Annotated in this window: 58 protein-coding genes and 1 tRNA gene (2 of these 59 running past the window's edge); 38 read left to right on the top strand and 21 right to left on the bottom strand. The window is 72.1% G+C overall.

All coding sequences use genetic code 11. The features are described 5' to 3' along the window. On the top strand, positions 1–788 hold the 3' portion of the coding sequence (locus ACQP04_RS26380; RefSeq protein WP_433503257.1) for a hypothetical protein. It extends 283 nt beyond the left edge of the window; only the last 788 of its 1,071 coding nucleotides appear in the window; the start codon falls outside the window, past its left edge; its stop codon occupies positions 786–788. 84 nt (positions 789–872) lie between these two features. Continuing rightward, on the top strand, positions 873–1,703 hold the full coding sequence (locus ACQP04_RS26375) for a universal stress protein (protein ID WP_433503256.1): 831 nt from the start codon (positions 873–875) through the stop codon (positions 1,701–1,703). 15 nt (positions 1,704–1,718) lie between these two features. Here the strand turns inward: ACQP04_RS26375 and lexA are convergent, their stop codons facing one another. Beyond that, entirely contained in the window at positions 1,719–2,441 is a 723-nt protein-coding gene (gene lexA, locus ACQP04_RS26370) for a transcriptional repressor LexA (RefSeq protein ID WP_037052444.1), read from the bottom strand. 425 nt (positions 2,442–2,866) lie between these two features. Here lexA and ACQP04_RS26365 point away from each other — a divergent pair, with 425 nt between their 5' ends. The 4 genes from ACQP04_RS26365 to ACQP04_RS26350 all read left to right on the top strand — a co-directional run bounded on the left by ACQP04_RS26365 (position 2,867) and on the right by ACQP04_RS26350 (position 8,529). Beyond that, positions 2,867–3,685 carry a hypothetical protein gene (locus tag ACQP04_RS26365; protein ID WP_433503255.1) on the top strand — a complete coding sequence of 273 codons (819 nt, stop codon included), beginning with the start codon at positions 2,867–2,869 and terminating at the stop codon, positions 3,683–3,685. Positions 3,686–3,832: 147 nt separating this feature from the next. Continuing rightward, on the top strand, positions 3,833–4,447 hold the full coding sequence (locus tag ACQP04_RS26360) for a hypothetical protein (RefSeq protein ID WP_433503254.1): 615 nt from the start codon (positions 3,833–3,835) through the stop codon (positions 4,445–4,447). Between the two features lie 541 nt (positions 4,448–4,988). Continuing rightward, positions 4,989–5,492, top strand: a complete 504-nt coding sequence (nrdR, locus tag ACQP04_RS26355; RefSeq protein ID WP_433503253.1) for a transcriptional regulator NrdR — start codon at positions 4,989–4,991, stop codon at positions 5,490–5,492. A gap of 133 nt (positions 5,493–5,625) precedes the next feature. Then, complete coding sequence (locus ACQP04_RS26350; RefSeq protein WP_433503252.1) at positions 5,626–8,529, top strand: vitamin B12-dependent ribonucleotide reductase; 2,904 nt, start codon at positions 5,626–5,628, stop codon at positions 8,527–8,529. 71 nt (positions 8,530–8,600) lie between these two features. On the opposite strand, the gene ACQP04_RS26345 is transcribed toward ACQP04_RS26350, so the two are convergent. Then, complete coding sequence (locus tag ACQP04_RS26345; RefSeq protein ID WP_433503251.1) at positions 8,601–9,605, bottom strand: alpha/beta fold hydrolase; 1,005 nt, start codon at positions 9,603–9,605, stop codon at positions 8,601–8,603. A gap of 203 nt (positions 9,606–9,808) precedes the next feature. Here ACQP04_RS26345 and ACQP04_RS26340 point away from each other — a divergent pair, with 203 nt between their 5' ends. Next, the gene (locus tag ACQP04_RS26340) at positions 9,809–10,267 is read left to right on the top strand and encodes an NUDIX hydrolase (RefSeq protein WP_433503250.1); all 459 of its coding nucleotides are present in this window, start codon (positions 9,809–9,811) and stop codon (positions 10,265–10,267) included. Here ACQP04_RS26340 and ACQP04_RS26335 read toward each other — a convergent pair. Both ACQP04_RS26335 and ACQP04_RS26330 read right to left on the bottom strand, forming a co-directional pair. Beyond that, positions 10,248–10,484: a hypothetical protein gene (locus ACQP04_RS26335; RefSeq protein ID WP_433503249.1), complete on the bottom strand. Its 237-nt coding sequence runs from the start codon at positions 10,482–10,484 to the stop codon at positions 10,248–10,250. The genes ACQP04_RS26340 and ACQP04_RS26335 overlap by 20 nt on opposite strands. A gap of 670 nt (positions 10,485–11,154) precedes the next feature. Beyond that, the gene (locus ACQP04_RS26330; RefSeq protein WP_433503248.1) at positions 11,155–11,958 is read right to left on the bottom strand and encodes a transglutaminase-like domain-containing protein; all 804 of its coding nucleotides are present in this window, start codon (positions 11,956–11,958) and stop codon (positions 11,155–11,157) included. Positions 11,959–12,033: 75 nt separating this feature from the next. On the opposite strand from ACQP04_RS26330, the gene ACQP04_RS26325 reads away from it, so the two are divergent. Then, entirely contained in the window at positions 12,034–13,011 is a 978-nt protein-coding gene (locus tag ACQP04_RS26325; protein ID WP_433503247.1) for a pirin family protein, read from the top strand. A 7-nt stretch (positions 13,012–13,018) separates the two neighbouring features. Here the strand turns inward: ACQP04_RS26325 and ACQP04_RS26320 are convergent, their stop codons facing one another. After that, positions 13,019–13,231: a helix-turn-helix domain-containing protein gene (locus tag ACQP04_RS26320; RefSeq protein ID WP_051738157.1), complete on the bottom strand. Its 213-nt coding sequence runs from the start codon at positions 13,229–13,231 to the stop codon at positions 13,019–13,021. Positions 13,232–13,459: 228 nt separating this feature from the next. Between ACQP04_RS26320 and ACQP04_RS26315 the strand changes: the two genes are divergently transcribed. The 6 genes from ACQP04_RS26315 to ACQP04_RS26290 all read left to right on the top strand — a co-directional run bounded on the left by ACQP04_RS26315 (position 13,460) and on the right by ACQP04_RS26290 (position 18,033). Next, positions 13,460–14,149 carry a transglutaminase-like domain-containing protein gene (locus tag ACQP04_RS26315; protein ID WP_433503246.1) on the top strand — a complete coding sequence of 230 codons (690 nt, stop codon included), beginning with the start codon at positions 13,460–13,462 and terminating at the stop codon, positions 14,147–14,149. A 33-nt stretch (positions 14,150–14,182) separates the two neighbouring features. After that, complete coding sequence (locus ACQP04_RS26310; RefSeq protein WP_433503245.1) at positions 14,183–15,253, top strand: MBL fold metallo-hydrolase; 1,071 nt, start codon at positions 14,183–14,185, stop codon at positions 15,251–15,253. Positions 15,254–15,321: 68 nt separating this feature from the next. After that, a complete protein-coding gene (locus tag ACQP04_RS26305) occupies positions 15,322–16,224 on the top strand; it encodes a hypothetical protein (protein ID WP_433503244.1) in 903 nt (300 codons plus the stop codon). A gap of 219 nt (positions 16,225–16,443) precedes the next feature. Then, a complete protein-coding gene (locus ACQP04_RS26300; protein WP_037052402.1) occupies positions 16,444–16,932 on the top strand; it encodes a DUF3145 domain-containing protein in 489 nt (162 codons plus the stop codon). A gap of 46 nt (positions 16,933–16,978) precedes the next feature. Further along, positions 16,979–17,524, top strand: coding sequence for a hypothetical protein (locus tag ACQP04_RS26295; protein ID WP_433503243.1), 546 nt, complete (start codon positions 16,979–16,981; stop codon positions 17,522–17,524). A 47-nt stretch (positions 17,525–17,571) separates the two neighbouring features. Then, entirely contained in the window at positions 17,572–18,033 is a 462-nt protein-coding gene (locus tag ACQP04_RS26290; RefSeq protein WP_433503242.1) for a VOC family protein, read from the top strand. Between the two features lie 22 nt (positions 18,034–18,055). Here the strand turns inward: ACQP04_RS26290 and ACQP04_RS26285 are convergent, their stop codons facing one another. From ACQP04_RS26285 to ACQP04_RS26265, 5 genes are all read right to left on the bottom strand, one after another. Beyond that, positions 18,056–19,294 (bottom strand): beta-ketoacyl-[acyl-carrier-protein] synthase family protein, encoded by a 1,239-nt coding sequence (locus ACQP04_RS26285; RefSeq protein WP_433503241.1) that lies wholly within the window; start codon positions 19,292–19,294, stop codon positions 18,056–18,058. Positions 19,295–19,342: 48 nt separating this feature from the next. Next, on the bottom strand, positions 19,343–19,585 hold the full coding sequence (locus tag ACQP04_RS26280; RefSeq protein ID WP_037052399.1) for an acyl carrier protein: 243 nt from the start codon (positions 19,583–19,585) through the stop codon (positions 19,343–19,345). 44 nt (positions 19,586–19,629) lie between these two features. Continuing rightward, positions 19,630–20,619: a beta-ketoacyl-ACP synthase III gene (locus ACQP04_RS26275; RefSeq protein WP_433503240.1), complete on the bottom strand. Its 990-nt coding sequence runs from the start codon at positions 20,617–20,619 to the stop codon at positions 19,630–19,632. Next, a complete protein-coding gene (locus tag ACQP04_RS26270; RefSeq protein ID WP_433503239.1) occupies positions 20,616–21,533 on the bottom strand; it encodes an ACP S-malonyltransferase in 918 nt (305 codons plus the stop codon). Before ACQP04_RS26270 ends, ACQP04_RS26275 begins: the two co-directional genes overlap by 4 nt. Positions 21,534–21,684: 151 nt before the next feature. Continuing rightward, positions 21,685–22,914 (bottom strand): PucR family transcriptional regulator, encoded by a 1,230-nt coding sequence (locus tag ACQP04_RS26265; protein ID WP_433503238.1) that lies wholly within the window; start codon positions 22,912–22,914, stop codon positions 21,685–21,687. Positions 22,915–22,967: 53 nt separating this feature from the next. Between ACQP04_RS26265 and ACQP04_RS26260 the strand changes: the two genes are divergently transcribed. Next, positions 22,968–23,762, top strand: a complete 795-nt coding sequence (locus ACQP04_RS26260) for a pirin family protein (protein WP_433503237.1) — start codon at positions 22,968–22,970, stop codon at positions 23,760–23,762. Between the two features lie 248 nt (positions 23,763–24,010). On the opposite strand, the gene ACQP04_RS26255 is transcribed toward ACQP04_RS26260, so the two are convergent. Together ACQP04_RS26255 and aceE are read right to left on the bottom strand one after the other, a co-directional pair. After that, on the bottom strand, positions 24,011–24,217 hold the full coding sequence (locus ACQP04_RS26255) for a cold-shock protein (protein WP_037052393.1): 207 nt from the start codon (positions 24,215–24,217) through the stop codon (positions 24,011–24,013). Positions 24,218–24,470: 253 nt separating this feature from the next. Continuing rightward, positions 24,471–27,266 (bottom strand): pyruvate dehydrogenase (acetyl-transferring), homodimeric type, encoded by a 2,796-nt coding sequence (gene aceE / locus ACQP04_RS26250; protein WP_433503236.1) that lies wholly within the window; start codon positions 27,264–27,266, stop codon positions 24,471–24,473. 223 nt (positions 27,267–27,489) lie between these two features. On the opposite strand from aceE, the gene ACQP04_RS26245 reads away from it, so the two are divergent. Then, positions 27,490–27,924: a DUF3052 domain-containing protein gene (locus ACQP04_RS26245; protein ID WP_037052388.1), complete on the top strand. Its 435-nt coding sequence runs from the start codon at positions 27,490–27,492 to the stop codon at positions 27,922–27,924. A 147-nt stretch (positions 27,925–28,071) separates the two neighbouring features. On the opposite strand, the gene ACQP04_RS26240 is transcribed toward ACQP04_RS26245, so the two are convergent. Then, positions 28,072–28,494 carry a VOC family protein gene (locus ACQP04_RS26240; protein ID WP_433503235.1) on the bottom strand — a complete coding sequence of 141 codons (423 nt, stop codon included), beginning with the start codon at positions 28,492–28,494 and terminating at the stop codon, positions 28,072–28,074. A gap of 142 nt (positions 28,495–28,636) precedes the next feature. On the opposite strand from ACQP04_RS26240, the gene ACQP04_RS26235 reads away from it, so the two are divergent. From ACQP04_RS26235 to ACQP04_RS26215, 5 genes are all read left to right on the top strand, one after another. Continuing rightward, positions 28,637–29,095, top strand: a complete 459-nt coding sequence (locus tag ACQP04_RS26235; RefSeq protein WP_433503234.1) for a peroxiredoxin — start codon at positions 28,637–28,639, stop codon at positions 29,093–29,095. Positions 29,096–29,129: 34 nt separating this feature from the next. Next, a tRNA-Val gene (locus tag ACQP04_RS26230) sits at positions 29,130–29,201 on the top strand. A gap of 93 nt (positions 29,202–29,294) precedes the next feature. Continuing rightward, positions 29,295–31,142: a tyrosine-type recombinase/integrase gene (locus ACQP04_RS26225; protein WP_433503233.1), complete on the top strand. Its 1,848-nt coding sequence runs from the start codon at positions 29,295–29,297 to the stop codon at positions 31,140–31,142. A 108-nt stretch (positions 31,143–31,250) separates the two neighbouring features. Next, positions 31,251–31,541 carry a hypothetical protein gene (locus ACQP04_RS26220; protein WP_433503232.1) on the top strand — a complete coding sequence of 97 codons (291 nt, stop codon included), beginning with the start codon at positions 31,251–31,253 and terminating at the stop codon, positions 31,539–31,541. 68 nt (positions 31,542–31,609) lie between these two features. Next, positions 31,610–31,792, top strand: coding sequence for a hypothetical protein (locus tag ACQP04_RS26215; protein ID WP_433503231.1), 183 nt, complete (start codon positions 31,610–31,612; stop codon positions 31,790–31,792). 140 nt (positions 31,793–31,932) lie between these two features. Here ACQP04_RS26215 and ACQP04_RS26210 read toward each other — a convergent pair whose 3' ends face one another. Both ACQP04_RS26210 and ACQP04_RS26205 read right to left on the bottom strand, forming a co-directional pair. Beyond that, on the bottom strand, positions 31,933–32,133 hold the full coding sequence (locus ACQP04_RS26210) for a hypothetical protein (protein WP_433503230.1): 201 nt from the start codon (positions 32,131–32,133) through the stop codon (positions 31,933–31,935). Between the two features lie 2 nt (positions 32,134–32,135). Continuing rightward, positions 32,136–32,564 carry a hypothetical protein gene (locus ACQP04_RS26205; protein WP_433503229.1) on the bottom strand — a complete coding sequence of 143 codons (429 nt, stop codon included), beginning with the start codon at positions 32,562–32,564 and terminating at the stop codon, positions 32,136–32,138. A 590-nt stretch (positions 32,565–33,154) separates the two neighbouring features. Here ACQP04_RS26205 and ACQP04_RS26200 point away from each other — a divergent pair. From ACQP04_RS26200 to ACQP04_RS26190, 3 genes are all read left to right on the top strand, one after another. Then, entirely contained in the window at positions 33,155–33,664 is a 510-nt protein-coding gene (locus tag ACQP04_RS26200; protein WP_433503228.1) for an Rv3235 family protein, read from the top strand. Between the two features lie 379 nt (positions 33,665–34,043). Continuing rightward, a complete protein-coding gene (locus ACQP04_RS26195) occupies positions 34,044–34,838 on the top strand; it encodes an SLATT domain-containing protein (protein ID WP_433503227.1) in 795 nt (264 codons plus the stop codon). A 112-nt stretch (positions 34,839–34,950) separates the two neighbouring features. After that, positions 34,951–36,213 carry a reverse transcriptase domain-containing protein gene (locus ACQP04_RS26190; protein WP_433503226.1) on the top strand — a complete coding sequence of 421 codons (1,263 nt, stop codon included), beginning with the start codon at positions 34,951–34,953 and terminating at the stop codon, positions 36,211–36,213. Between the two features lie 243 nt (positions 36,214–36,456). Here ACQP04_RS26190 and ACQP04_RS26185 read toward each other — a convergent pair whose 3' ends face one another. Further along, positions 36,457–36,624, bottom strand: a complete 168-nt coding sequence (locus ACQP04_RS26185; protein ID WP_433508437.1) for a MerR family DNA-binding transcriptional regulator — start codon at positions 36,622–36,624, stop codon at positions 36,457–36,459. A gap of 94 nt (positions 36,625–36,718) precedes the next feature. Here ACQP04_RS26185 and ACQP04_RS26180 point away from each other — a divergent pair, with 94 nt between their 5' ends. After that, on the top strand, positions 36,719–36,967 hold the full coding sequence (locus ACQP04_RS26180; protein ID WP_433503225.1) for a hypothetical protein: 249 nt from the start codon (positions 36,719–36,721) through the stop codon (positions 36,965–36,967). A 91-nt stretch (positions 36,968–37,058) separates the two neighbouring features. After that, complete coding sequence (locus ACQP04_RS26175; RefSeq protein WP_433503224.1) at positions 37,059–37,949, top strand: phosphotransferase family protein; 891 nt, start codon at positions 37,059–37,061, stop codon at positions 37,947–37,949. Here ACQP04_RS26175 and ACQP04_RS26170 read toward each other — a convergent pair. Together ACQP04_RS26170 and ACQP04_RS26165 are read right to left on the bottom strand one after the other, a co-directional pair. After that, on the bottom strand, positions 37,943–39,325 hold the full coding sequence (locus ACQP04_RS26170) for an XRE family transcriptional regulator (protein ID WP_433503223.1): 1,383 nt from the start codon (positions 39,323–39,325) through the stop codon (positions 37,943–37,945). The genes ACQP04_RS26175 and ACQP04_RS26170 overlap by 7 nt on opposite strands. A gap of 235 nt (positions 39,326–39,560) precedes the next feature. Next, positions 39,561–39,911 carry a winged helix-turn-helix domain-containing protein gene (locus tag ACQP04_RS26165; protein WP_433503222.1) on the bottom strand — a complete coding sequence of 117 codons (351 nt, stop codon included), beginning with the start codon at positions 39,909–39,911 and terminating at the stop codon, positions 39,561–39,563. Between the two features lie 145 nt (positions 39,912–40,056). Between ACQP04_RS26165 and ACQP04_RS26160 the strand changes: the two genes are divergently transcribed. The 7 genes from ACQP04_RS26160 to mobF all read left to right on the top strand — a co-directional run bounded on the left by ACQP04_RS26160 (position 40,057) and on the right by mobF (position 48,348). After that, positions 40,057–40,326 (top strand): helix-turn-helix domain-containing protein, encoded by a 270-nt coding sequence (locus tag ACQP04_RS26160; protein ID WP_433503221.1) that lies wholly within the window; start codon positions 40,057–40,059, stop codon positions 40,324–40,326. After that, on the top strand, positions 40,313–40,624 hold the full coding sequence (locus ACQP04_RS26155) for a WhiB family transcriptional regulator (RefSeq protein WP_433503220.1): 312 nt from the start codon (positions 40,313–40,315) through the stop codon (positions 40,622–40,624). Before ACQP04_RS26160 ends, ACQP04_RS26155 begins: the two co-directional genes overlap by 14 nt. Before the next feature lie 30 nt (positions 40,625–40,654). After that, positions 40,655–40,882, top strand: coding sequence for a hypothetical protein (locus ACQP04_RS26150; RefSeq protein WP_433503219.1), 228 nt, complete (start codon positions 40,655–40,657; stop codon positions 40,880–40,882). An 18-nt stretch (positions 40,883–40,900) separates the two neighbouring features. Next, positions 40,901–41,542, top strand: a complete 642-nt coding sequence (locus ACQP04_RS26145; protein ID WP_433503218.1) for a DUF2637 domain-containing protein — start codon at positions 40,901–40,903, stop codon at positions 41,540–41,542. Next, a complete protein-coding gene (locus ACQP04_RS26140) occupies positions 41,539–43,368 on the top strand; it encodes a type IV secretory system conjugative DNA transfer family protein (RefSeq protein WP_433503217.1) in 1,830 nt (609 codons plus the stop codon). Before ACQP04_RS26145 ends, ACQP04_RS26140 begins: the two co-directional genes overlap by 4 nt. Then, positions 43,365–44,015 (top strand): hypothetical protein, encoded by a 651-nt coding sequence (locus ACQP04_RS26135; protein ID WP_433503216.1) that lies wholly within the window; start codon positions 43,365–43,367, stop codon positions 44,013–44,015. The genes ACQP04_RS26140 and ACQP04_RS26135 overlap by 4 nt, the downstream gene beginning before the upstream one ends. Positions 44,016–44,100: 85 nt before the next feature. Then, entirely contained in the window at positions 44,101–48,348 is a 4,248-nt protein-coding gene (gene mobF, locus ACQP04_RS26130) for a MobF family relaxase (RefSeq protein WP_433503215.1), read from the top strand. On the opposite strand, the gene ACQP04_RS26125 is transcribed toward mobF, so the two are convergent. Beyond that, a complete protein-coding gene (locus tag ACQP04_RS26125) occupies positions 48,345–48,932 on the bottom strand; it encodes a hypothetical protein (RefSeq protein WP_433503214.1) in 588 nt (195 codons plus the stop codon). The two genes, mobF and ACQP04_RS26125, sit on opposite strands and share 4 nt — an antisense overlap. Between ACQP04_RS26125 and ACQP04_RS26120 the strand changes: the two genes are divergently transcribed. From ACQP04_RS26120 to ACQP04_RS26100, 5 genes are all read left to right on the top strand, one after another. Next, on the top strand, positions 48,931–49,506 hold the full coding sequence (locus ACQP04_RS26120) for a bifunctional DNA primase/polymerase (RefSeq protein WP_433503213.1): 576 nt from the start codon (positions 48,931–48,933) through the stop codon (positions 49,504–49,506). The genes ACQP04_RS26125 and ACQP04_RS26120 overlap by 2 nt on opposite strands. After that, positions 49,503–50,405: a bifunctional DNA primase/polymerase gene (locus ACQP04_RS26115; protein ID WP_433503212.1), complete on the top strand. Its 903-nt coding sequence runs from the start codon at positions 49,503–49,505 to the stop codon at positions 50,403–50,405. Before ACQP04_RS26120 ends, ACQP04_RS26115 begins: the two co-directional genes overlap by 4 nt. A gap of 158 nt (positions 50,406–50,563) precedes the next feature. Further along, positions 50,564–51,892: a tyrosine-type recombinase/integrase gene (locus ACQP04_RS26110; RefSeq protein ID WP_433503211.1), complete on the top strand. Its 1,329-nt coding sequence runs from the start codon at positions 50,564–50,566 to the stop codon at positions 51,890–51,892. Then, complete coding sequence (locus tag ACQP04_RS26105) at positions 51,889–54,150, top strand: tyrosine-type recombinase/integrase (RefSeq protein ID WP_433503210.1); 2,262 nt, start codon at positions 51,889–51,891, stop codon at positions 54,148–54,150. The genes ACQP04_RS26110 and ACQP04_RS26105 overlap by 4 nt, the downstream gene beginning before the upstream one ends. After that, entirely contained in the window at positions 54,147–54,629 is a 483-nt protein-coding gene (locus ACQP04_RS26100; protein WP_433503209.1) for a DUF6262 family protein, read from the top strand. Before ACQP04_RS26105 ends, ACQP04_RS26100 begins: the two co-directional genes overlap by 4 nt. Before the next feature lie 128 nt (positions 54,630–54,757). On the opposite strand, the gene ACQP04_RS26095 is transcribed toward ACQP04_RS26100, so the two are convergent. Together ACQP04_RS26095 and ACQP04_RS26090 are read right to left on the bottom strand one after the other, a co-directional pair. After that, a complete protein-coding gene (locus tag ACQP04_RS26095) occupies positions 54,758–55,153 on the bottom strand; it encodes an STAS domain-containing protein (protein ID WP_433503208.1) in 396 nt (131 codons plus the stop codon). Between the two features lie 212 nt (positions 55,154–55,365). Then, positions 55,366–55,703, bottom strand: the 3' portion of a protein-coding gene (locus ACQP04_RS26090) for an ATP-binding protein (RefSeq protein ID WP_433503207.1). Its footprint extends 76 nt past the window's final position; only the last 338 of its 414 coding nucleotides appear in the window; the start codon falls outside the window, past its right edge — the gene reads right to left on this strand; the stop codon is at positions 55,366–55,368.

Raw genomic sequence — 55,703 nt, 5'->3', positions numbered from 1 at the left:
ACCCGTACGACGCCGAGGACCTCGCGATCGGGCCGGACGGCGCGTTCTGGGTGGCCGACACCGGCGACAACGACCGGGTCCGGGACACCGTGGCCCTCCTCGTGCTGTCGCCCGACGGCGCACCGCGGCTGCATCGGCTGACCTACCCGGACGGCCCGCACGACGCCGAGTCCCTCCTGATCGGCGCCGACGGGGTGCCCGTGATCGTCACCAAGGAGGTCGGCGGCACCGCCGGCGTCTACCGGCCCACCGGCCCGCTCGCCGAGCCCGGACCCACGCCGCTGATGCGCGCCGGGTCGGTCGGTTTCCCCCGCTCCGAGACCCGGGGCGGCCCGATCGGCGCCCTCGGCGCCTTCACCGTGACGGGCGGGGGAACGAGCGCGGGCCGCGAGGTCGTCGGCCTGCGGACCTACACCGACGCCTGGCTCTACCGCGTCCCGCCCTCCGGCGACCTCGTCGCGGCACTGCAGGGCACACCGCTGCAGGTCCCGCTGCCCGACGAGCCCCAGGGGGAGGCGCTCGCGTTCCTCCCCGACGGCACCCTGCTGTCCGGCTCCGAGACCCGCGGCCCGGACCGTGGCCGGCTCCGCGCGGTGCCCGGTGCTGTCGGGGCCACGCTCGCCGCCGCACCCGCGGAGCCCACGGCCGCGCCGCCGCCCCCGGCGACCCCGCCGGAGCCCGCCCCCGACTGGTTGCCCGCGGCGGTCGGGGTCGGGGTCGCGGTCCTCGTGCTGGGGCTGGCCGCCGCCGCGATGGCCCTGCACGGGCGGCGGCGCTCCCGCGTGTGACGAGCCCGTTAAGGGTGCTCCCGGAGGGCCCTCGGCGGGCCCCGCTCCGCCTACGCTGATCACGCCGGGAGGAGGGGTGCCGCAGTGCCGATCGTGACCGCCTACGAGGACACGCCGGGCGGTCACGACGCCCTGGTCCTCGGGGCGCAGCTGGCGCGGTTGACGGGGCTGACCAACGTCGTCGCCACCGTCTACCCGACGGACGGGATCGGCTACTCGGCGATGGCCCGCGACCCGCGGTGGCGGGAGAAGATCGAGGAGGTCGCCCGCCGGCGGTTCGGCCGGGCACGGGAGCTCATCGGCTCGACCGGGCCCTCCGAGCCGGAGTTCGCCCCGCTCGGGCCGGGCCCCGCGGCGGGGGTGCTCGCCGACCACGCCGAGGAGGTCGGGGCCGCGGTGCTGGTCGTCGGGTCGACGGGCGGGGGCCTGCTCGGCCGGCTCGCGCCCGGCGGCACGGTCCAGCGACTGCTGCCCTCGGCACGCTGCCCCGTCGGGATCGCGCCGCGGGGTTATCGGCACACCGCCGCGAAGGGGATCACCGTCGTCACGGTCGCCTACGACGGCACCCCGGAGGCCGACCGTGCGGCGGTCCTGGCCGTGCACCTGGCCGGCCGGACCGGGGCCGCGCTGCGGTTCGTGGTGGTCGCGGGCGGCGAGGAGGAGGTGCCCGCCGCGACCGAGACCGCGCAGAAGGGGCTCGCGCAGGCGCCGGCGGAGATCGACGCGCTCTACGACGTCGTGATCGGCCCCTCGGTCGCCGACACCCTGGCCGACCTGCCCGAACGCACCGACGTCCTCGTCGTCGGGTCGCGCGGGTACCCGCTCATGAAGCGGCTGCTGCTCGGCGGGGTCGCGGGCGTGCTGGTGCGCACCGCCCGCTATCCCGTGATCGTGGTGCCGCCCCCGGACCGCTGACCGGGGGCCGGGACCTCAGAGCCGGCGGAGCACCGCGACGACGCGGCCGAGGATGGTCGCCTCGTTGCCGTCGATCGGCTCGTAGGCCGGGTTGGCCGGCATCAGCCAGACCTGGCCGTCCGTGCGCTTGAAGGTCTTGACCGTGGCCTCGCCGTCGATCATGGCGGCGACGATCTCGCCCTGCTCGGCCACGGGCTGCTGGCGCACCACGACCCAGTCGCCGTCCGTGATGGCGGCCTCGACCATCGAGTCGCCCTTGACGTTGAGCAGGAAGAGCGTGCCCTCGCCGACGATCTCGCGCGGCAGCGGGAACACGCTCTCCACCGCCTGCTCGGCCAGGATCGGGCCACCGGCCGCGATGTTGCCGAGCAGTGGCACGAACGCCGGCGCCGGCCGCTCGGCGCGGACCTCGGCGGCCTCCGAGCCCTCGGAGTCCTCCTCCGGGCTGCGCACGTCGACCGCGCGGGTCCGGTTGGGGTCCCGCCGCAGGTACCCCTTGCGCTCCAACGTCCGGAGCTGGTGGTGCACCGACGAGGTGGAGGTCAGCCCCACCGCGTCGCCGATCTCCCGGACGCTCGGCGGGTAGCCGAACCGCTCCACCCAGTCCCGGATCACCTCGAGCACCTTGCGCTGCCGGGGGGTGAGGCCCACCGGGTCCGCCGGCGGGTCCGGGAAGGCGCGCACCTGTCCGGGCTCCCGGCCGGTCTCGCCGGCTCCGCCGGACTCGTCCCGTGCCATCTGCCTGCCGCCTCCTCGTGTGCCTGTCTCGTGCGCCGTCCGCGTCGTCGGGCCCGTCCCGGCCGCGGGACCGGCCCGCTGCCCGGATCCGGACCGTCCGTGCCCCTCGGCGCCGGACGCCCCGGTCGTCGTGCCCGTTCCGCCGGGCCGTACTCCCCGGGAGCCGTACCGGGGCGCCGGGCGGGCCGGTGCCGGTCGGGACCCGGACGGCCCGTCCGGCGGGTCCCGCCCGGGCCGTCGGGATCGGACGGTAGCCCGGATCCGGCCGAACGCCAAACACATGTTCGAACGACACGCCGATCGTGTCGGCGCGGACCCGTGACGAGGAGTCGTCGTGATGGTAGAACGTCGCACAGACGTTCGAATCGAACATGTGTGCGAGTTCCGGCCGCTGAGCGGCGCGGACGAGGCGGAAGGGGTCGGCCGTGAACGGCGCGGGGATCGCGGAGGGCGGCGGGGACCACACCGTGGAGGGGCCTGGCGGCCACGTGGGCGTGGGCGCACGGACCGGCGGAGGCCTCGGCGTGTCGCCCGCGGTGGTCGAGGACGTGCGCCGCCGCGGGGACCGGCTCGACCGGCCGGGCGCGCGGGCGAGCCGGGCCGCCGCGGCGCCCCGGCGGGGGAGCGCCGTGTCGACCGTGGGCGGGGAGCGCGAGGCGGGTGCGGCCCGCGGGCCGCACCCCGTCCGACCCGCGCGCAGCTCCCGTCGTGCCCGCGTTGCGGTGCCGGCGACCGGCGCCGGGCGGGCGCGGGGGCTCGCGCCCTCGGCACGCACCCGTCCTCGGGTCCGCGGCTTCTCGGTCGTCGCGAGCGGTTCCACCGTGGCGGACCGGGCAGGTCGGCTGCGTGCCGCGGCGCCGGCTCCTGGGGACGTGCGCCCGGTGCCGGGCGCGGTCCGGGCGACCGTGCGGGTGCTGCCCGGTGCGGTGTCCCCGGCCCGGTACCGGCTCCGGCGTGCCGTGGCGGCCGCCGTCCTCGCGCTGGCCTCCGCCGCGGTCGTCGTCGGCCTCGGGCTCCTGGCCGGTGCCGCGGGCGAGGCGCAGGCCCGGTCGGCCGTGCCCTCGGGCACCGCGGCCGTGACGGTCGAGCCGGGGGAGTCGGTGTGGGACGTCGCGCGCCGGACCGTTCCCGCCGTCACGTCGGCCGGGACCGGCGCCGTCGTCGAGCGGATCGCGGCGGACAACGCCCTCCCGGTCGACCCGGCGCCGCTGCCCGCCGGGCTCGTGCTGCGCGTCCCGGTCTGACGGGGCGGCCGGTGTTCCCGGCGTCGTGACCCCGGTCACGGCGGGCACCGGTTTTTGTCGGTGGTGGTTGATAGGAATCGCACACGCGTTCGACCGGTGGTCCGGGCATCCGGCTCGGGTGGGTCGGCGCGGGGGTGGGAGGTCGTCATGGATCCCAGGAGTGCAGTGCTCGCGGGGGCGTCGCGAACCGGGGTGTCGCGGGCCGGTGTGTCGCCGGTCGGGGCGGACGGTCCGTCGGCGGCGGTCGAGGAGCCGTCCGAGGTTCCGGTCGAGGCGCCGGGCACGTGGGGCGGTGTCCCGGCCGAGCGGCGGGCCGACCTGCGTCCGGGCGCTCGCCCGCAGAGCCGCGCGCGTCCGCAGGGCCGATCGGGCCCCGCGGGTCGCGACGGGGTGGGGCGCGCCCACGCCGTCCGGAGTCGCCCCGGTGCGGCGCCCGAGCGGGTGCCCGAGCGGGTCGTCGGTGCCTACGCGTCCGGTGCCCGGGCGCGGCTGGTCCGCCCCCTCGACGGTCCCGCGGTCGTGCCGGGCTGCCGGCCCGTCGCCCGCCCCCGGCCCGCCCTGGCCGACTCGCGCTGCGTCCCGGCGCCGCGTCCCCGCCTCTCCCGGCTCTCGCGCTACGAGCGGACCGGGGGCGCCCGCCGCCTGGCCGGCGAGGCACGCACCGGCGTGGTCGACCGCGCGCTCGCCGTCGTCGCGGTGGCGCTGGCCTCGGCCACGGTCGTCGTCGTGCTCGGGCTGCTCGCCGACCTCGTCGCGCGATGAGCCGCCGCCCTGCGCGGGCGGTCGGGGCGGAAGGCGCGCTGAGCCGTCCTTTTCGGGCGCTGCCGTCACGGTGTCCGCTGTGGAGGCGCGCCTGGAGCGGGTGGGGCACGTGATCGGTCCTGTGAGTGGCGTGGGTCTCCCGCCGGGCACGGTGAGTGCCAAGTCCACCGACACGCCGGTGGGTCCGACACGCCGGGTCGGAGCGGGCGTCGCGTTCCCCGCAGTTCACCGGCGTGTCGCCGATGCGGCGAACGGTCCCGGGCCCGCGTGCCGGGCGATCGGCCGGTCGGCGGCGGCGCGGGAACCAGGTGTGACCTGCGGGCCGTCACGGGGTGTCGCCACGCGGCCACCGGGGCACCCGGGGACGGGTCGCCCGCGGCGTTCGTGAGAGGTTCCTTCCCGATCGGGGGAAGTCCGCACGACCCGCCGCACGGAGATGGCGCGACCCCTAGATGTTGTGGTTACATCCGTGTCGTTCGCCTACAGGTTGGGTTCGGCGCAGTCCGGACCGCCGGGCGCGGTCGAGTCGGGGGAGGTCCGCATGCGGTGCCCGTTCTGCCGTCACACGGACTGCAAGGTGATCGACTCCCGCGAGGTCGACGAGGGCGCGGCGACGCGTCGCCGCCGCTCCTGCCAGGCCTGTGGGAAGCGCTTCACCACCGTCGAGGAGCCGGTGCTCGCGGTGCTGAAGCGCAGCGGCGTCACGGAGCCGTTCAGCCGCGACAAGGTCGTGAGCGGCGTGCGCCGGGCCTGCCAGGGTCGGCCGGTCGACGAGGACGCGTTGCAGAAGCTCGCGCACCGCGTCGAGGAGGCCGTCCGGGCGGGCGGGACCGCGGAGATCCCCAGCCACGAGGTGGGGCTGGCGATCCTCGGTCCGCTGAAGGAGCTCGACGAGGTGGCGTACCTGCGCTTCGCGAGCGTGTACCGCTCCTTCTCGTCCATCGAGGACTTCGAGAAGGAGATCGCCGATCTGCGCAGGGCGGCTGCCGGGGAAGCAGCCGACCGGCGGGACCGGGCCGGACGGGGTGCGGGGCCGGCCGGATAGGGGTCTCGAGGGACCAGTGGGGCCGACCCGGACTACGGAAGTCGAGCCGACCCCGATCTCGCAGGCAGGACACCCCCCGTCGCCCCAGCCGGCGGAGGGTGCAGCACATGGTCGGATGCGAATGAGGGAGAGCATGACGGAGACCGTCGGGGCGGAGTCCGCCGGAAGCGCCGCGAGCACGTCCGGTGCCAAGGGCTCTGCGGGGGGAACGGGTCGGACCCGGGCCGCGAAGGCCGGGAAGGGCGTCAGGCGCGGCCTGACCGTCGAGCGGCTCCACACGACTCCCGGGGTGCACCCGTACGACGAGGTGACCTGGGAGCGCCGCGACGTCGTCATGACCAACTGGCGCGACGGCAGCATCAACTTCGAGCAGCGGGGCGTCGAGTTCCCCGACTTCTGGTCGATCAACGCGACCAACATCGTGACCAGCAAGTACTTCCGCGGCGCCGTCGGCTCCCCGCAGCGCGAGTCCAGCCTGCGCACGCTGATCGACCGGGTCGTCGGCTCCTACCACCGCGCGGGCGTCGAGCACGGGTACTTCGCGACGGACGAGGACGCCGAGATCTTCGCCCAGGAGCTCACCTGGATGCTGCTCCACCAGGTGTTCAGCTTCAACTCGCCGGTGTGGTTCAACGTCGGCACGGCGTCTCCGCAGCAGGTCAGCGCCTGCTTCATCCTCGCGGTCGACGACACCATGGAGTCGATCCTGAACTGGTACCGGGAGGAGGGCCTGATCTTCAAGGGCGGCTCCGGTGCCGGCCTCAACCTCTCCCGCATCCGCTCGTCGAAGGAGCTGCTGTCCTCCGGTGGCACCGCCTCCGGCCCGGTCTCCTTCATGCGCGGCGCCGACGCCTCCGCCGGCACCATCAAGTCGGGCGGCGCCACCCGCCGGGCCGCGAAGATGGTCGTGCTCGACGTCGACCACCCCGACATCGAGGAGTTCGTCCAGACCAAGGCCAAGGAGGAGGCGAAGATCCGCGTCCTGCGCGACGCGGGCTTCGACATGGACCTGGGCGGCTCCGACATCACGTCGGTGCAGTACCAGAACGCCAACAACTCCGTCCGCGTCACGGACGAGTTCATGCACGCGGTCGAGGGCGGCACCGACTTCGGCCTGCGCTCCCGCACCACCGGCGAGATCATCGAGCGCACGGACGCCCGCACGCTGTTCCGCGGCATCGCCCAGGCCGCCTGGGAGTGCGCCGACCCGGGTCTCCAGTACGACGACACGATCAACGACTGGCACACCTGCCCCGAGTCGGGCCGGATCAGCGCGTCGAACCCGTGCTCGGAGTACATGCACCTCGACAACTCCAGCTGCAACCTGGCCTCGCTGAACCTGCTCAAGTTCCTGGGCGGGGACGGCCGGTTCGACGCCCCGCGCTTCGCCAAGGCCGTCGAGCTGATCATCACCGCGATGGACATCTCGATCTGCTTCGCGGACTTCCCGACGGAGCCGATCGCGGACACCACGCGCAAGTTCCGCCAGCTCGGCATCGGCTACGCCAACCTCGGCGCGCTGCTCATGGCCACCGGCCACGCGTACGACTCCGAGGGTGGCCGCTCGCTCGCCGCCTCGATCACGTCGCTGATGACCGGCGCGGCCTACAAGCGCTCCGCCGAGCTCGCCGGCGTCGTCGGCCCGTACGAGGGCTACGCCCGCAACGCCGAGTCGCACCAGCGCGTCATGCGCAAGCACGCCGCGGCCAACGACGGCTACCGCACCTTCCCGGCCAGCACCGCGATCCAGAAGCTGGCCACGATCACGTGGAAGGAGGCGCTGGCCTCCGGCGAGAAGAACGGCTGGCGCAACGCCCAGGCCTCCGTGCTGGCCCCGACCGGCACCATCGGCCTGATGATGGACTGCGACACGACCGGCATCGAGCCGGACCTGGCGCTGGTCAAGTTCAAGAAGCTGGTCGGCGGCGGCTCCATGCAGATCGTCAACCAGACCGTGCGCCGGGCGCTCGACCAGCTCGGCTACCAGGCCGAGCAGGCCGAGGCGATCGTCGAGTACGTCGCCGAGCACGGGCACGTCGTCGACGCGCCGGGCCTGCGCCCGGAGCACTACGAGGTCTTCGACTGCGCCATGGGCGAGCGCTCCATCGCGCCGATGGGCCACGTCCGGATGATGGCGGCGGTCCAGCCGTTCCTCTCCGGCGCGATCTCCAAGACGGTCAACATGCCCGAGGCCGCGACCATCGACGACGTCGAGAAGATCTACCTCGAGGGCTGGCGGCTCGGCCTCAAGGCGCTCGCGATCTACCGCGACAACTGCAAGGTCGGCCAGCCGCTCTCCGCGGGCAAGAAGGCGAGGTCCTCCTCGGAGATCGAGAAGGCCGAGGCCGAGCCGCAGGTCGTCGTCGAGCAGCGGCCGGTGCGCAAGCGCCTGCCGAAGAAGCGCCCGAGCCAGACCGTGTCCTTCACGGTCGCCGGGGCCGAGGGCTACCTGACCGCCGGCTCCTACCCGGACGACGGGCTGGGCGAGATCTTCGTCAAGCTCGGCAAGCAGGGCTCGACCCTGGCCGGCGTCATGGACGCCTTCTCCATGTCGATCTCGGTCGGCCTCCAGTACGGCATCCCGCTGGAGTTCTACGTCTCGAAGTTCTCCAACCTGCGCTTCGAGCCGGCGGGTATGACGGACGACCCGGACGTCCGGATCGCCACCTCGGTGCTGGACTACCTGTTCCGCCGTCTGGCGCTCGACTACCTGCCCTACGAGAAGCGCGCCCAGCTGGGCATCTTCTCCGCGGCGGAGCGCGCGTCGCAGGTGGAGCAGGACTACGGCTCGGGCCCGATCGACACCGATGTGGACCTCGATGCCGTCCGCTCCAGCGTGGACACCACCCCGCCGTCGACCGAGCCGGCCGGTGTGGACCCGGCGCCGGTCGAGGTCGGGAGCTCCACCGAGCTGCTCGAGCTGCGGCTGGGCAAGGCGGCGGACGCGCCGCTCTGCCTCACCTGTGGCACCAAGATGCGGCCCGCGGGCTCCTGCTACCTCTGCGAGGGCTGCGGCTCGACCAGCGGCTGCAGCTGAGTCCCCGCTGACGGACGGCCCCGCTCCCGCACTCCGGGAGCGGGGCCGCCCACGTTCCAGCGGAACGCGGGTCAGGTGGCGGAGCGTTGGGCGGAGGGTTCGACGGAGGCGACGGCGTTCGGGGTGGCGCGCAGGAGCTGACGCCACTGCTCCGGGCTCCAGCGGGCGGGTTCGGTGCCCGAGAGGAACTCCTCGAGCAGGCCGACGAAGCGATGCGGGTCGGTGTGGAAGGGGAAGTGCCCGGCATCGGGGAAGATCTCCAGCCGACTGCCGGGCATCGCCTCGTGGGCACGGTGCCCGTGCTCGACCGGCACGATCGCGTCGCGTCCGCCCCACACCAGCAGCGTCGGCATGCCGCGGGTGAGGTAGCAGCGGTCGAGCATCGTCACGACCTGGCCGCGCCAGTCCACGACCGCGCGCAGGGTCCGGATGAACGCCGCGCGGGAGGTCCCGTCGGGCAGGGCGTCGACCACCCGGAGCATGTCGGGCCCGTCGCGGCCGAGCCCCGTGCCGAGCACCCGCAGGGCCTCGACGACCGCACCCACCTGCCACCGCATGGTCGGCAGGCGCAACGCGTGCAGGGCGGCCGTCGCGCCCGGCAGCGTCATCGCCCGCAGCACCGGGTTGACCTCGGGGCCGGCGCCGCCGCTGCCGACCAGCACGAGCCGCTCGGTGCGGTCGGGGAACTGGTAGGCGAACTGCATCGCGACGCCGCCGCCCAGCGAGTGCCCGACGAGCGTGGCGCGACGGATCCCGAGCACGCCGAGCAGGTCGCGGACGCCGTTGGCGTAGGCGGCGACCGAGTAGTCGGCCCGCGGTTTGTCCGAGCGACCGTGGCCGAGCAGGTCGGGCGCGATCACCAGGTGGTGCCGCGCGAGGGCCGGGATGACGGTCTCCCACGTCGTAGAGCTGTCGCCGATCCCGTGGATCAGCACGACGGCCGGACCCGACCCGGCGACGCGGAAGGCCCGCCGGTAGCCGTGGACGATGCGGAAGCGCAGGTCGGCGTCGCGCGGCGGCACCGCCCCGAGGCGGCCGCCGGTCGACCGAATGCGTGGGCGGGCCGTTCCGGCCATGGCGTCACCTCCCGCGGTCTCGCGTTCGGCGTGACGCTAGGCGCGCGGCATTACCGCCGTGTTGCCCCGCGGTGTGCAGCGCCGTTCGGGTGGCCTCGTGCGCGTCAGGATCCGCATCCGGGCAGCGGAACGTCCGATTCCCGGGCGTTGCCCTGCCGAACCGTGGATCTCGGGGCGTGGGTGCGGCGGCCTACGGTGAGGGCGTGAGTCCGCGTTACCAGCTCGTGCCCGCCGCCTACGTCGTGCTGCGCCGTGAGCCGAACGAGATCCTTCTGCAGCTCCGGCAGAACACCGGCTTCCGCGACGGCTTCTGGGCGACCGCCGCGGCCGGGCACGTCGAGAAGGGCGAGTCCGTGCTGGAGGCGGCGGTGCGGGAGGCCCGGGAGGAGCTGGGTGTCGAGATCGCGCCCGCCGACCTGCGTCCGGTGACCGCGATGCATCGCACCGAGGCCACGGGCGACCCGATCGACGAGCGCGTCGACTTCTTCTTCACCTGCCACCGCTGGGCGGGCATGCCGCGGCTGGTCGAGAGCGCCAAGGCCGCGGATCTCGGCTGGTTCCCGCTCGACGCCCTGCCCGATCCCGTCGTCCCGCACGAGCGGGTGGTGTTCGAGGCGCTGCGCGGCGACGGACCGGCGGCGATCACGACGCACGGATTCTGACGCCCGCCACCACGCCCTCGCAGCTGCGGACCGCCGCGCGAAGGGCCCGTCGCGCCGAGGGATCGAGCAGCGGGTCGTCGATCCGGCGTCGCCAGTGGACGGCGGCGCGCAGCGCGGCGGCGTGCAACTCGCCTGCGGGGGTTTCGGAAGGGAAGCCGAGCCGCGGCTCCGCAGCCGATGACGCGAGCAGCGCACAGCCCGCTCCGGCCGTGATCACCAATCCAGTGCACCTGCCGCGGTCAGAACAGCCCCCGACGCACCCCACCGGCGATCGAGCCGGCCCGCAGCCTTGCCGGCGGCCCTGCAGCCCATGACGCGAGCAGCGCACAGTCCACACTAGCCATGATCACCGAGTCAGTGCGCCTACGGCGGTCCGAACAGCCACCAGCGCACCACACCGGCGATCATGCGGGGTCCGCATCCCAGGGCGGTACCGCAGCTGGCACCGCGACCAGTGCACGACCCGACGCCGCCATGATCACCGGACCGCTGCGCCTGTGGTGGTCAAGCCTGCCACCGACGCACGACACCGACGCTCATACCGGGCTTGCAACCAGGCCGGCCGGCCCACAACCGACGACGCGACCAGTGCACAGCCCGCGCCCGCTATGAGCATCGTTGCGGTGCGCCTGCGGCGGTCGGGACAGCCACCACTGCACCGCACCGGCGATCATGCGGGGGCCCGCAGCCAGGGCGGGCCGGCCCGCAGCCGACGACGCGACCCCTACACGGGCCCCGGCGCCGCCCATGATCACCAATCCCGTGCGCCTACGGCGGCCAGGACAACCACCACCGCACCACACAAGCGATCACCGCGCCCAGCAACCACCCCGTGCCCCGCCGCCGTCAGCCCCCGACCACCGACCACCCGAGCCGCCGACCCACTCTCACCCCAGCTCCATCACCGCGCCGGATTCCTCCTTCGGCAGCTCGTCGACCACCGCCATGACCTGCATCGACGTCAGCTCGACGACGCCGTGGTGGGTGGTCAGGAAGGCGGTGTCGGCGGCGTCGCGCCCGGTGTGGATCCGCAGCATCGACTCCCGCGGGGCGAGACCGGTGGCATCGACCACCACCCACCTCGTCCCCGTCCACGCCTCGACGACGGCGTGGAAGTCCATCGGGAACAGCCCCGGCGCGTAGACGGCGACGAGCCGGGCGGGCACGTCGAGCGCCCGCAGCAGCGTGACGACGAGGTGGGCGTAGTCCCGGCACACCCCCTCGCCGAGGAGGAGGGTGTCGACGGCGTCGTCCGTCGGCTTGCTCGACCCGCCGACGTAGGCGAGCCGGTCCCGCACCCACCCCGTCACGGCGGCGATCCGCGCCTCGGCCCCCTCGACCGAGCCGAACTCCCGGCTCGCGGTGGCCAGCAGCCGGTCCGACGGGCAGTACCGGCTGGGTCGCATGGCGAGCAGCCGGTCCATCTCCGGGGACAGCGGCGGCGCCGGCATCTCCTGCCGCCCCTCGACCTGCGCCACGTACTCCACGACCAGTTCGCCGGGCGCGCAGTCGAGCACGTGCGTGCGCCCGCCGTGCCCGGCGTCGAGCTCCCGCGGCGGGTCGAGGACGGTGTCGTCGAGCGTGAGGGTGAGCCGCTCGGAGGTCGCGCCGCCGGCGACGGCGATCTGCAGCGCCATCAGCGCGGGTTCGGAGACGGTCAGCTGCAGCCGGGCGGTCACGTCGCGTCGCATCGCGGAGAGTCTGTCAGGCCGGTATGACGCGGGCATGTCGGTGCGTGCCCGTATCGTCACGTCGGGGGTGGTCGTATGTCCGACGTGACGACCGATCCGCGGGTCACGGTGTGCGAGTCGCGGGCGACCGGCGGGCCGGTGAGCGAGCTGCTGGAGCCGCGGCGGGTGCAGCTGGGGGAGAGCACCGAGGTCCGCCGGCTGCTGCCCAGCCTGGGCCGGCGGATGGTCGGGGCCTGGTGCTTCGTCGACCACTACGGGCCGGACGAGATCGCGGCCGAGCCCGGCATGCAGGTGGCGCCGCACCCGCACATCGGGCTGCAGACGGTGAGCTGGCTGCTCGCGGGCGAGGTGCACCACCGGGACTCCCTGGGCAGCGACGTGCTGATCCGGCCCGGCGAGCTCGGGCTGATGACCGCGGGCCGCGGCATCGCGCACTCCGAGCAGTCCCCGGACCCGCACTCGCCGCTGCTGCACGGCGCCCAGCTCTGGGTCGCGCTGCCGGGGGAGGAGCGCACGGTCGCGCCGCGCTTCGAGCACCACGCCGACCTGCCGCAGGTCACCACGCGGGGCCTGCGCGCCACCGTCCTGCTCGGGGAGCTCGGCGGGGCGCGTTCGCCGGGCCGGGTGCACAGCCCGATCCTGGGGGTCGACGTCCGGCTCGCGGCCGGTGCGGCCACCGTGCTGCCGCTGGAGCCGGACTTCGAGCACGCGGTGCTCACCGTGTCCGGCGCTCCGGAGGTCGACGGCCGTGTCGTGGCCCCCGGCACCCTGCTCTACCTGGGCACCGGACGTCGGGAGGTCCCGCTGCGGGCCGAGCCGGAGAGCCGGTTCCTGCTGCTCGGGGGCGCGCCGTTCGCCGAACAGCTGGTGATGTGGTGGAACTTCGTGGGGCGCAGCGGCGAGGAGGTCGCCGCGGCCCGGGCGGGGTGGCAGGCGGAGATCGCCGGGGGCGCCGACCACCGCTTCGGCGCCGTCCCCGGGTACGAGGGCCTGCCCCTCGCCGCGCCCGAGCTGCCTCCGACCCCGTTGAAGCCGCGAGGCCGCGAGCGCTGAGCCCGGCTCAGCCCGCTTCGTACCGCGCCGCGGCGATCAGCTCCTCCACCGCGCCCTTCTGCACGCGGAAGGACCGGCCGAAGCGCACCGCGGGCAGCTCGCCGCTGTGTACGAGGCGGTAGACGGTCATCTTGGACACGCGCATCCGCTCCGCCACCTCGGCCACGGTGAGGAACGGAGCGCCGATCACGTCCGGGTGGTCCCGATCCCCTGTAGCCATGCCGTGCGCCCCTCCGCCCTGTCGGCGCCCGACCCTCGTCCGGGCCCGACGCGCTCACCTGTGGTGTTCCTGTGCGGGAACCCTAGACGACCCAGCGTCACCGTCCGGGTGGTTCCGGCTGTCCCGAACGAGTGGAAACAGTGCGTTCTGCGACGGATCGTCACCGGTGATCGACGCAGTGTGCTCACGGTGCGTCGTCACGCGCGGCGAGCGCCTACGCTGCGACGGGTGAGCGCCAGTGCCGATGCCACCCTCCCGGATCCCGCCCTCCCCGAACACCTCGCCCCCGCGGGCTTCGTCGACTCCGACTCGCCCGAGGTCCGCGCCTTCGCCGCACGCGCCGCCGGCGCGGCGACCGATCCCGTCGAGGTGGCGTCGCGGCTGTTCGAGGCCGTGCGCGACGAGATCTGGTACGACCCGCACCACCTCTCGACCGATCCCGCCGACTACCGGGCCAGTGCGGTGGCCACGGCGCCGAGCAACTGGTGCGTGCCGAAGGCGGTCCTGCTGACGGCCGCGGCCCGGGCCCGTGGGATCCCGGCCCGGCTGGGGTTCGCCGACGTCCGCAACCACCTCACCACGCCGCGGCTGCGGGAGCGGATGGGCTCGGACGTCTTCGTCTTCCATGGCTACACCGACCTGCACGTCGAGGGCCGCTGGGTGAAGGCCACCCCGGCGTTCAACGCCGAGCTGTGCGCCCGCTTCGGCGTCTCGCCCATCCCGTTCGACGGCCGCTCGGACGCCCTCATGCACGAGTTCTCCGGCGACGGCAGCCGCTACATGGAGTACGTGCACCACCGCGGCGTCTTCACCGACCTTCCCCTCGACCTCATCCTCACCACGTTCGACGAGTTCTACGGGCGGGGGCGGATGACCGGCGGGACGCAAGGTGCGGAACCCGACACCTTCGTCCGGTGAGAAATGAACGATCGTTCGACTAGTATCCGGCGGGTGGTAGCTCCGACCGTCACCGACGACGACCCGAGCCTCTCCGGCGCCGACTGGACCGCCGCCGGCGTGTTCCGCGTGGCGGAGGGCGTCTACCGGATCCCTCTCCCGCTCCCGAACGACGGCCTGCGCGCGGTCAACGTCTACGCCGTCGCCGACGAGCGCGGCGGCGACCCCGGCTGGACGCTCGTCGACGCCGGCTGGGCCCTCGACGAGTCCCGCGCGCTGCTCGACCGGGCCATGCGGGCGCTCGGCTCCGACCTGCGTGAGGTGCGCCGGTTCCTCGTCACGCACTCGCACCGCGACCACTACACCCAGGCGATCACCATTCGCCGCGAGTTCGGGGCCGAGGTGCTGATCGGGGCAGGGGAGCGGGTCAACCTGGAGCGGGTGATCGATCCCGCCCACGCGGAGTCGCAGAACTCCGTGCCGCGGCTGCGTCGGGCCGGGGCGCCGGAGCTCGCGGCCGCGATCGAGCGCGCCGGCCGCGACCACGTCCGGGACATGAACGGCTGGCTCCTGCCGGACGGATACCTCGAGGACCGGTCGAAGGTCGTCGTCGGTGAGTCCCGCACCCTCGAGGTGATCGAGACGCCCGGGCACACGCGCGGACACGTCGTGTTCGCCGACGAGGTCAACGACCTGCTCTTCGCCGGCGACCACGTCCTGCCCCGGATCACGCCGTCGATCGGCCTGGAACCGGTGCCGACGCCCAGCCCGCTGTCGGCCTTCCTCACGTCCCTGCGGCTGATCCGCGAGCGGCCGGACGCGGCGCTGCTGCCGGCGCACGGGCCGGTCGGGCGGCGGGTGCACGAGCGGGTCGACGAGCTGCTGGCGCACCACGGCGCCCGGCTCGACGCCTCGCTCGCAGCCGTGTGCGAGGGACGGCACACGCCGTACCTGGTCGCGCAGGCGCTCCCGTGGACGCGGCGGAACCACGCGCTCGCCGACCTCGACCGGTGGAACGCGATGCTCGCGATCCTGGAGACGCAGCACCACCTCGAGGTGCTCGTCGAGCGCGGCGCCCTCACGCGGACGGAGCAGGAGGGCGTGCTGCACTACGCGCTCGCCTGAGCCGAACGACGCAGGACACGCCGGAACCATTGGGCCATCCGGCGTAACTCACCCCGTACTCTCCGTGCATGCTCTCGACCCGGGGCGTGCTCGGCGGGCTCGTGGCGACCTCGCTCGCCACCAGCCTCGCCGTCGGCGCGGGCACCGGGGGCGAGGTCGCCGTGCCGCCGGCCGCGCCCGTCCCCGTGTGCGCCGAGGCGGGGCCCTACGCGCCCCCGCCGCCGGACAGCGTCGGCACCCCGGCCGGGCTGCGGCTCTGCCCCGTCCGCGCCGCCCTCGAGATTCGCACGCCCGGAGCCGTGCTCGACGGGCTGGACCTCACCGGTGGCCTGGTGGTGGCCGCCCCCGGCGTGGTCGTCCGGCGGAGCCGCATCACCGGCGACGGCACGGTCGCGGCCGGCGTCCGGACGCTCGACGGCGGCTCGGTCCGGATCGAGGACACCACCCTGACCGGCGAGTTCACCGACGTCGCCGTCGACGGCCCGGACTGGGTGGCCGAGCGCATCGAGATGACCGCGGTCCGCGCCGACGGAGCCCGGCTCGGCCCCGGCGCCACTCTGCGCAACAGCTGGCTGCACGACTTCGCCCCGCGGCCCGACCGCCCCGTCGACGCCATCACCCTCGCCGCCCCGGAGGGCGACGTGCTGGTCGAGGCCAACCGGGTCCGGCTCGGCACCGGGCCCGGCCTGGGCAGCGCCGTGCTGGTGGACCCGGCCGAGACGGCCCGGCACGAGAGCGCCGGCGACCGAGAGCGGCACGCCGAGCGGCGCGGCCCGGTGGTCGTCCGCGACAACGAGCTGGGCGGCGGCCGGTACACGCTGCGGCGGGACGCGGCGGCGGCGCCGCTCGCCGTCCTGCGCATCACGGGCAACCGCTTCCACCGCGACGCCGGCGCCGCCCCGCTGCGCGTCCGGGGTGCCGCGGAGCTGCGGGACAACGTATTCGTCGACGGGGGAGAGGTGCGGCGATGATCGCGGGGAGGCCCGGGTGCCCATAGTCGATCGACACTCCCGGCGGCGTGCGACACGCCGCACCCACCGTCCAGTGCTGGCACGCACGGGCGGGATCGGGCAGAGTGATCACGCACAGTTCGATCCCGTCCGGGCCGAAGGACCCGGAACGCCGGCCGACGCCGACGACCGTGGACGTAGGGGAAGACGATCCACGTCTGTCAGAAGCGGAGGTCTGCAGTGAGCACACGCGGCGTGGTCCACGTCCACTCGTCGCCGACTGCGGTCTGCCCGCACGTCGAGTGGGCGGTCTCGGGCGTCCTCGGTACACGGGTGACGCTCCAGTGGAGCGCGCAGCCGGCCGTACCGGGTCAGCTGCGCGCGGAGTTCAGTTGGACGGGACCCGTGGGGAGCGGCGGCGCGCTCGCCGGTGCCCTCCGGGCGTGGCCGATGCTGCGCTTCGAGGTCACCGAGGAGCCCAGCACGGGCGTCGACGGCCAGCGGTTCTGCCACGTCCCGGGGCTGGGGTTGTGGACGGGCCGGATGAGCGCCAACGGCGACGTGCTCCTGGGCGAGGACCAGCTCCGCACGATCATCGCGGACGGGCCCGCGTCGATGCTCGCCGCACGGATCTCCGACGCCCTGGGCGAGGCCTGGGATGCCGAGCTCGAGGCCTGCCGCTTCGCGGGCGACGGCGCACCCGTCACCTGGTTGCACCAGGTCGGCTGACGCGCGTCTGCTCCGTCCGGAGCAGCGCGCGGGGCACACTGTCCCCGTGCGGAACGCGGTGGCGGTGGGGACGGCCGGGGCGCTCGCCCTGGTGGTGGTCGCGGCGGCGGCCGCGGCCTGGCTGGTCGGCGGGCGGGCGTTCGAGGCGGGGGCGCCCACGGACGCGCCGGCTGCGGTCCCGGCCACAGGGGCCGGTCCCGCGACCGTCGAGCTCAGCCTCGACACCCTGACCCACCCGCAGCACCTCGCCGTGCGCGAGCGGCTGCAGGCCTACTTCGACGCGATCAACGCCCACGACCACGCGGCCTGGGCGGCCACCGTCACCTCCGATCGGGCCGCGGCGCAGCCGGCCGGGACCTGGCTGGCGGGCGTCCGCAGCACGCAGGACGGCACGATCCGCGTGGACCGGATCGAGGACGCCCCGGACGGCGTGCTGGCGCTGGTGCGCTTCACGAGCACCCAGGACGTCGCCGACGCCCCCGCGGACCTCAGGGTCGGGCGGATCTGCTGGCGCAGCGCCCTCCCGATGACCGGGGCCGCGCTCGCGATCGGCGCCGGGGCGCCGGGCAGCACGCTCTCCCGGCCCTGCTAGGGCGCCGGTCGTCCGATTCTGTCGGTGCCGGGTGCCAGGGTGTGCCCATGAGCCGCCACATCCAGGTCACCGTCGACGCCCACGACCCGCGGGCGCTGTCGTCCTTCTGGCGCGAGGTCCTCGGCTACGTCCATCCCGGGCCGCCCGGGGTCGACCTGCCCGAGGGCGCCGACCCGCTGGCCGCCTGGGACGACTTCCTGGCGCGGATCGGCGTCCCGGAGGACCAGCGCAACTCGAGGTCGGCCATCGAGGACCCGGAGGGGCAGGGCCCGCGGGTGTTCTTCCAGCAGGTCCCGGAGGACAAGGTCACCAAGAACCGCGTCCACCTGGACGTCCGGGCGGCTCCTGGGCTGCAGGGGGAGGAGCGGATGGCCGCGCTGGAGGCCGAGTGCGCGCGGCTCGTCGCCCTCGGGGCCACACGGCTGCACCGCTCCGAGCCCGCGCCCCCGATGAGCGCGGGCTTCCTCGTGATGGCCGACCCCGAGGGGAACGAGTTCTGCCTCGACTGAGGCAGCCGGAAAGGTCCGTCGCCTACTTCGTGAACAGGAGGCTGGCGTTGTGCCCGCCGAACCCGAAGGAGTTGTTGACCGCCGCGGTGAGCTCCATCTTCCGCGGCTCGCCCGCCACGACGTCGAGGTCCACCTTCGGGTCCTTGTCCTCCAGATTCAGGGTGGCCGGGATGATCCCGTCCCGCACCGAGAGCAGGGCGATCAGACCCTCGACCGCGCCGGCGCCGCCGACCAGGTGCCCCATGGACGCCTTCGGCGCGGTGAGCACCGGGTGGTCGCCGAGCGCCTTCTTGATCGCGTTCGCCTCGCCCACGTCGCCGACCACGGTGGACGTCGCGTGGCAGTTCACGTGCCCGACGTCCGAGGGCTCCAGACCCGCGGTCCGGACCGCGTTGAGCATCGCCCGGCCCTGCCCGCCGCCCTCGGGGTCCGGCCCCGTGATGTGGTAGGCGTCCGAGGTCAGGCCGATGCCGGCCAGGGTGCCGTGGACCGTGGCGCCCCGGGCCTCGGCGAACTCACGCCGCTCGAGGACCAGCACGCCCGCACCCTCGCCGAGCACGAACCCGTCACGCCCGGTGTCGAAGGGCCGGGACGCCTCCTGCGGCGCGTCGTTGCGCTGCGAGAGGGTGCGGGCCTGGACGAACCCGGCGACGGTGATCGGCGCGATGCAGGCCTCCGCGCCTCCCGCCACCACGACGTCGACCTCGCCCGCCTTGAGCAGTCGCCACGCCCAGGCCATCGCCTCGGCGCCGGTCGCGCAGGCGGACGCGGGCGAGTGGACGCCACCCTTCGCGCCGATCTCCAGCGAGATCAGCGCCGCGGGCCCGTTGGGCATCAGCATCGGCACGACCAGCGGCGAGACCTTGCGCAGGCCGTCGGACTCCAGCAGGTCGTCCTGGTCCAGCAGGGTGGTCACGCCACCGATGCCGGTGCCGACGATCACCGCCAGCCGGGTCGGGTCGACCTTCGGGTCCTCGCCCTTCTCGACGGCCAGCCCCGCGTGCACCCACGCTTCCCGCGCCGCGACCACCGCGACCTGCTCGGCGCGGTCCATCCGGCGGGCCTGCACGCGGGGCAGGACCTCGGTGGGGTCCACGGCGAGCTGCGCGGAGATCTTCACGGGCAGGTCGTGCTTGTCCACCCACTCACCGGTGGTGTGCCCCACGCCGGACTTGCCGGCGAGCAGGGCGTCCCAGGTGGAGGCGGCGTCCCCGCCGAGCGGGGTCGTCGCGCCGTAGCCGGTGACGACGACGTCGGTCATGGAAGGCCTTTCTGGCGAGCGGGCGGGCGGCTGGGGCGACCGCCGGACCTACTGGTTCTTCTCGATGTACGAGACGGCGTCGCCGACGGTCTTGAGCTCGGCGAGCTGGTCGTCCGGGATCTTCACGCCGAACTTGTCCTCGGCCTGCACGGCGATCTCGACCATGGACAGCGAGTCGATGTCGAGGTCGTCGACGAAGGACTTCTCGGCGGTCACCTCGGCGGTGTCGATGCCGGCGACCTCCTCGACGATCTCGGCGAGGCCGGACAGGATCTCGGCGGTGTCAGCCACGGGCGTGCTCCTCATCTGTGGGGGTGGAACTCGGGTGATCTCGGTCAGGGGACGCGGACGACCTGGCCGGCGTACGACAACCCCGCGCCGAAGCCTACGAGGAGGGCGATCTCGCCGGAACGGATCCTCCCCGCGGCGCGCATGTGGTCGAGCGCCATGGGGATGGACGCGGACGAGGTGTTGCCGGAGTGGACGATGTCGTCGGCCACGCGCATGTCCTCGCGCGCGCCCTCCTTGCGGAGCTTCTTGGCCACGGCCTCGACGATCCGCAGGTTCGCCTGATGGGGCACCAGCACGTCGACGTCGGCGGGGGTGAGCCCGGCCTTGGCGATCGCGTCGAGCGCCACCGGGGCGATCCGGGTGGTGGCCCACCGGAAGACCGTCTGGCCCTCCTGGTGCAGCTTGTTGGTGCTCTCCTCGAGGATCCGGATCACGTTCGCCATGTCCCCGGCCGAGCCCCAGGACACCGGCCCGACCCCCACCTCGTCCTCGCTCCGCGCGCCGGTGACCACGGCCGCGCCGGCCGCGTCGGCGAAGATGATGCAGGTCGAGCGGTCGTCCCAGTCGACCCAGTCGGAGAGCTTCTCCGCGCCGATGACCAGCACGTTGCGGGCCGAGCCGGAGCGGACCAGATCGGCAGCGGAGCCCAGGCCATAGCAGAAGCCGGCGCAGGCGGCGTTGAGGTCGAAGGCGGCGGGCGCGCTGATCCCGATCCGGTCCGCGGTCTGCGCCGCGGCGTTGGGGATCGGCGAGGTCATGGTGCAGGTGGCCACGATGACCGTGTCGATGTCGGCGGTCGCCAGGCCGGAGTCCTTCAGCGCCCGGGAGCCGGCCTCCACCGCCATGTCGACCAGCGACACGTCGTCCTGGGCGACCCGGCGCTCGACGATGCCGACCCGGTCCCGGATCCACTGGTCGTTGGTCTCCACCCGCTGCGCGAGGTCGTCGTTGGTCACGACGTGCTCGGGCTGGGAGCTGCCGAGGCCGACGATGCGCGCACCCGGGACGGACGGCGGGAGCCGGAACGTCGTCATGCGTGCTCCTCGATGAGCGCGACGGCCTTCTCCAGGTCGTCGGGGGTCTTCAGCGCCAACGTCTTGACGCCCTTGAGGTCGCGGCGGGCCAACCCCACCAGGGTGCCCGCCGGAGGCAGTTCCAACACCGCCGTCACGCCCAGTTCGCCGAGCGTCGCCATGCAGGAGTCCCAGCGGACCGGGCGGGTCACCTGCGCCACGAGCAGGTCGAGCGCCGCGGCGCCACCCTTGACGACCGAGCCGTCCGAGTTGGTGAGCAGCGGGCGCGTCGGGTCGGCGGGGCTGAGCTCGGCCGCGGCGGCGCGGACGGCGTCCTCGGCCGGGGCCATGAAGCGGGTGTGGAAGGCGCCGGCGACGGGCAGCACCGCGGCGCGGCGGGCGCCCTCCGGCGGCTCCTTCTCCAGCTCCTCGATCGCGGCCTGCGTGCCGGCGGCCACGATCTGGCCGGCGCCGTTGCGGTTGGCGGGGTCGAGGCCGAGCGCCTCGAGCCGGGCCAGCACCACGGACTCCTCGCCGCCGAGGACGGCGGCCATGCCCGTCGGCTCCAGCGCGCAGGCGTCGGCCATCGCCCCGCCGCGGATCGCGGCCAACCGCACGGCCTCGTCGGGGGTGAGCACACCGGCCACGGCGGCGGCCGCGAGCTCGCCGACCGAGTGCCCCGCGGTGGGCGCGGAGGCGGGGAGGGCGTCGGCCAGCCGCGCCGCGGCCAGCAGCGCGTTGACGACGACCAGCGGCTGGGTCACCGCGGTGTCCTTGATCTCGTGGGCGTCGGCGGTGGTGCCGAGGCGGGCGAGGTCGAGTCCGGTGGCCTCCGACCAGGCCGCCACCGTCTCCGCGGCGGCGGGGTCCTCGAGCCAGGGCGCGAGCATGCCGGGGGACTGCGACCCCTGACCGGGCGCGAGCAAGGCGATCACAGCGGTACAGCCAACACTGCGGGGCCGGGGAACGGAACACCGGCACCCACCACGTTGCCCTCCCCGATTTGTGGGTTTCCTCCAAGCGTCGGCACGCTACTGACCGGTCACCTTCGCGGACGTCGAGCGGCGTGTGGAGGGTTCTGCCAGGTCAGGGCGGGGTGGGCGGGCCTGCGGGGTCCGCCAGCCGACCCGCGAGCAGGGCGGTCCGGAGCACCAACGCGTCGCGCGGATCCGAGGGCGAGCGGCCGGTGAGTTCACTCACGCGCCGCAGCCGGTAGCGGACCGTGTTGGGGTGCACGAACAACGCGCGGGCGCACGCCTCGAGCGCGCCGCCGCCCTCAAGGTAAGCCGCCAGCGTGCGCAGCAGCTCCCCGCCGGCCGCCTCCAGCGGGGCCACCACCGACTCGACGAGCAGGCGCAGCGCGGAGGGATCGCCGGAGACCGCCCGCTCCGGGAGGAGGTCCTCGGCGTCGACGGGCCGGGGCGCCGCGGGCCAGCCGGGCGCGGCCCGGAGCCCGGCGAGGGCGTCCCGCGCGGAGACGTGCGCGGCCGCGAGGTTCGGCGCCCGCGGTCCGACGACGACCGGGCCCGGCCCGAAGTCCGCCACCAGCGAGGCGATCGGGTGGGCGCCGTCGCGCGGCCGGTCGTCCGGGGCGATGCGGCCGCGCGGCTCCGTCAGCAGCAGCACCAGCCGGCTGCCCTGCACCCCGACCAGCACGGACCGGCCGAGCCGGGTGGCGTGCCGGCGGATCCCGCCGAGGATCTCGGCCGCGTCCCCGCCGTCGGCCGCGGGCGGGCTGCCCACCAGGACCCGGACCGCGGCGGCCGGGTCCCAGCCGAGCGCGGCCGCGCGGGAGACCAGGGCGTCGTCGGCGTCGCCGCGGACCACGCCGTCGACGACGAGGGCCTCCTGCCGGGCGTCCCACGCGCCGCGGGTCTCGGCCGCGTTGGCGTAGACGGTGGCGGCGGCGAAGGCGATCTCGCGGCCGAACCGGAGTACGGCCTCGACGAGGATCCGATACTCGGCCTCGTCGACGGCCAGCGGCGGTAGCCGCTCCTCGAACACCTCGGTGGCGATCCGCACCAGGTCCACGGTCTGCCGCAGGGACAGACGCCGGGCGAGGTCGCGGGGGGCGATCCGGAAGGCCTCGGCGGTGAGCCGGATGGTCTCGTCCGGTTCGCCGAGCCAGGCGACGAAGTTGCTGACCCCGGTCTGCGTGACGAGCAGGACGCCCGCGCGCTGGTCGGCGGGCAGCCGCGCGAACCACGGCTGGCCGTCCTCCATCGCCGACAGGCAGGCCGCGGCGAGGTCGCCGGTGGCCAGCTCGAGACGGCGCAGGGTGGGCGCCGAGACCGCCCGCACGTCGGACAGGGTCATATGGGGAAGCATGGCACGCCGGGGCGGGTCGGACGCACCGTAAGGAGGACCTCGTGATCGGCGGCGTGAGCGGCGGCGTGACCGGCGGGGACGGGCGGGTGGAGCTTCGCCGCGGCGCGGACCGGGCGCGGACGGTGCACGCGGGCTGCGAGGCCCGGCACGGCTTCTCCTTCGGCGCGCACTACGACCCGGCCAACACCTTCTTCGGGGCGCTGCTCGCGCACAACGACGAAAGGGTCGCCCCGGGCGCGGGCTACGACACCCACGCCCACGACGAGGTCGACCTGGTGACCTGGGTGGTGTCCGGCGAGCTCGCGCACGCGGACTCGGTGGGGAACGAGGCCGTGGTGCGGCCCGGAACCGTGCAGGTGCTGTCCGCGGGCACCGGGGTGGAGCACGCCGAGCACTGCGGCGAGGCCGGGCCGGTGCGGTTCGTGCAGGCATGGCTCGTCCCGGACCGACCGTTGCGCGCGCCCGCGCTCGCCCGCCGGGACGTCGCCGACGAGCTGGCCGCGGGGCGGCCGTTCCTCGTCGCGTCGGGCCGGGCCGGCACGGGCGCGCTCCCGCTGCGCCGCGCCGACGCCGACCTGCACGCCGCCCGGCTCCCCGCCGGAGCGGGGTGGTCCCTCCCCGAGTCGCCCTATTTGCACGTCTTCCTGACCGCGGGCAGCGCGGACACCCCCGCCGGAGAGCTGGGCGAGGGTGACGAGCTGCGGGCGACCGCGCCCATGGCCGGCTCCGCGCTCGTCGCACGCTCCGCCTCCGCGGGCAGCACGACGATCACCGCGGGCCCGGAGGGCGCCGAGGTGCTGGTCTGGGCGATGGGCAGTGACCTACGGCCGGACTGATCCCACCACGGGGGTGTGGACCGCCCGCCGCGGGGCCCAGGGACCGGAGTCCGAGGGCACACGGCCGCACCGACCGGCCCCGGACGTCGACGACCGGGGTGACCGCGTAGGGTCACCCCGGCCTCGACGACGTACGGATCGTTCGCTGACACGTGCCGTGCGGGGCTCGCGCCGAGACGGGCGAGGAAAGCGGAACGGGTGCGCCGGTTGGTGGGTGGCGTCCCGACCGGCCGGCCGGGACGGGTGGATCAGCCGATCGGCGTCACCTGCGTGGCCTGCGGCCCCTTCTGGCCCTGCTCGATGTCGAAGGACACGCGCTGCCCCTCGTCGAGGCTCTTGTAGCCGTTGACCTGGATCGCGGAGTAGTGCACGAACACGTCCGCGCCACCACCGTCGGGAGCGAGGAAGCCGTAGCCCTTCTCGCTGTTGAACCACTTGACGGTGCCCTCTGCCATTCTTGCTCTCCTCGTACGTGCTCGAGGCTCTCGCCCCGGGAAACGCCGCCCGGCCGCTACTGTCCGCGCCCTGGTCGGGACACCGATCCACCGTCGGAGGGTCGGCGTCGGGCGGAGCCTAGCGTGATTCGCGTCGCTTGCCGAGGGGTCGTGAGCTGTGTATTCGGCCTGGAACGGGACCGAAACACGCGAACGGCCACCTGATCGTCCGGAGGGGGCCGTCCGGGCGACGGCCCGCGGCCCCCTCCTCCGATCAGGCGACGCCGGAGTCGGACGTCTGCGGGCCGGCGGCCTGCGGGTCGTCGATCCGGTACTTGGCGGCGGCCTCGGCGGGCGCGCCCTTGTCGACCTCGCCCCGCGCGGCCAACGCCTGCAGCGCGCCGACCACGATGGACTCGGCGTCGACCGCGAAGTGGCGGCGCGTGGCGGGACGGGTGTCGGAGAGGCCGAACCCGTCCGTGCCGAGGGTGACGAACGGCGCCGGCACCCACTGCCGGATCTGGTCGGGGACCGCCCGCATCCAGTCCGAGGACGCGATCACGGGGGTGTCCGTGCCGCCCAGGGCCCGGGTCACGTACGGGACCTGCGGCTCGGCGTCGGGGTGGACGAGGTTGTGGTGCTCGGCCTCGACACCGTCCCGGCGCAGCTCGCCCCACGACGTCACCGACCACACCTCGGCCCCCACGCCCCACTGCTCGGCCAGCATGTCGCGCGCCTGGACGGCCCACGGCAGCGCGACGCCGGACGCGAGCAGGCGGACCTGCGGCCCGTTCTCGGAGTTCGTGCCCAGGTAGCGGTAGATGCCCTTGAGCACGCCGTCGGTGTCGAGGCCCTCCGGCTCGGCCGGCTGCGGGTACGGCTCGTTGTAGACCGTCAGGTAGTAGATGACGTTCTCCGGGTCGTCGCCGACCATGCGGCGCAGCCCGTCCTTGACGATGTGCGCGATCTCGAAGCTGAAGGCCGGGTCGTACGACACGATCGCCGGGTTGGTCGCCGCCAGCAGCAGCGAGTGCCCGTCGTTGTGCTGCAGGCCCTCGCCGGTCAGCGTGGTGCGGCCCGCGGTGGCGCCGACCAGGAAGCCGCGCGCCATCTGGTCCGACGCCGCCCAGATCGAGTCGCCGGTTCGCTGGAACCCGAACATCGAGTAGAAGACGTAGACCGGGATCATCGGCTCGCCGTGCGTGGCGTACGAGGTGCCCGCCGCGGTGAACGAGCCGACCGAGCCCGCCTCGTTGATGCCCTCGTGCAGCAGCTGGCCCTGCTCGGACTCCTTGTAGGCCAGCATCAGCGACGCGTCGACGGACGTGTAGTGCTGCCCGTGCGGGTTGTAGATCTTCTGCGTCGGGAACATGGAGTCCATGCCGAACGTGCGGGCCTCGTCCGGGATGATCGGCACGAAGCGCGGGCCGATCTCCTTGTCCTTGATGAGCTCGCGCAGCAGCCGGACGAACGCCATCGTGGTGGCGACCTCCTGCTTGCCGGAGCCCTTCCGGACCGTGTCGTAGACCTTGTCGCCCGGCAGCACCAGCGGCTTCGAGGTGGTGCGCCGCGAGGGCACCGGCCCGCCCAGCAGGCGGCGGCGCTCCTTCAGGTACTGGATCTCCGGCGCGTCGTCGCCGGGGTGGTAGTACGGCGGCAGGTACGGGTCCTGCTCGAGCTGCGAGTCGGAGATCGGGATGCGCTGCTCGTCCCGGAACTGCTTGAGGTCGTCCAGGGACAGCTTCTTCATCTGGTGGGTCGCGTTGCGGCCGGCGAAGTGCGAGCCCAGGCCGTAGCCCTTGATCGTCTTCGCCAGGATCACGGTCGGCTGGCCGTGGTGCTCGGTCGCGGCCTTGTACGCCGCGTGGACCTTGCGGTAGTCGTGGCCGCCGCGCTTGAGTCCCCAGATCTGGTCGTCCGTGAGCGGCTCGACCATGGCCTTCGTGCGCGGGTCCCGGCCGAAGAAGTGGTCGCGGACGTACGCGCCGTCGTTGGCCTTGTAGGTCTGGTAGTCGCCGTCGGGCGTGGTGTTCATCAGGTTGATCAGGGCGCCGTCGCGGTCCTGGTGGAGCAGGGCGTCCCACTCCCGGCCCCAGATGACCTTGATGACGTTCCAGCCGGCGCCGCGGAAGAAGGCCTCCAGCTCCTGGATGATCTTCCCGTTGCCGCGCACCGGGCCGTCGAGCCGCTGCAGGTTGCAGTTGATGACGAAGGTCAGGTTGTCGAGCTGATCGGTCGCGGCCACCTGCAGCATCCCGCGCGACTCCGGCTCGTCCATCTCGCCGTCGCCGAGGAAGGCCCAGACGTGCTGCTGGCTGGTGTCCTTGATGCCGCGGTCGTTCAGGTAGCGGTTGAACCGCGCCTGCATGATCGCGTTCATCGGGCCGATGCCCATGGAGACCGTGGGGAACTCCCAGAAGTCCGGCATCAGCCGCGGGTGCGGGTAGCTCGGCAGGCCGCGGCCCGGGCCGCCGTGGCTGACCTCCTGGCGGAACCCGTCGAGGCGGTCCTCGGTCAGCCGGCCCTCGAGGTACGCGCGGGCGTAGATGCCGGGGGAGGCGTGGCCCTGGATGTAGACCTGGTCACCGCCGCCGGGGTGGTCCTTGCCACGGAAGAAGTGGTTGAAGCCGACCTCGTAGAGCGTCGCCGACGACGCGTACGACGAGATGTGCCCGCCGACGCCGATCCCCGGCCGCTGCGCGCGGTGCACCGTCATCGCCGCGTTCCAGCGGATCCACCGGCGGTAGGCGCGCTCGGCGTCCTCGTCGCCGGGGAACCACGGCTCACGGTCGGTGGGGATGGTGTTGACGTAGTCCGTGCTGGTCAGCGACGGGACTCCGACGTGGCGCTCGCGGGCGCGCTGGAGCAGCCTGAGCATCAGGTAGCGGGCGCGCTGCTGGCCCGCGTTGTCCAGCGCGGCGTCGAACGAGTCGAGCCACTCGGCGGTCTCCTCGGGATCGATGTCCGGGAGGTGGGCCGCGAGACCGTCACGGATGACGTGGACGCGTCGCGGGCCGTCGGTGCCGTTGCTGGCCGGGTTGTCGCCGCCGGTGGTGCTCTGGCCGGTCAAGGGGTCTCCCTGGGTGGCTCGTACAGGTGTTCGTGCAGTGTGTCGCGTTCCCCGGGGTCGTGCCGGGCGGCAGCCCCGGGCGGTACCCCCTATCGTGCCCCTCGCCGCATGATCACGGAACGGCGGTTGCGCGGGGCCGCATGGTCGTGTTCGGATTCCGCATCCGAACCGACTCTCGGCGGCGCGTCGTCGTGCCGCCGTATGCGAGGAAAGAGGTGCACGCGTGGTCGCCGCGGAAGATGCCGGACGGTCGTCCGACATCGCGGGCAAGCTCGGCGTCGAGCCGGGCATGGTCGTCCAGGAACTGGGTTATGACACCGACGTCGACGACGCGGTGCGCGAGGCCGTCGAGGACGTCACCGGCGAGGAGCTCCTCGACGAGGACGCCCAGGAGGTCATCGACGTCGTGCTCCTGTGGTTCCGGGAGGGCGACGGCGATCTCGTCGACACCCTCGTGGACGCCCGGGGCATGATCGCCGAGAACGGCATGATCTGGGTGCTCACTCCGAAGACGGGGCGGAGCGGCCATCTCGAGCCCAGCGAGATCGCGGAGGCCGCGCCCACCGCCGGTCTGGCGCAGACGTCGAACGTCAGCATCGGCGAGGACTGGGCGGGTGCCCGGCTCGTCTCCCCGAAGGCGGGCAAGAAGCGCGCATAGGAGACTGCTGAAGAACCCCGGTCGTCGCAAGCGGCGGTCAGGTGGTGTCCCCGCAAGGCGGAGGCCGCAGCTCATATCGGGCGCCTCTGCAAGGCCGACAACGCAGCGCGGGCGCCGCCTGGGCGTCGCGCAGTGGGCCGGGGTTCTTCAGCGGTCTCCCGAGGACCTGTCCGGGTCGAGGCGCGCCTCCGCCCGCTTCGGCGCGAACAGTTCGACGGGGTTCCCCGACGGGTCCTCGACGAGCACCTGGTCGCCGCCCACCCCCTGCACGAGGCCGCCGCGGAAGGCCACGCCCGCCGCGCGCAGCTCCTCGGCGAGGGCGGGCAGGTCGTCGACCTCGAGCGCGAAGCGGTTCCACCCGCCCGGCTCCGGGACGCGGCCGTCGTCGGTCGTCCGGCCGCCGCCCCCGGGCCCGCCGGGCGCGCTGAGGACGAGCCGCAGGTCCCCGCGGGTCAGCATGGCCATCGTCGGGGCCGGGTGCATGGTCTCGGTGAAGCCGAGGTGGGTGGTGTAGAAGTCGATCGCGGCGTCGACGTCGTGGACGATGTACCGGACGCTGACGGTGGCCATGGCGTACCCCCGGTTCGCTCGCCGGCCGGGACCCGGGCGTCCCGCCCGCGCTCCCCACCGTAGGCCGTGTGCGGCCTAGTAGGCTCGGCCCGACGTCGCCCGCGTACCGCGGGCATCCGCATGCCTTCGAGGAGAACGACGCATGGCACCCGAGGTGGGCACCAAGGCCCCGGACTTCACGCTGAAGGACCAGGACAAGCAGGAGGTGACCTTGTCCTCCTTCCAGGGCGACAAGGCCGTCCTGGTGGTCTTCTACCCGTTCGCGTTCTCGGGGATCTGCACCGGCGAGCTCTGCACCGTGCGGGACGACCTCTCGTCCTTCCAGAACGACGACGTGCAGATCCTCGCGGTCTCCACCGACCCCACCTTCTCGCTCAAGGCGTGGGCCACCGCGGAGAACTACACGTTCCCGCTGCTGTCGGACTTCTGGCCGCACGGCGAGGTCGCCAAGGCCTACGGCGTGTTCAACGAGGGCGCCGGCATGGCCGTCCGCGGCACCTTCCTCGTCGACCGGGAGGGTGTGATCCGCTTCGCCGAGGTCAACCAGCCCGGCGAAGCCCGTGACCAGGAGGGGTGGAAGAAGGCCCTCGCGGCGCTGTGAGGCCGCACCCGGGGCGGTCGCCCGCCCCGGTCCCGGGCGCGTAGCTCAGCGGGAGAGCACTCGGTTTACACCCGAGCGGTCGCAGGTTCGATCCCTGCCGCGCCCACCCTCCCTGACCAGGTCAGGAGCCTCCGCGACACGCTCAGCGGTCGCGTGTCGTGACATCAAACGTGACATCAACGCTCCTAGCGTCAGCCTCATGGCGAGCAAGAAGGCCGGTCGGACGCGGCCGCGCGGGAGCATCGACGAGCTGCCCAGCGGCGGTCTCCGCGTGCGCGTCTACGCGGGCTGGGACACCGTCACCCGTCGCCGCCACTATCTGACGGAGATCATCAAGCCCGGCCCTCGAGCCCGGGCTCAGGCCGAGGCAGCACGCACCCGGATGCTCAACGAGGTCGACGAGCGCCGGAGCCCGCGGACGTCGGCCACTGTCAACCAGCTGCTCGACCGCTACCTCGAGATGATCGACGTCAGCGCGAGCACCCACCTCATGTACACGAGGTATCTGGAGAACCACGTCCGCCCGTTCATCGGCGGACTCAAGGCTGGCGCGGTCGACCCCGACGTGCTCGACTCGCTCTACGCCGAGCTCCGCCGCTGCCGCATCCACTGCCGGCCGCGCAGCCGGCAGATCGACCACCGCACCCCGCAGGCGCACGAGTGCGACGACCGCTGTGGGCCCCACGCGTGCAAGCCGCTGTCGAACACGACGATCCGCCACGTCCACCACATCCTGAACGCCGCCTTCAAGAAAGCCGTCCGCTGGCGCTGGATCGCAACCAGCCCAGTGACGCAGGCGGAGGCGCCGCCGCCAAAGCCGCCGGACCCGCGGCCGCCGACGCCGGCGGAGGCGGCGAGGCTGATCGAGGAGGCGTCGCTCGACCCCGACTGGGGCGCACTGGTCTGGTTCACGATGACCACGGGTGCGCGCCGGGGCGAGGTCTGCGCGCTGCGGTGGCGCAACGTGGACCTCGAACAGGGCCTGGTCGAGATCCGCCGCGCCCTGGCGACCGACGGCCGCAGCAACCTGGTGGAGAAGGACACGAAGACCCACCAGCAGCGCCGCGTCACGATCGACGACGAGACGCGCGAGGTCCTGGCCGAGCACCGGGCGCGGGCGGAGGAGGCGGCTGCGCAGGTCGGCAAGCTGCTCACCGGGCAGGCGTTCGTTTTCTCGCAGGCGCCGGACAGCAGCGAGCCGTTGGTGCCCTCGTCGGTGGGGCAGCGCTACACGCGGATGGCGAAGCGGCTCGGGATCGAGACGCACTTCCACGCCCTGCGGCACTACTCGGCCACCGAGCTGATCGCGGCCGGGATGGACGTCCGGACCGTCGCCGGACGGCTGGGCCACAGCGGCGGCGGCATCACCACGCTCCGGGTCTACAGCGCCTGGCTGGCCGAGGCCGACCAGCGTGCCGCCGCGGGGATAGCGGCGCGGCTGCCGGAGCGACCGAAGATGGCGGCGTCCGCGAGCGAGCGCGCGAAGACGGCGCCCCGCCTGCCGTTCGAGAAAGTCGCGTCGGTCATCCGCCAGCAGATCTTCGCCGGCGAGCTCGCACCCGGCGATCAGTTGCTCGCCGTGAACGCCCTGGCCAAGGCGCACGGGGTCGGCGTCGGCACCGTGTACAAGGCTCTGCAGCTCGTGGAGGAGTGGGGTCTCGTCCTGCTCAAGAGCGGAGGGCGGCCGATCGTCCTCGAGATCGCTGACATCGACCGCTCGGATACGCCGCCCCCGTCGGAGGCCGTGCCCGTCGCGCAGGAGCCCAAGCCGGACGTCGCCGAGGTCGAGCCGGCGCAGCCTGCCCCACCCGCTCCTGCCTCGGCGAGGCTCCTCGACTTCGTGGTCCGCCGCCGCGGCTACGTCATCGCCGACTTCTCGGCCGAGGCCGACCCGAACAACGCCGCCCAGCTGCGTCAGCTCCTCGTCGACGCCGTCCGCCGGGACGGCCGCGACCCGGGCGACCTCGGTGACTTCACCATGGAGGTCGCCGATCCCGAGCTGAAGGAGCGCATCCGCACCTTCGTCGCGCCGAGCAGTCCTTCCTGAGGTTGCCCGATCTTGCGCGTTGTGGGAGTGACGTACCGCCGCTGGAGACGACAGCGGTGGCGCGGAGCCGTACGATCCGAACATGTGTTCGAGTAGGAGGCGGTGTCCATGCGCAGGATGGCAAAGCCCGTCTATGTCGACCTGCGGTGCAACTACGGGCCGCAGGAACGACGCAACATCGACATCAGCAAGCCCGGGGTGCTCGACGTCGCCGGTGTCGCGAACGGCGAGCTCCACTCGTGGTTTCGCGGGCTCGACGCGCGCTGGTACGGGCTTGTCTCGTTCCCCATCATGTGGGCGTCGCGGAACCCCTCGTCGGGCCTGACTCTCGTGGACCAGCTCGTGCCGGCGGAGGCGTTGAAGCTCCGCCGCTACAACGGCCAGACGTATCGGAGCTAACCGATGAGCCCTGAAGAGGTGAGGCAGTCGATGGCATCCGCCGCCGTGTCGAGGAAGTTGATCCTGACGTGAGCGCCGCGGAGCAGGCTGAGGAGATCCCGACGGTCCGGACCCGCCTTGCGGCGATGCTGTCGGAAGACCGGATCGCCGCGCACCTCGAGCGAAAGGTGATCAAGCTCGACGGCAAGGTCGTCGAGGACCTGGACACCCCGGCTCCGCCGGGGACGAGGATCGTCTTCGGCGGGTCCTGACTTCGGCTGATCGTGGCTCTGCGTGCAGCTGCGGAATGGTCGTCCGCGCGGCGCCACGCTCGACAAGCTCCGACGCTGGTCCGACGTGCGACGGACCAGCGCCGGGAGTGGCTCAAACTTTCAGCCGGTCACGCCTCTGATCAGCCGAGCAAGCCGTTGAAGAAGACGGGCTCGTTCAGTTCGGCGGCCACGGCAATCTGCAGCGAGCCCTTCGTGCCCTTGGGCGTCTTGAACTGGAACGGCACGGCGAGGGACTGACCGGGCGCAATCTGCTGGGTCGGCAGGCCATTGCCGTCGCCCCAGTACTGCTGAGCGGGGGCGCCGTTTGCGGTAGCGCTCATTGTCACCAGCGACGCGCCGATGGGCTTGTGCTGCCGTTGGTGATGGTGACTGTGGACTCCCAGCCCTGCTCGTTCTTAGCCACGATGAACTGGTTCTTCGGGTTGTGCGGCTTCGGGACGCTGGCCGACAGGGCGATACCGGAGGCGTAGGTGTAGGTCTCGCCCAGGTTCACGGTGCCGCCCTGGCGAGCGTCGTCGACAGCTTTGACCGCGCCACCCACGAGAGCGGTACAGCCGGCGAAGCCGAGGATCGGAATCAGAATGAGGACGCCGACGATCCACGGCCACTTCTTCCGCTTCTTCGGCGGCGTCGGCTCGGCGCTGCGCTGCCTGGGAATCTGAGGCGGCTGCTGGTGGCCGCCGGTGAAGCCGAACTGCTGCGGCCGTGGTTGCTGCGGCGGCGCCCACTGCTGGCCGTACTGCTGCGGCATCGGCTGCGGCTGCGGCGGCTGCGGCTGCGGCGGGTAGGGACCGGGCCGACCGTTCTGAGGACCGTAATACGGCTGACCGGGATGCGGCGGGTAAGGCTGAGACATGGGGGAGCGTCTCCGTTCGTGCATTTCGTCCCCCGACGTCACTTCACGGATCGCAGTGCGTGGGCGGCCCGTTACCGCGGGCGGATCGCGAGTTGGTAACAGCCGGATTGAGGCGGCAGTTCACGTTTGCCAGACCTCGAGCACGCCGCCGCGACGAGTACCACGGCCGTGAACGCGGCCGAAAGTCCGATGGCGACGACACGCGTGCCGTGCAGTTTCGAGCCAATTGCAGACGACCGGCCTCTCGGCCCGGGCTGCGTCTCCGGTGATGGGCCGCTTACTCCGCCCGGTCTCCCGGGCAAGGGTGCTGCGCATCGGCTTCGCCGACGACCTGGCGGTCGCCCTTGCCCGCGAGCCTCGCCGGGCGGAGTCGGGCGCGGACGGCAAGGGCGGGCGCTTCGCACCGCGCCCCGCAGCCAGCCCACCACAACTAGAAGAACTGACCTGCTGCTCGGGCTGGTTGCCGAACTCTCCAGGAGGCCGCCATGTCCCAGACCCTCGACCACAAGGAGATGCCCCAGGACGACACTCTTCGCCGGGTGCTCGGGCTGCGCCCGGTCCGCACGGTGGTGTTCGACGGCGAGGACTTCCTCGACCCGTGCCCCACCTGCGGCCACCGCGCCTCGGCCGACGCTCCGTCCGAGCTTCCGCCGGGTGACCCTCTCACCGACGTCGTGCTCGACCGCGCCGCAATCGCGCACGCGCACCGGACGGTGGGTATGGCAGTGGAGGTGCTCGACCAGCGCCGCCCGGCCAAGCAGCTCATCGACCTAGTCGCGCCGCGGGTGCTTCGCTATCTGCGGGCGGTGCCGGTGGCGCCGAGCGGGTTGCGGGGTGGGGCCCGGTTGCTGAGCTTCCACCCGTCCCAACCACACGAGGGCACGGTGGAGGTCGCGAGTTCAGTTCGGATTGGGGGACGGCGCCGAGGATTGGCCGCCTCATTCGACTTGACCGGGCACAGACGGTGGATTTGTCAGAGCATCAGGATCCTCTGAGACGGCTGGCCGGGCGGGAGAGACACCCTCTCGGCCAGCTGTGCATGTCGACCCGTCGGGACATATCGACCCGCGAACGCGGATCAACGGGGAGCGCACGCTGCTCGGCAACTCTCATGATGACCTCGCTTCACCACGACACCTTGGCTCCATAGGATGTCCACGCCGCAGCGAGGCGCCAGCGCTGCCGCGACGGAACTCTTTGGCGCTACCTCGGAAGCGAAGCTACCGAAAGCTACTAAGCACGACGATACGGTGCCCGGCTCCCGACCAAGGCGGGACATCGCTGCAGCTCAGTTGCTGTAGATGACTCTCACGGGCCGCGACCCAAGGGTTTGGCGGGACGCTCCATGTTCAATGTCGTGCATTGGGCTGTTCGGTGGCTACCCGCTTGTGGACGTCACCTGAGCGGGTGGTAACGTCGCTGTTCGCGGTTCGGTCACTAGCTCGCAGTCGTGGTGCTGCGGGCAGTACTGATATTTGCGTTGAGGGCAGCGATCCTGTTCTCAGTGTCACCGATGGTGAGGTTCTCCTCCGGGAGAGCGTTGACTGGACGATTTTCGGTCGAAGGAGATCAGTGGCCGAACCGCACTTCCCCAGCATCGTAAACGCGCTATCTCGTCTTGAGCGTCGGGCTTACTCGACTTACAAGTCTCGACTACGAGCTTACGAACGACTCAACCGACGGAATAATGCGTGGAACGCTTCACTTATCGCCCTAGCAACCGCAACGACGGTCGCTGCGGTTGGCATGCTCGTGGACAAAGAGATGTATGGCAAGCAGGGCGATAGTCTGATGGTCGCGCTGGCGATCCTTTCCCTCGTAGCGTCGCTAGTAGTGTCGAGCGTCAATTATGGCGTACGGTCGAGAGCGATGGAGTCAAGTTATAAGCGAATTCAGCAGATCGCTTATCATGCTGAGAATCTTCGCGATGTAGCCGAGGAGGTTTCCTTCACGCGGTTCCAGGAGCTGCACAAGGAGTACGAAATCGCCCTGGAGGCTTCCGAGAACCACTCGTCGGCTGACTTTCATCGGTTCAACGAGAGTGATTGGCTGATGATTAAGCGGCGAACCTGGAGGGACTCTGTAGTTTCTCTAGCGCCGTACGTCACTCTCATAGTTCCAGTCCTAATCCTGGTGCCTTTCGTTCGGTGGTACTTGGGTGGCCTGTGATCCTCCAGCTGCGGTCTACACGCGTAGCGTCGAGGCCTCGAACCTGAAGAAGATCTTCGAGGATCGAGTATCCCTGGGACTGGCACGGGGGCGAGACGGATTGACCCCTCAGATGCTCGAGCCACAGATCGACGAGTTGTGTGACTCGTTGTCGCGAAAGCTCGCGTCTGGAAGCTTTCAGTTCACTCAGTATCGCGAGTTGCTCGTCTCAAAGGGTGCAGGGCGGCCTCCTCGCCAAATATCGGTTCCGACTGCGCGCGATCGTATCGTTCTCCGGGCCCTGGCTGAGTTTCTAGCGGAACTCTACCCGGGCTGCCAAGGGGTGCTTCCGCAGCAGAGAATCGACGACGTGAAGCGAGCGTTGGGTTCGAACCTGGGATTCAATAGCTTCGTGCGGCTCGATGTCGTCGACTTCTATCCCTCGATCCCGCACGCTGTCGTAAAGTCCGCCCTGCGGAGGCGGATCAGGAAGCGTGAACCGCTCCGAATGATCGAGCAAGCGATCCAAACGCCCGCTGTTCCAGATCGCGGTGGGAAGCGGCCTCGGAGCTCGAGGGGAGTCCCCCAGGGCATCGCGATCTCTAACATTCTTGCCGAGATGATCGCAAAGCCGATCGATGATGCAATGTCCAAGGACAACCGCTGCGCCTACTTTCGATTTGTCGACGACATCCTTCTGCTCTGCAGAGATGCGGACCAGGACCGGCTCGCTGGCAAGGTTCGCCGCCTATTCGCCCGTCACGATCTCGACGTGCCGGCGCTTGGAACAACGGCGAAGTGCGTAGGCGGCAGTTTATCCGATTCTTTCGACTTTCTTGGCTACGTGTTTGATAAGGATTCCGTCTCGGTGAGACGCTCCAGCGTGCACAAGCTTGAGGCCTCGCTTGCCAGAACCTTCACTCAGTACAAGCGCGAAGTGTCCCCCGTTTCAGGCGAGTATCCCAGCGCTGAGAGTATTGCCGAGGCGGCGAGGAGGTGCGAACGCGCAGTCAATCTCCGCATAACAGGATTCACACACAAGCACCAAGAGTGCGGCTGGGTGCAGTATTTCCGACAGATGGATGACTACGGATTGTTGAAGAGTCTCGACGCAACTGTGCGTCGCTTCGCGGCTCGCTTTGACCTTCCGCGTACGGTGAGACTGCGCGAGTTTACGAAGACGTATTGGGCAACTAGGCATCCTAGCTGGCAGAACTGGGGGTACATTCCAAATTTTGATAGAATGACCTTCGATAAGAAATTCGCCCTAGTCAGCGACATGCTCGGTGAGCGCCGAGCTGCCTCTATGGGTGAACAAGAGATAGAAGAGCAGTTCTTGATTATTGCAGAACGATTCAGTCGTGATATCGAGCGTGATATCGGGAGTGTCTCATAACGGCGGCGGCATGTCGCGTATGAACCGACCCAGTGTGGAGAAGCGTGCCCTAATTGGATGCGGCTCGGCCTCGTCCTTCCGGTATGACTACTCGCACCTCGCGTCAGTCGCTTGAGTGCCTCGTCTCCGATCTCTCGCGCCTACGTAATCTAGCACTGGCGCTGCGGTCCAAGTTTCGTTCGGTTCTGGAGTTGCGTCAGTAAAGGTGACCCTCATTGACTCGCTCAATCGGCCGCGCGGCAATCACTTGCCGCGTTGTAGTGCATGTAGCTCTCTGCGAACTGCATCTGGATCCCACCGCGTGTGCCCACCTGGCGTGCGCAGCTCAGGAGTGATCGCGCCGCTGGCGATGTAGCGCTGGATCGTCCGCAGGCTGAGGCCCAGCTCCTTGGCGAGCTGTCCGCTCGTCACTAGCCGTGCCACGACACGCAGGCTATGAGGCTGATCAGGTACGTGGCAGTGCTCGTCGTACTATGTCGTAGATTGACGTAGTTGAGGAGGCGGTGTGGCGGACACGGTCTACTCGGTCCATGCGACGAGGCTGGACGACGTCGGGGCGGTCGAGGTCATCTTCGGGTCCGAGTCCGAGGCGCGTGAGTATGCCCGGTCGCGGTCGCTCGACGACCGGGTGCTCTCGACGTCCGTGACCAGCTTCCGCGTTGGCCGGCTCGGCACGAGGCAGTCTGTCGCGTGGTTCGTCGAAGGGAACGAGCAGCCTCGGTCGTTCACTCGCCGGCTGTATCCGACGGACTGACGGGCGCGTCGCCCAGCCGTAGGCTCGGGTCGGCAGCGCCGCGGACGGGTTCCACGACGACAGATTGAGGTGCGCGATCAGCGACGCGGGCATGAGGAAGCAGGCCGAGCAGGACGACCCGGCGGCTGTGCTGCACGCTGCGGCGCAGAAGGTCCAGCTCGAGGACGAGCCTGCCGAACTGATCCGGTACGGCTCCAATGCAGTCTTTCGGCTGGCGAACCGCGTGATTGCGCGCGTCTCTCGCCCCAGGGCCAAGGCTGAAGCGGTGGAGCGTCAGGTCGCCGTCGCGCGATGGCTGGAGGGGCTCGACTACCCCGCGACGCAGGTCGTCGACGTCGAGCAGCCCGTCGTCGTGGGCGACCGTCTCGTGACGTTCTGGAAGTCGGTCTCCGACGGGGAAACTTACGCCGGCATTGCCGACGTGGCCGCGCTCATCCGGCGGCTGCACGAGCTCGACGCGCCGGCCTCCGTCGAGCTCCCGAGACTGCAGCCCTTTGGTACGCCCGATGCCCCGCTGCCGTCCTTCCCCGGACTCGAGGAGGGCGACGCGGCCTTCCTGCAGGAGCGCTACCGCTGGGCGCGGGAGACCTTCGACGGGCTCCCGTTCGCCTTGCCGCGCGGCGTGATCCATGGGGACGCGAACGTCGGCAACGTCATCCTGGACCGCGACGGCCGGCCGGTCCTGATCGATCTGGACAGCTTTGCCGTCGGACCCCGCGAGTGGGATCTGATCCAGACGGCGCTCTTCTACGACCGGCTGGGCTGGCACACACGCGAGGAGTACGAGACCTTCGTCGACGTCTACGGCTACGACCTGCTGGAGTGGGAAGGCTACGAGCGGCTCGCCGACATGCGCGAGATCGCCATGACGGCGTGGCTCAGTCGGCAGGCCGCGGAGTCTGAGAAGTCAGCAGCGGAAGCTGCCAAACGGATCGCGGCGATCCGAACCGGAGCGAGCCGTCGGGACTGGTCGGCCTACTGATCCGCCTGCGGCCAGAGCCTGCGGGTGCGGGCCTGCTCGACGAAGTCGGCGAGCACCTGGCTGCCGCGGAAGCGGGGCAGTCGCTGGCGCAGCTCCCCAACATAGCTCGCGCAGCGGGTCGACTGCAGCTCCTCGCCGAGGTCCAGCGCGCGAAGGGCGGTCTCGCAGCCGGACTCGACCTCGCCGGCATCGAGTTGTGCCTGAGCGAGAACCATCGTCGCGAAGAAGTCGCTCCGCAGGTATTCGCCTGTCGCGCCCTCGACGGCCTGGGCTGCCCACCGGATGGCGTCCGACGGCCGGCCGAGGTCGCGGTGGCAATGGCCGAGCTCCGCGGCGAACTCGACCTCGTCGAAGTATTGAATCCACTCCGGACCGTCGCCGGTGGAATGCCGCTCGAACTGCGTCGTAGCCTCGCTCAGCGCGGCATCGCAACCGGTGGAGTCGCCGACCCTGGCGAGCGCACGCGCCTCCATGACGCGGAAGTGCGCGCTGAGCACGGGGACGCCGAGGGAGTTGGTGCCGAGAGCGGCGGCCCGAGCGAGATTGGCGGCCTCCCGGAACTTCCCAAGATAGGTGGCCTGGTGGCTCATCGCGTCGAGGATGCTCGCCGCGAGGCTGCGATCCTCGGCGGCGTCGGCGAGAGCGAGCGCCTGGATGAAGTACCGCTGCGCCAGCCCGTGGTGCCCGACGTCGTAAGAGCTCCAGGCAGCGAGTTGGGTGATCTCGGCACTGGCCGCGAACAACTCCTGCTGCACGACGGAGGACGCCGACGCTCGGAGTGTCTTCGGCAGGTCGTCGCGGAGGTAGGAGATCAGGGCTCGTCGTGTGTGGCCGCCGCCGAAGCGGTTGTCGAGCATCGCGAAGGTCAGCCGCGTCTGGCGAATACGCTCGACGTCGCTCGCGCCGACGGTGCCAGGCCCTTCGTCGCGAGCGCTTCGCGCCCCGACGAGCCAGGACAGCGACGCGTCGCTCCACGCCGCCGGATTCACGGGTGAGGCGACGACTGAGCCGGCCTGGTCGAGATCCGCCTGGAGCAAGGTCGCGAGCGTCGACGCCGAGTCGGCGACGTCGTCTGGATAGGACAGGCCGACGTCGGGGGAGACGCTCGCGCCGGCGAAGCCGACCTCGTCGGGATGGACCTCGCGCCCGAGACGTTCGCCGAGAGCTTGGAGGATGCACGCCCTCGCCTCCTCGTCGCGAGGGACGGTGCCGTTGATCCAGCGGCTGACGTACGTGTGCGTGTACTCGCGCTTCAGGCCGCGCCGTGCCGCCATCGCTGTGACCGCTCGGGCGAAACGTTTGCGCCCCACGTCGCCGTTGCGGTCGAGGAAACCGGCCTCGCGCAGCAGAGCGCTGAGCTGCTCGTTCGCGGCCATCGACCTCCCTCTGTGCCCGGGCGTCCGAGTGTGCCCCCTTCTGTGCCCTGCCGTGGGCCGTTCGTGAAAGTCAGAGTGGATCACGTGGATGAGGGACGGCAAGAGATGAGCGGCGGGGGACCGTTGCGGCCGGCCGAGAAGGTCGCATTGCACGAGGAGCTCGCTCGGCTCGGAATCGAGGTCCGCCAGTGGGCCGAGCTGCTCGCCGCGCGGATCGACGACCTGGGCCGGGCTGTCAGCGGCGGATCGTCTTCTCGAGCTCGGTCACCCGAGCGTCGAGCCGTGCCATCGCCGAGTCGAGAGCCTCCCGAAGCTCGTCGATCCGCTGACTGATCTCGACGAACTCCTCCGATGGGATTGCCGGCTGTGGCTCGCCTGAGACGTAGACGCCCTTGCCCGGCTGGCCCTCGGCCAGGCCGTCCGTCTGCAGCTGCTTGATCGCGGCGCGGGCGACGGTCACGGAGACCTCGTAGGTCGCCATCAGGGTCGACGTGGAAGGCAGCAGGTCCCCGACGGCGTAGGTCCCGTCCAGGATCTTGCCGCGCAGGTCGTCCGCAATCTGCTGGTACTTGGGGCGCCTCGCCACCGACCCTCCTCGCGTCGTCCCCGGCATCTTGCCGGGCGGCGCCCTCACCTTCCACGACACGCCCATCCACAGGCGTGTCACCACTCCTGCTACATCAAGTGCACCATGTGCATATGGTTGGGTTCGGTCGTCCTGAGGAGGACAAGTGAGGAAGCAGCAGCACAGCGAGAACTCGGTCGCGCCGGCCTTCTACAGCGTGGCCGCGACCGCGCGAATGCTCGGCGCGTCGGAGATGACGGTCTACCGTGCGATCCAGGACGGGGAGTTCCCGGCCCTGCGCATCCGCGGCCGGATCGTCGTTCCGGCCAAGGCGCTCGAGGCGATGACCGAGGCCGCCGTCGCGGGACACCGCACGATCGACGTCGCGGAGTGGACGCTCGCCGCCGCCGAAGAGGTGGCCGATGGGCGCGGCTGAGCTCTTCTCCGCCCTCTTCGTCCACGAGGTCGAGCCGGACTGGCGGGTGTTCGCCACCTGCCGGGAGATCGACGCCGACCTCTTCTTCCCGGAGGACCGCCAGCCGGCGGGGCAGGTGAAGGCGATCTGCCGGTCCTGCCCCGTCCAGCCCGAATGCCTCGCGACGGCGATCGCGACCGGCGAGGCGCACGGGATCTGGGGCGGCCTGACCTACCGGGAGCGGCTTCGGCTCGTCCGTGTTCTGCGCGATGGCGGGTTCCAGATCCCGCGCTGGCGGCGCCGGAGGCAAGCGGCATGACCACAGACGCACGACGAAAGGACCGTTGGGGTGGACGGCGTCGGGGTACTGATCTTCTTCGCACTGGTCGGAGCCTTCATCTTCGCGAAGGCACGCGTGCCGTCGGGAGCCGTGGCCTTCACCGTCGTGGCGCTCGCCCTGTTCGTCGCCACGCCCGTCGGACGCGGCGTGCCCGACGCCGTCGCAGGCTTCTTCTCGACGGTCGACGACGCCGCGACGCCGGTCCTCAACCAGGAGGATTCCGGTGCATCCCGCTGATCGCGAGGGTGGTGCGCGGTGACCGCACGAGGTGTGCTGTTCGCCCTGCTCCTGATCGTGGCGGTCGCTGCGGCCGTGCTCTCCTTCGCCGCGCTGCGCGATCTCGCGCTGATGTGTGGCTTCGCCGCCTGGTTGGCGTGGCTGCTCCCGGTCGTGGTCGACGCCGGTGCGGCTGCGGGGTCGTTGGTGTGGCTCGGCGGCTGGGCCGCCGAGCCCGCCCGGCGCTTCGCTCGGGCCCTCGCACTCGGGCTGCTGACGCTGTCGGTCGCGGCCAACGCGCTCGGCCACGGCCTGGAGGCGTACGGGCTGGCGCCGCCCTGGTGGGTCGTCGTGGTGGTGTCGGCGATCGCGCCGGCCGTGCTCGGTGCGGTCGTGCACCTGGCGGTGCTCGTCGGCCGACGTCGGGTCCCGGCCGCCGTCGATGAGTCGCCCGAGGAGTTGCCGGACCTCGACGGGAACGGGTTGTCCCGGTGGTGGGAGACAGCACAACCGGTCTCGGAGCCGACCGTGACGGATCGGGCTCAGGCCCTCATCGCCGGCGGTCTTGGACGCCGCCGGTTGGCCAAGGAACTCGGCGTCACTGAGCACGAGGCGCGCCAGCTGCTCGAGGCCTCCCGCCACACCGACAACGACGACCGGCTCGAGGAGGACGCGTCGTGACCGTCTCATCAGTACTGCTGTTCGTGCTCCTCGCCGTGGGTGCGGTCGTCGCATGGGCGCGGCGCTCGCGGCCGGCCGCGGTGACGTTGGCGCTCGCCGCGCTCCTGATGGGCTGGGGACTGGGGCGACAGCTTCCGTGGTGGGTCCTCGCGGTCGCGGGCGCCGTGTTGCTCGCACTCTTCTGGCAACGGTGGAGTCGGACTGCAGCAAAGGTGACGCGCTGGGGTGCGCGGTCCCGGCGGAAGTCCGGGGTGGCGTCGTCTGTCGATATCGCCCGGGTCGCATCGGGCCGTGCGATCCGGCGCAAGGCCGCGTCCGTGCGGCCGGCCCTGACGGCTCTGCCTCGTGCGGAGCGCGGTCGGATCCGGACCGACGACGTCGGGGTGGCGTTGTGCCAGGTCGGGTTGCAGCGGGTGTGGTCGTCGATCGAAGACGTCACGCTGATCTTCGGCGGGCCGCGGACGGGCAAGACCGGTTGGCTGGCCGGGCGGGTTCTCGACGCGCCCGGCGCCGCCGTCGTCACGTCGACCCGGACCGATCTCTTCGAGCTGACCTCACCGCTCCGCCGACGTCGAGGACCGGTCTACGTGTTCAACGCGGTCGGCCTGGCCGGCCACTCGTCGACGATTACCTTCGATCCGCTCACGGGCTGCGCGGACCCGGTGACGGCGGCCGAACGTGCGACGGACCTGCTCGCGGCCGGATCGCCTGGCGGGAGCGATCGCGAGTTCTGGGACACCCAAGGCCGCCGCGTATTGGCGGCGCTGATGCACGCCGCGGCCCTCGGCGGGCTGAGCATGCGCGAGGTGCTCGGCTGGGTCGCCGACCCTGACGCTGCGCAGCGCGAGGTGACCTCGCTTCTGCGGAAGTCGCCGGCGCCGGAGTACGTGCAGGACGCCACGCAGTTCGTCACGACCAACGACCGCACCCGGACGTCGATCACTTCGACGATCATGCCGGCGCTCGGGTGGCTGACCTCGCCTGCGGCGTCGAGCGCAGCGAGCGGGGCTCATCCGTTCGACGTGGCCGATCTGCTCGACACCCGAGCCACGGTCTACCTGCTCGGCGCGGAGGAGGCCCAGGCAGCGCCGCTGGTCTGCGCGCTCACCGGGTTCATCGCGCGCGAGGCCCGGCGGCTTGCCGCCGTCCGGCCCGGTGGGCGGCTCGATCCGCCACTCACGCTCGCGCTCGACGAGGCGGCCCTGATTTCGCCCGTGCCTCTGCAGTCGTGGACGGCGGACATGGGCGGGCGCGGCGTCTCGATCATCGGCGCCTTCCAGTCCCGTGCGCAGGTGATCGCTCGCTGGGGTGAGACGGGCGCGGCGATCATCCTGAACAACACGGCCGCCGTGATGGTATTCGGCGGGACGCGGGACCGCGACGACCTGTCGTACTGGTCGACGCTGGCCGGCGAACGCGACGAGCCGGTCACGACGACCGACGACCACGGCCGGCTCGCGTCCCGGACGGTCCGCCGGGTCCCGGTCCTCGCGCCGGCGCAGATCGCGAACCTGCCGGCCGGCCAGGTCGTGGTGTTCCGCCGTGGCATCCCGCCCGTCATCGGCCGGGTCCGGATGGCCTGGCGGCGGCGCGACGTCCGCGCGCATGCCCGATCCGAACGCCGACAAGAACGTGCCGCCCGCGTCCGCATGTGGACCGCGAACGCGGCGGTCGCCGCGCTCGACGTCCTGGCCGTTCGCTGGCCCGATCGGTTCGGCCCGGTGGCGCGACGGATGCACGACGCAGGCGCCGGTCGTCGTGATGCCCCGGTGGCCGAGATCGAGGCTCGGGACAACGTCGTGCCGCTGCCGGGGAGGCGGCCATGACCGACGAGCGAGACACCGTGGTCACCGCCCTCGCCCGGTCGTTGGAGCGAACCCATCGGCGGCTGGGCGAGTTGGAGACGTTGGTCCGCCAGCTGGCCGCCGACGTCACCAGCCTCTCCCGTTCGCGCCCAGCACCGGGCGACGCCTCGATCGGAGCGGGAGACGGCGGGCGTGAATCAGCGGGCGGCGGGTGGCTGCTCGCCGACGATCGGGAGGCGGCCCTGACCGGGATGGCCGATCTGGTCGAGTGGGTCGAAGCCGTCTATCTGCGCTACCCCGACGCGGATCTGCCGTCCTGCTGGCTCTGGCACCCCGCCGTCGTCGAGGAGCTGTGGTGGCTGCGCGGCGCCCACGCCGCGGCCTACGACGACAACGCCGGCTCCTGGCAGCGGATCGGGGACTGGCACGACCGCTTCCGCCCCGGTGTCGTCAAGCGACTGCGCGCCGCCGTCGGCGGCTGCGAGCTCGTCCTCCACGCACCGGGAGGCGAGCAGGCCGGAGCGCCGCCGCTCGCCCCGCTCGCCGAAGCTGCCGCCGATGTCGCCGACGCCTGGACGACCCGCCGTCTGCTGCTCGAGCCGACCGACTCTCAGCTCGCCGCCGCCGAGCAGCACGACCGCGCACAGCACCGGAAGGCCCACCGATGACCCCGCGACCACAAGATCAACTACTGAAGATCAAAAGCCTGTACACACCTAGGCATCACGATCCGATGGGACTGCGAGGGCGCTCGTGCTGAGCCTGGCGATCGGCCACGAGGTCGGCTACCTGACCGGACCGGTCGCCGGCGGCCGGGAGGGCTACTACACCGGTGCCGTCGCCACGGGCGAGCCTGCCGGCCTCTGGTACGGCGCAGGTGCGGAACGGCTCGGGCTGGCCGGACAGGTCGACGCCGAGCTGATGGAGGCCGTGTACACGCACCTGCTCGATCCTCGTGACCCGGCGACAGCGTCGCGGTCGACGTGGGGGCAGGCGGCGCCACTGGCCGCGCCTCACAAGAAGTTCCGCTCGCCCGAGCAGATCTACGCCGAGCTGGTGGCTGCCGAGCCGCAGGCGGGACCGGAGCGGCGGGCCGAGCTGCGCACGCAAGCCGAGGTGTCGTCACGGCAGGCTGTGGCGTTCATCGACGCGACCTTCTCCGCGCCGAAGAGCGTGACGGTGCTCGGGGTGGCGTTCGAGCGGGCCGCCAACGACGCCCGGGCGGCGGGGGACGAGCGGGCGGCTGCGGCGTGGGCGGCGCATCAGCGGGCGGTGGAGGACGCGGTGCTTGCGGGTGCCCGGGCCGGGCTGGACTACCTCCAGGACGCCGCTGGGTACGCCCGCGCTGGTCACCACGGTGGTGGGGGCGGGCGGTGGATCGACGCCCACGAGTTCGTCGTTGCCCAGTTCCTGCAGCACGACTCCCGCGATCGCGACCCGCAGCTGCACGTGCACAACGCGATCCTCAACCGGGTTCAGGCTGCCGACGGGAAGTGGCGGGCGCTGGACTCCCGCACCATCCACACACACCGGGGTGCGGCGGGCGCGATCGCCGAGCGGGTCATGGAGGCCCACCTCGCCAGGACGCTCGGGGTGGAGCTGGCCACCCGCCCGGACGGGCGAGCGCGGGAGGTCGTCGGCATCGATTCGGAGCTGCTGGAGCTGTTCTCCTCCCGCCGGCACGCCATCACCGCCCACACCCGGGAGCTGATCGACGCCTTCGCTGCCCGCTTCGGGCGTGACCCGTCGCCGCTCGAGCGCACCCGGCTGGCTCAGCAGGCCACCCTCGCCACCCGGGCGGCGAAGTCGCCCGGCGGGGAGTCGCTAGGAGAGCGGCTCGACCGGTGGGAGGCCGAGGCCCGCCGAGCCGTGGCCGGTGGGCTGAACCAGGTGGCGCACGACGTGGTTGGCCGCAGCCAGCGTCCGAGCGCGCCGGGAGAGTGGTCGGTCCAGGACGTCGTCGAGCGGGCCCTGGGCAACGTGAGCACCACGCGCGCGTCCTGGTCGCGGTCAGATCTGATGCGGGCGGTGTCCGACGAGCTGCCGGGACATCTCGGCATGCGCCCAAATCAGGTGCGGCCGCTGCTCGAGCGGCTCACCGACACCGCACTCGAACAGGCCGTCCCGATCACGCCGCCGCCCGTACTCGACGAGCTGCCCGCCGAGCTGCGGCGCGCCGACGGTCAGTCGATGTTCCAGCGGCCGGGCGCTGACCGCTACAGCGCGCCGGGTCAGCTCGCCGCCGAGCGAATGTTGCGGGGCAGTGCGGTCCTCCGCGGGGCTCCGACCTTCTCCGCGGATGACGCGGACATTGTCGTGACTCGGTTCGCCGAGTCCGGGCACGAGCTCGGCGCTGACCAGGCGGCTGCCGTGCGCGGTGTGCTGACCTCGGGCGCCCGGGTCGAGGTGTTGGCAGCCGCCGCGGGCACGGGCAAGACCTTCACCGTCGGCGCCTTGACCGAAGCTTGGGCCGGGGCGGGACGGCGGGTGATTGGCCTGGCGCCCTCACAGGTTGCCGCCGACCTCCTGAGCGAGGAAGGCCTGCGCGCGACGAACATCGCCCGCTGGCTCCGGGACGTCCCCGGCGACATGTTGCTGCGGGACGGGGACCTGGTCGTCGTCGACGAGGCCGGGATGGCGTCGACCGCGGACCTGACCGAGATCGTGACGCGGTGCGACGCGGCGGGCGCCAAGCTCCTGCTTGTCGGTGACCCGGCGCAGCTCGGTGCGGTGGGTCCGGGCGGGGCGTTGTCCGACGTCGCCGAGCGTGGCCTCACCCACCAGCTCGGCGAGGTCCGCCGGTTCTCCGCCTCGTGGGAACGCAGCGCGTCTCTTCAACTGCGCGAGCGTGATCCGCAGGCCTTGGAGGCCTACCAGCGGCACGGCCGGCTCATCGATGCCGGCACCGCCGACCAGGCCGAGACAGCGGCCGCGCGGGCATGGATGGCCGACACCCTCGGCGGGCGGGACTCGATCCTCATCGTCGGCAGCAACGACGCCGCGGCGCGGGTCAGCGCCGCCCTCCGCGCCCAGCTCGTCGACCTCGGCCATGTCGAGGCGGCCGGCGTCGAGCTAGGCATGCAGGGCACCGTCGCCGGGGTCGGAGATCTCGTGCAGGCCCGCCGCAACGGCTGGAACCTGATCGGCTTTGCCGGCAACAGGCAAGCGCCGATCAACCGGAGCACCTATCGCGTCACGGCCCTACGCGAGGACGGTGGGCTCACCGTCGCGCCGGTGGCCGGCGGTGACGCGATGCAGCTGCCGGCGGACTACGTCCGTTCGCATCTGGCCCTGGCCTATGCCAGCACGGTGCATGCCGCGCAGGGCCGGACCGTCGACACCTGCCACGCCGCGCTCGCACCGGGCACGAACGCGTCCTCGCTCTACGTCGCGCTGACCCGAGGACGCGAGAGCAACACCGCCTGGACCGTGACGCGATCGACCGCACCCGACGCGAAACCGGGCGAGGCGCTCGACACCGAACCGCGGACAGCCCGAGCCGTGCTGGCGGACGTCCTCACCGCCGCGGAGGCCGACAAGACCGCACTCGCCGAACGCGAGCAGGCCGAGATCACCGCGCGGTCGGCGCTGACCCACGCCGGGCATCTCGTTGAGGGCGTCTCGCACGTAACTGCCGGTCGGACCGCCGCCACCTTGGACCAACTCACCGCGCAGGGGCTACTCGCTCCGAAGAGCCGGGAGCGGCTTGCGGCCGATGAAGCCCTCAGTTCCCTGGACCGTCTGCTTCGCACGGCCGAGCTCGCCGGCCACGACCCCGCCGCGGTGCTCGCCGGCGCGATCGACGGGCGCAGCCTCGACGACGCCCGCTCGCCCGCCCAGGTCCTGCACCACCGAATCACCACCACCTTCCATCGTCGCCTGACGCCCGAGATCGAAACTGCCCTGGACCTCGTGCCCCGCGACGCAACGGGGAGCTGGGCCGCGTGGCTGCGCGACCGTGCCAACGCCGTCGATCTTCGACGCCACGAGCTGGGCGCCGAGATCGCCCAGGAACTACCGGCCTGGGCGAGGACGGCCCTCGGACCGGTGCCCGACGACGTCGTCGAACGGGCCGAGTGGGAACGCCGGGCCGGGTGGGCCGCGGCGTACCGCGAGTTTGCCGGGCACACCGACGAGCACGACTCGCTCGGTCCGGCACCCGCCGCAGGCATGGCCGAGGCCGCGGCGCTGTTCCGCGCCGCGCACACCGCGTTGGACCTTCCCGACGCAGGAGCCGAGGAAGCCGACCTCACCGACGGGCAGCTGCGGATGCGCGTCCGCGCCTACGAACGCGAGACCGCGTGGGCGCCACGGTGGGTTGGCGACGAACTCGACCAGACTCACCAGCAGGCCGCGAAGGCCAGTGCGGACGCGGAGATCTGGGACGCGCACGCGGACGCCGTCACCGACGAGGCCGAGCAGGAGCAGCTCCGGTCCGCGGCTGCGCAGGCCCGCGCCGAGGCCGAGTCACTCGCCGAGCGAGCCGCTCAGCTGGAGATCGCCGACCAGGCCCGCGCGACCTGGTACGCCCACTCCGCAACGACGCGCGACCGGGCCGAGCGAGCCCGCGTCGAGCTCGGCGCTCGTGGCGTCGACCTCGCCCACCCCACGGATCAGGTCACGGCCGAGGAGTGGCTCGCCCTCCACCTCGCCGAGCAGCGCGACGAGGACCAGCACCGGGAGATCTCCGAACACGACGTCGTCGACGACTTGCTTGTCCTCGACGACGTCGCGCGCGGCCCGGAAACCGACCTGCCGGACCTCCGCGAGGTGAGCGAGGCCGACCGCAGCGAGACCGTCGATCTTCCTGCCGATCGAGTTCCGACCGTCGACGAGACGACCGCCGCCGTGGCCCGCGCCCAGCTTGCCCTCGCCGAGATCGCCGCGCGCGAGGCAGCCGACGCCGAGCGCGCTGCCGAGGACGAAGCAGCCCGGCAGCCCCACACCTGGCAGGACACACGAGAGGAGACCTCCGAATGGGACGCCGTCGCCGAGCGCTAACCCGTGCGCCGCACATGCTCCTGAGTCGACGCGATCCGTGCGATCAACCGCCGCGACTGCTCGACCGTCGCCCTCGCTTCGTAACGCGCCGCATGACGTTCCTCCGGGCCCCAGGTCTTGTACGGCGCGGCCGCCATCGCCGCGTCGACCAGCTCCTGCGCCTCGATCGGCCGGCCGTCCGGCCGTCGGACCGGCAGGGGCAGCGGGGGAGAAGTGGCCTTGCCCAACAGCCAGTTCAACGCCGCCGACGCTCCGGCAGCCCTGTGCGGATCGAGTTGCCGTGGAGGGCAGTAGGTGACGCCGAGCTCGTCGCGCAGCGCGTCGATCGGGACCGGGGAGTTCGGCGACATGACGGTGCGGGCGGCCCAGAGCTCCATCTCCGCCAGCGCACGGGAGACCGGCTGTTCCGTACGACCACTGACCGGAGCTTGCTGGCCACCGCGTGCCCAGGCGACTGCCGCGACGACGCCGGCCGCGGTCCGCGAGCCCGATTCGGTGGCGTCGGCGTAGGCCAACCAGTGCAGGTCGGCAATCTGGGCGCGCGACGGGACCGCCCAGGGCGGCTCGTCCGGCGTCCACGTCATGCCGCCGAGTATGCGCCCGATCTCCGACAGCGCAGCGGACTTTCGATCACGGGAGGGCGCCATGGTGGGTTCTGATCTGCTGCACTCCGCGCTCGCCCACGCTGCTCGAGGCTGGCGAGTTTTCCCGCTCCGCCCCGGTGACAAGCGCCCGGCGATCCGGGACTGGGAGGCTCGCGCGACCACGAATCCTGAGCGAATCCGTCGTGCTTGGGCCGGGTCGAAGCGCTTCAACATCGGAATCGCATGTGGACCGTCGAGGCTGGTGGTCGTCGATCTCGACACGCCCGAACATGGCGTCGAACGACCTCCGGAGTGGGACCGGCCCGGGATCCGGGACGGGGCAGACGTCTTGGCCGCCCTCGCCGAGCGGAACGGCCAGACCGCACCGTTCGAGACTTACGCGGTGGAGACCGCGTCGGTTATCTGGGGGCGGTACAGCAGCTCGCAGCCACGGCAGGGACGTTGCTCCGGCGGTGGGTGCAGCGTCGTGGTTGCCGGGTTATCAGCGGGTCGGCAACGAGGGGTAGCCGTGGCGGGCCGGGCGTCGTCGCGAGGGGGAGGGGGCTGGCGATGAGGGAAAGGAGTTCGTTTCTGCGTGCGGCGTTGGCGGCGGCGTCGCGCGGCTGGTTGGTGTTCCCGTTGGTGCCGGGCGGGAAGACGCCGGTGGTGGAGCAGTGGGAGGAGAGGGCGACCACGGATCGGGCCCAGATCTATCGCTGGTGGGGTGGCGGGGCGCCGTTGAACATCGGTGTCGCAGCTGGGAGGTCCGGGCTGGTCGTGGTGGATCTCGACGGTGGGCATGGCGACACGGCGCCTGCGGAGTTCGCCGGGGCGAAGGACGGGTCGGAGGTCTTCGAGATCCTTGCGCGGCGGGCCGGGAGCGAGCCCCCGTGGGACACCTACTCGGTGGCGACGCCGAACGGGCGGCACCTGTATTTCGGCGCCCCGGACGGTGTGGAGCTGAGGAACACGGTCGCTGCTTTGGGCTGGCGCGTGGATACGAGGGCCCATGGCGGCTATGTGGTCGCGGCGGGGTCGCGCGGTGAGGCGGGTTCCTACCGGCTGCTGCGGCGTGGTCCGGTGGCCGAGCTGCCGGGGTGGCTGGTCGAGGCGCTGCGGCCTGCGCCGTCGCCGCCCCCGTCGTCTGCGGTGAGCGGTGCCGGCGGAGCCGTGCTCGGGCTTTCGCGAGGGCGCACCGGGGCGTATGTCCGCGCGATCGTGGAGCGCGAGGCGGCGCTGGTCGCGGCGGCGGCCACCGGGACCCGCCACGACACGTTGTTGAAGGCGGCCAGGACGTTGGGTCGCCTGGTCGGTGGCGGTGAGCTCGAAGAGGAGACCGCGCGTGAGGCCTTGCTGGATGCTGCCGCGGGTCACGTCGGGGTGGACGGGTGCACCACGGCGGAGGTGGCGCGCACGGTGCAGGACGGGCTGGCCTACGGCCGACAACTGCCGCGGCGGATCAGACGGGGGTGAGACGTCGCCGGGCGGCGCGCCCCCATCACCGCGATCGGAGCGCCCGGAGCGCCCGGAGCGCCGGCGATGACGGCAGATGCTGATGTTGGTTGGGTCGAGCGGTGCTGTTCGTGTCGTGTCCGCCGCCGAGTCGATCAGCGACGTTGGCATGTCGGGTCGTGGCGCGCAGCATCGCGGTCCGGCCGCCGTCCGGGGAACGAACGTGGTCGGTGATCGACGAGCAGTACGCGACCGTGCTGCCGGTTGAGGCGTGGCTCGAGGCGCATCGGCACATGTGGTCGCCGAACACGGTCCGCGGCTATGCGACGGCGCTGGCGCAGTGGTGGACGTTCCTCGAGCAGCGCGACCAGGCCGGAGCCTGGGATGAGGTCGGAGTGCCCGCGGTGGGGGCGTTCGTGTCCTGGCAGCGGACCGGACGCGGGGACGGACGCGCGGCGAGATCGGTGTTGTCGGGTCGGACTGCGCCGTCGGATCGGGCGGTGCCGTCGGATCGCACGGTGGCCGTCAGGCTGGCGGCGGTGTTGTCGTTCTATCGGTGGCAGAAGGCGGTGTTCGACGTCGCAGTGGCCGATCGACTGCTGCGGGGGTCGGTGCGGCGGGCGAGCGGGCGGGAGCTGTTGGCGCACCTGGACCAGCGCACCCGCCGGCGCGGTGAGTCGGGCAGTCGCCCGGCTTGGGACGGGCGCTCGTCGTTGGTGCGGGTTCGGCCTACCCGGTCGCGGGACCGGCCGCCGCTGCTGTTGCCCGAGCAGGTCCAGGCCGTGCTGGATGGCTGCGCGGTCCTCGACCCCGCTACCGGGTTCTGGCGGGGGAATCTGCGGGACCGGCTGGTGTTCGCGATGTTGGCCGAGACCGGGATGCGGCTGGGTGAGGTGCTGGGGCTGCGGATCAGCGACTTCGTGATGGGCCGCGGCGGGACACCGTTTGTCGAGGTCGTTCCGCGGGCGGACAATCCGAATGGCGCGCGGGTGAAGATGATGCGCCCGCGACGGGTCTATGTCGGCGCGGACCTGGAGAGGTTGTTCGTCGACTACCTCGCCGAGCTGGCCTGTCGGGCCGACGAGCTCGGGGTCGTGCTGTGTCCGGACGGGCCGCTGCTGGTCAACCTGACTCGGGAGCCGCTGCTGGGGATGCTGGGTGAGGGCACGGTCCGCGACAAGGTCGAGGCGCTGCGCCGGCGGGGGATCGGGCCGGCGGGGTGGACCCCGCACTGGTTGCGCCATACCCACGCGACCGCGCTGTTGCTGGCGGGCAGCCCGGATTGGGTGGTGTCGCGGCGCCTGGGGCATGCACACGTGCAGACAACGCTGGATCTCTACGGCTGGGTCGGGGAGGACGCCGCGCTGCGGGCCGCGGCGAACTGGACCCGCTACGTCACCGGGTGGTGCCTCGACACGGCCGGCGTCTCCGCCAACCCCGCCGGAAGCACGTTTGGGGGCGCGTCGGGCGGGGTTGCCGGGAGCGGCGGACGGGAGGGGCCGTGGTGACCACCGGCTTGGGGCCCGCCCATGTTGCGAAGACCGTCGATACGGACGCGCTGGTCGACCCGATCTGGGTGCTTTGGCAGGCGCTGCCGCAGCGCTGGCAGGGGCCGAGGATCGCCGGGCTCCCGGAGTGGGAGGATCTGCCGGGCTGGGCCGAGGAGCCGGTGCTGCGGTTGGGCGGGCTACCGGAGCCGTTCGCTGCCGAGCTGGCCTGGATGGCGCACTGGCAGGCCCATGTCGACGGGGCGCGGGTGGCGATCCAGCCGATCAACCAGCTCGCCCTGGCCATCCGCCGCGCGCACGCGCAGCACCGGCCGGTCGCGACGTCGATGCGGGCGATGACCCCGCAAGCCGCGCAGCGGCTGTTGGGCTGGTTCTACGCCGACCGGTGGGGGCGGCTGCCCTCGCCGGGGGCTCGGGCCCGGTTGCGGTCGTTAATGCAGGTCGCCCGGTCGGCGCTGATCGCGGCCTGCCACGACGGGCCGTGGTGGGAACTCGACGACTGGGTGCCGCGCTGCGACCCCAGGATCCCGCTCGGACCGCGGGAACCGCGCGGGCAGATCCGGATCACCCCGGCGAGGCTGGAGCTGCCGTGGCTGCGCGCGGCGGTGAAGTGGCATCTGGGCACCCGCCTGCAGGCCGGGACACTGCGCTGGTCCACGATCGGGCAGTCCCGGCTGCTGGTCCGGCTCGACCGATGGCTGCGCGCCACCTTCGACGACCCCACCGACGTGATCACCAGGGCGGACGAGGCGGGCCGGTTCGCGGCCGCGTTCGCCCGCTGGGCCGCCGACCCGGCCCAACGCTCCGATCGCCCGCAGGACCGGCGCCCGCGGGTGGCGCCGCGGCAGGTCAACGCGGATCTGCGGGCGGTGGCCGAGTTGCTGGAGTTCATGGCCGACAACCGGCGGGAGGCCCTCGAGGTCTTCGCCCGCCTCGGTGTCGGGGTCGACCCCTGGCCCCAGCTCGGTGACGCCCATGCGGCGGCCTGGCTGCGAGCGCAGTACCGGATCCCACGCCAGCCCGACCTGAACCCGAACCACTACATCGACGACCACGCCCTGGCCCAGATCACCGCGGCGGTCCCGCTGCTGGGCCTGCCCCGCAGCCAGCAGATGCTCATCCGGCGCGGAGACGGCAGCGAGGTCCGCGCGCACGGGTTCGGGGATCCGCAGGCCATGCGGATGATCCTGCTGCAGATCCTCACCGGGCGGCGGGTCAGCGAGATCCGCACCTGCGACTTCGACTGCCTGACCGCCGCCCCCGCCCCGGGCACGACACCCGGCCTGAAGGCCGCGGACACCACCAGCGAGGACACCACCAGCGAGGGCATCGAGGCTCCGGCAGCCGAGGTGTTCCGGTTCCGCTACGCGCAGAGCAAGATCGAGAGCGCGCCGGACACGATCCTCGTCGACGCCGAGGTCGCCTCCATCATCGGTGAGCAGCAGCGCTGGATCCGGGAGAACCTGCAGGTCGCGCAATCCCGTTATCTGTTCGCCCAACGCATCAGCAACGCCCACGGCGACAAGCCCTACCCGGCCGGCACCTACAACCGGTGGTTGCGCGAGTTCAGCGCGCTGGTGAAGATCACCGACGGGGCCGGGCGACGGGTGGCGCTCAACCACACCCACCGGTTCCGCCACACCCGACTGACCCGCCTCGCCGAGCTCGGGCTGCCGATCAAGGTGCTGCAGCGCTACGCCGGGCACGCCACCCCGACCATGTCGATGCACTACGTCGCCGCCCGCGAAGAACACGCCGAGCAGGCCTTCCTCGCCACCGCGAAACTCAAGGCCGACGGCACCCGAGTGCAGCTCTCCGCCGAGGACCACGACCACCTGCACCTGTTCGCCCGCGCCGACCGGTTCCTGCCGCACGGCTGGTGCATGCTCCCGCCCCTGCAGACCTGCGACAAGGGCAACGCCTGCCTGACCTGCTCGGTGTTCGTCACCGACGACACCCACACCGAGGCGCTGCGCCGTCAGCTCTCCGAGACCACCGCGCTGATCGAGCGCAGCCGCAGCGGGTTCGTCCAGCGACACGGACGGCAGATGGGCGAGGACAACGTCTGGCTACGGCAACGACGCGCCGAGCAGCAAGCCCTGAGCAGGCTCCTCGCCACCCTGGACGAGACCCCGGCCGGCGGCGCACTGCAAGGCGGCGGCTGCTCGATCGGCCCTGCCGGGCCGGTCCTGCTCGATATTGACCTGGGCCGCGTTCGCAGCAAACCCGAGACAGCCCCCGAAGCGGGGCGATCATGACCGGCCCGACGTCCGGCCCGACATCGGCCCCGACGTCGGCCCCGACGGTCGAAGATCTCGGACGCGCCCGACGCGCAGCCATCCTGAGCGCGGCGGCCCGGGCTCGCTCGGCGGCGAAGATCGCAGCGGCGGAAGCGGCGACCCGGGCCCTGCGCAAGCGCGGCGAGCCGATCACCTTCCAGGCGGTCGCTCGCGAAGCCGCTGTCTCCCACACCTTCCTCTACAGCAACGCCGATCTCCGCCGCCGCATCGAGCACCTCCGCAGCCAGCACCGACCTCCGACGCCGGGCCCGGCATCGACCTCTTCCGCTGGGCAGAACGCCGAGTCCTCGACGCTGGTCGCCGCGCTCAGCGCCGAACTCGCCCGGCTCCGCGAGAACCACCGCGACGAGGTCACCGCACTACGAGCCGCTCTCGAACGCGCTCACGGCGAGAATCTCGACCTTCGGCGCCAACTCCAACGCCTCACCCCAACCTGAACCAGGGCCTCGCCCGGCCGCTGCGCCCCGGCAGCCATCCCGGACCCGGCGCCCGGGGCGGTCCCCGGAGATCCCCCGCTGCTTCAGACCCGCTGACCCAGATCGGTCGATGCAGCACTGGTGATCGGCTAGGCCGCCGTGGCGTCCGCGCGCGAGGTGAACACCGCGAACTGCTCGAGCAGGCCCAGCACCTGCAGCGGGAGCCGCACGGGCTTGGTGGTGATCACAAACCGGGCCTTCTGGCCGCGCTTGGCCGCCAGGCGGTCGATCTCGAGCAGGCTGCGCGCCCCGCACACCGCCAGAAAACTCACCCCGGCCAGATCCACCACCAGCCGACCGCCCACCCCCAAGCTGTCGGTGGCGGCCCGCAGGCCGGAGTCGAACTCGGCGACGTTGACGATGTCGATGTCCCCGCTAACCTCGACCATGCTCAGCGTCGGGCTCAGCGACACCCGGGACAGCTTCAGGCGGCGGGACACGGTCGGGAACTCCGTCGGCCCGAAATGATCATCGAAGCTGTCCATACTGCATCCACCACGCCCAAACCCAGGCCCGGCCGGACCTGCAGCGTCCGCACGTCGACGGCGAGGTCCTCGCCGCGGCAGGTCACCGCCATCTCAGTTCAGGCCTGCGCAACCCGCATCGTTGACAATCCCACCCCGCGCAGCCCACCGCAAAAGTTTGCCCATCCGTCCCGCACCCAGCCGTCTGGGCGCCCGCGGGCCCTGGCCCGCGTTCAGCCGCTCAGACTCTGGACCGGTGGGCTCAGCATGACGATCTCAGTGCCGGGTTCGCCGATCTCGCCGCGCCGGAGCTGCACCTCGTCCATGACCGTCGCGATCAGCGTCAACCCGGCATGCTCGGGCGGGCAACTCGGCTCGAGCCGCGGCCGCCACCAGCCGTCGTCGCTGACCCGGAGTCGGACCCGCCGCAGGCCGTCCCCGTCCTCGACGAGCTCGGCAGTCACCGTCACCACACCGCCGGCGAACCCGACCACTGGATAGGCGTGCTCGACAGTGTTGGTGACCGCCTCGCTGACCGCGCTCACCAACTCCCGAGCCTGCCCAGCCGGCC

Source organism: Pseudonocardia halophobica, from assembly GCF_050948485.1.
GTDB classification, from domain to species: domain Bacteria; phylum Actinomycetota; class Actinomycetes; order Mycobacteriales; family Pseudonocardiaceae; genus Pseudonocardia; species Pseudonocardia halophobica.
Note: the sequence above shows the minus strand (reverse complement) of the source record. Positions and strands in the feature narration are given on the sequence as shown.

Coding starts and splice junctions, on each gene's coding strand:
- lexA (WP_037052444.1), bottom strand. CDS start 2,441: ATGGCACGGGACGAGTCCGGCGGAGCCGGCGAGACCGGCCGGGAGCCC.
- ACQP04_RS26360 (WP_433503254.1), top strand. CDS start 3,833: ATGGATCCCAGGAGTGCAGTGCTCGCGGGGGCGTCGCGAACCGGGGTG.
- nrdR (WP_433503253.1), top strand. CDS start 4,989: ATGCGGTGCCCGTTCTGCCGTCACACGGACTGCAAGGTGATCGACTCC.
- ACQP04_RS26350 (WP_433503252.1), top strand. CDS start 5,626: ATGACGGAGACCGTCGGGGCGGAGTCCGCCGGAAGCGCCGCGAGCACG.
- ACQP04_RS26345 (WP_433503251.1), bottom strand. CDS start 9,605: ATGGCCGGAACGGCCCGCCCACGCATTCGGTCGACCGGCGGCCGCCTC.
- ACQP04_RS26330 (WP_433503248.1), bottom strand. CDS start 11,958: ATGCGACGCGACGTGACCGCCCGGCTGCAGCTGACCGTCTCCGAACCC.
- ACQP04_RS26325 (WP_433503247.1), top strand. CDS start 12,034: ATGTCCGACGTGACGACCGATCCGCGGGTCACGGTGTGCGAGTCGCGG.
- ACQP04_RS26320 (WP_051738157.1), bottom strand. CDS start 13,231: ATGGCTACAGGGGATCGGGACCACCCGGACGTGATCGGCGCTCCGTTC.
- ACQP04_RS26305 (WP_433503244.1), top strand. CDS start 15,322: ATGCTCTCGACCCGGGGCGTGCTCGGCGGGCTCGTGGCGACCTCGCTC.
- ACQP04_RS26290 (WP_433503242.1), top strand. CDS start 17,572: ATGAGCCGCCACATCCAGGTCACCGTCGACGCCCACGACCCGCGGGCG.
- ACQP04_RS26285 (WP_433503241.1), bottom strand. CDS start 19,294: ATGACCGACGTCGTCGTCACCGGCTACGGCGCGACGACCCCGCTCGGC.
- ACQP04_RS26275 (WP_433503240.1), bottom strand. CDS start 20,619: ATGACGACGTTCCGGCTCCCGCCGTCCGTCCCGGGTGCGCGCATCGTC.
- ACQP04_RS26265 (WP_433503238.1), bottom strand. CDS start 22,914: ATGACCCTGTCCGACGTGCGGGCGGTCTCGGCGCCCACCCTGCGCCGT.
- ACQP04_RS26255 (WP_037052393.1), bottom strand. CDS start 24,217: ATGGCAGAGGGCACCGTCAAGTGGTTCAACAGCGAGAAGGGCTACGGC.
- ACQP04_RS26240 (WP_433503235.1), bottom strand. CDS start 28,494: ATGGCCACCGTCAGCGTCCGGTACATCGTCCACGACGTCGACGCCGCG.
- ACQP04_RS26235 (WP_433503234.1), top strand. CDS start 28,637: ATGGCACCCGAGGTGGGCACCAAGGCCCCGGACTTCACGCTGAAGGAC.
- ACQP04_RS26225 (WP_433503233.1), top strand. CDS start 29,295: ATGGCGAGCAAGAAGGCCGGTCGGACGCGGCCGCGCGGGAGCATCGAC.
- ACQP04_RS26220 (WP_433503232.1), top strand. CDS start 31,251: ATGCGCAGGATGGCAAAGCCCGTCTATGTCGACCTGCGGTGCAACTAC.
- ACQP04_RS26210 (WP_433503230.1), bottom strand. CDS start 32,133: ATGAGCGCTACCGCAAACGGCGCCCCCGCTCAGCAGTACTGGGGCGAC.
- ACQP04_RS26205 (WP_433503229.1), bottom strand. CDS start 32,564: ATGCCGCAGCAGTACGGCCAGCAGTGGGCGCCGCCGCAGCAACCACGG.
- ACQP04_RS26200 (WP_433503228.1), top strand. CDS start 33,155: ATGTCCCAGACCCTCGACCACAAGGAGATGCCCCAGGACGACACTCTT.
- ACQP04_RS26190 (WP_433503226.1), top strand. CDS start 34,951: ATGCTCGAGCCACAGATCGACGAGTTGTGTGACTCGTTGTCGCGAAAG.
- ACQP04_RS26175 (WP_433503224.1), top strand. CDS start 37,059: ATGAGGAAGCAGGCCGAGCAGGACGACCCGGCGGCTGTGCTGCACGCT.
- ACQP04_RS26170 (WP_433503223.1), bottom strand. CDS start 39,325: ATGGCCGCGAACGAGCAGCTCAGCGCTCTGCTGCGCGAGGCCGGTTTC.
- ACQP04_RS26155 (WP_433503220.1), top strand. CDS start 40,313: ATGGGCGCGGCTGAGCTCTTCTCCGCCCTCTTCGTCCACGAGGTCGAG.
- ACQP04_RS26135 (WP_433503216.1), top strand. CDS start 43,365: ATGACCGACGAGCGAGACACCGTGGTCACCGCCCTCGCCCGGTCGTTG.
- ACQP04_RS26120 (WP_433503213.1), top strand. CDS start 48,931: ATGCCGCCGAGTATGCGCCCGATCTCCGACAGCGCAGCGGACTTTCGA.
- ACQP04_RS26125 (WP_433503214.1), bottom strand. CDS start 48,932: ATGACGTGGACGCCGGACGAGCCGCCCTGGGCGGTCCCGTCGCGCGCC.
- ACQP04_RS26115 (WP_433503212.1), top strand. CDS start 49,503: ATGAGGGAAAGGAGTTCGTTTCTGCGTGCGGCGTTGGCGGCGGCGTCG.
- ACQP04_RS26100 (WP_433503209.1), top strand. CDS start 54,147: ATGACCGGCCCGACGTCCGGCCCGACATCGGCCCCGACGTCGGCCCCG.
- ACQP04_RS26095 (WP_433503208.1), bottom strand. CDS start 55,153: ATGGACAGCTTCGATGATCATTTCGGGCCGACGGAGTTCCCGACCGTG.